The sequence below is a fragment of the Streptomyces sp. NPDC054932 genome (assembly GCF_053610205.1).
The window spans coordinates 1-42,523 of the sequence record NZ_JBSGXU010000056.1 but is presented as its reverse complement, the minus strand read 5'-3'; the positions used below and the strand labels follow the sequence as shown (position 1 = coordinate 42,523).

Here is a 42,523-nt window from a genome sequence, read left to right as displayed (position 1 = left end):
CCCCGGCCGTTTGGGCCGGCGCCCTCCCTCTTCGCTGTGCGGTGCCGGGGCGACCGGCCCTAGGAGAGCTGCTGCTTGACGACGGCGGCGACACGCCCGCCCTCGGCCAGCCCGGCGACCTTCGGGTTCACGATCTTCATGACGGCGCCCATGGCCCGCGGCCCCTCGGCACCCGCGGCCTTGGCCTCCTCGACCGCCTGCGCCACGATCGCGACGAGCTCGTCGTCGCTGAGCTGCTTGGGCAGGTAGGTGTCGAGGAACTCGCCCTCCGCGGTCTCCCGGGCAGCCTGCTCGGGACGGCCGCCCTGGGCGAAGGCCTCGGCCGCCTCGCGGCGCTTCTTCGCCTCCTTGGCGATCACCTTGAGGACTTCCTCGTCGGAGAGCACACGGGCCTCCTTGCCCGCGACCTCCTCCTTGGTGATGGCGGAAAGGGTCAGGCGCAGCGTGGACGAGTGCAGCTCGTCACGCGCCCTGATGGCGGTCGTGAGGTCTTCCTGGAGCTTGGCCTTGAGCGTGGTCATGGATGTGAGTCTGCCAGGTGCGGGGGCAGTGGCGCTCACTGGTTTTCCGGGTCTGCGACGATGGGTCCATGCGTGCGCGTTACGGAGTACCCCTGAAGGCGGCTGCCGGAATCGCTGCGGTGGGGGCCGCAGGTGTGGCCTATGCCGCCGGTTTCGAGGCGCGGTCCTTCCGCCTGCGCCGGGTCACGGTGCCTGTCCTTCCCCAGGGGATGCGCCCGCTGCGCGTGCTCCAGGTGTCCGACATCCACATGGTCGGCGGGCAGCGCAAGAAACGCGCCTGGCTGCAGTCCCTGGCCGGCCTGCGCCCCGACTTCGTCGTGAACACCGGCGACAACCTCTCGGACACCGAGGGCATCCCCGAGCTGCTCGACGCCCTGGGCCCCTTGATGTCCTTCCCGGGCGTGTACGTCTTCGGGTCGAACGACTACTACGGGCCGCGGCTGCGCAACCCCGGGCGCTACCTCATCGAGAAGACCCAGGGCCGGCACGGGCTGAACGGCAACAAGCCGGTCGTCGGCGCCGTCCACAACCCGTGGGAGGAGATGCGGGACGCCTTCGACGCGGCCGGCTGGCTGAACCTCACCAACACCCGGGCGCGGCTGAAGCTGGACGGCCTGGAACTGGCCTTCACCGGGCTCGACGACCCGCACATCAAGCGGGACCGCTACGCGGAGGTCGCCGGCGGCCCGGAGCCGGACGCGGACTTCTCGATGGCCGTGGTGCACGCCCCGTACCTGCGCGTGCTGGAGTCCTTCACCGCCGACCGGTACCCGCTGATCCTCGCCGGCCACACCCACGGCGGGCAGCTGTGCATCCCCTTCTACGGGGCGCTCGTCACCAACTGCGACCTGGACACGAAGCGGGTGAAGGGACTCTCCGCGCACGAGGCGGAGGGCAATCGCGCCTTCCTGCACGTCTCGGCCGGCTGCGGAACCAACCGGTTCACCCCGGTCCGCTTCGCCTGCCCGCCCGAGGCGACGCTCCTGACGCTGACCCCGAAGGGGTAATACGCTGCCGGGATGACCGGGATGACCGCACCGTCGCGCCTCGTCCCGGTGGTGTTCCGGGCCCTGATCTGTGCTGCGGCCCTGGTGGGCTGGTCATCGAGTGCGCGTACGGGAGCGTGCCCGTCGTCCTGAGCTACTTCACGATCTGGACGAACATCCTGGTCGCGGTCGTCCTCGGGCTGTCCGCGGCGCGCGCCCAGCAGCGCCGGCCCGACATCGCTCCCCTCTGGCGGGGCGGGGTGCTGCTCTTCATCCTGATCACCGGGCTCGTCTTCCACCTGGTCCTCGCCAACCCGTCGAGCCCCTTCAACGTGGTCGAGGACCTCGACAGACTGACCGGCGCCAGGGCCGTGGCCAACCAGCTCCTGCACACCGTCACCCCGGCCGGCGCCCTCCTGGACTTCCTCCTCCTCACGGCCCCGCGCACCCTGCGCCCGCGCCACGCCGCCCAGTGGCTCGCGTACCCGCTGGCGTACGTGACCTTCGCGCTGGTACGCGGCGCCCTGCTCGCCCCGGGCACCGCGCGCCGGTACCCGTACCCCTTCATCGACGTGGCCCAGTACGGCTACGCCCGCGTGGCCCTGAACGCGGTGGTCCTGGGCATCGTCTTCTACGCCCTGGGCCTGGCCCTGGTCGCGGCGGACCGTTTCCGCCCGGCGTCCGCGCCGGCCCCCGCGACCGCTGCGTGAAAACCGGATTTCGTCTCCGGCGAGAGGTCCGCTAAAGTAATCGATGTCGCCAGGGCAGCAAGCGCTGCAGGGCGGCGATCGGGGTGTAGCGCAGCTTGGCAGCGCGCTTCGTTCGGGACGAAGAGGTCGTGGGTTCAAATCCCGCCACCCCGACTTCGTAAGACCAGGTCAGGGGCCTGATCCGCATCGCGGATCAGGCCCCTGTTTGGCGTTTACCCCTGTCCTGGGAGCCATCTGGGAGCCGACTTCGGAATCCGGCTCCCCGGGGAGCCGGTCAGGCAGCGGCGGCGCCGGGGTCCGGGGCAGTCGTGCGCGTGCTCCGGTCGTCGAGGACGATCAAGGCTGAGCCGTTCTCCTTCTCGGCCTGATCTGTCACACGGTCCACAGCGAGCGCCGTCCTGCGGTAGACCGCCGCGGCCAGCGCCCACGTGGCCAGGTCATGCTCCTCACCGGGCGCCCCGCCTGCCTCGTGTCCCCGGGTCACCTTCCACATCGTGGTGAGCACGGCGAGCAGGGACCTTCCCGACAGGGCTATCTCAACACGGCCGCCATCCGCGTCCTCGATCCGCTCGGGGAGCCGGAAGTGGGTGTGCCCGCTGGTGTGCTCTGCGATGAAGTCCCACGTCTCCCGGTGACAGATCAGCGTCGCGGAGGCGATCGCAGCAGCCGACAGAAGGCACTGCAGGTGGGCGCGCTGGTCCTCCTGGTCGGCCTGAGCGGGCTCCTGGACCGGCTCCGCGACAGGGGTCAGGTGCGGCACGGTTTCCGGCCTTCCTGCCGTGTTCCCATGACCGTGGGCATTGCGGACTTCTTCCAGCACGCGGGGTTCCTTCCCATCGGATCGTTCGGTCAGCTCGGCCGGCTCTCCGAGTACCTCGGGCTCGGCTAGGTCCGGCCCAGCGGGCGGCTGCACATCGGACTCGGTGGTGGCCGGGGCGCCGACAACCAAGGGGCTCGCCACCTCGGGCGACACCAGCGGTACCGCCTGGATGCTCTCTTCCAGCCGTCGGCTCAGGGCCTCCAGACCGCTCCGCGCCTCCGCCAGGTCGGTGAGCATCCGTTCCTGCCGCCGCCGGAGCTCACGGTTCTCCTCACGCAGGCCCATCGTGCCTTGCGCCACTGCTTCGAGGACCTTCTGGCGCGTCTGGTCCACCGTCACGTAGAGCGCACTCAGACCCGTAGCAGGGTCCTCGAGTGTGCGTCGTATGACGTCGAGTTGACTGAGTGCCTTATCCGTCTCGGCCCTCCGCCGCATGCAACCCCCTCTTCACTGTCGGTGATGACTCGCTCATCTCTCCCCGACGCAGTGTCAGCTAATGCGATCATTTCCAGCCGAATCATGATTCCGCTTGTGCGGGGCTGCCGCGGCCGGTACCACCGAGACCATGCACCGTTGGTCGCCCCTCAACGATCGCCAGCTCGCCCTCCTGACCCGGATCAGTGAAGGAGTCGAACCCGTCACGTCGGACACGCCCGAACTCGCCCTCACCGCCCGAGCGCTGAAGGAGCGGGGGCACATCGCCATGCCCAAGGAGGACGGGAGGTGGCGGGCGGAGATCACCGAGGTCGGGCGCTTCTACCTCCAGCACGGCCATCACCCCGACAGGCCCGATCCGGCACCACGGAAGACCCGCCCGGTGACGACGCCCGGGCCCAAAAAGGCGGAGTCTGACCGCGTCGAGGAGAAGGCCGCTGCCGAGCAGAAGCCCCCGGTACAGCGCGTCGCCAGAGCACCACGCCTCTCTCCGGCCGATATCGGACGGGCACTGATCACCGAGGTGCAGCAGGCCGGCCGCTTCCTGCGAGTCCCCAACCCGGACGAGGCCGCGCGGGCCCGCTACCGGAGGGCATTCGACGCGGCTCGCCAGTGTGCGCCGGCCGGGTACCACCTGAAGTACAGCGGGCGGACCAAGGGAGACTTCTTCCTGGGGCTGCTCCGGGTGACCGGCGAGGACGACACGGAGTGGAACCGGATCCGGCTGGCACGCAGCCGTGTGATCACCGACGTGGACGACGTCCTCGCTGCCGTGACCGCGGACCACAGCGCCTTCGAGATCTCCGAGGGAGTCCTTCCCCGCGCGCTGTCCCTGCTCCGCCTCATCGCCGAGCAGGCCCTCCCCCTGCACGGGGAGATCGCGGTGTCCAAGAAGCGCAGGCAGCCGAAGCCTCTGCTCACGATCCATGGCCGTACGTACGAGATCACCTTCAAGGAACGGCAGAAGCAGGTCCGGTACGTGCCCAAGACGGCGGGCCGCCGCACATACGACTGGCAACGGGTCGTCCCGGCGCAGCGGTTCGAGCCGTCCGGGGAACTGGAGATGGTCCTCGCCCAGCAACAGGGCTATCAGTACGGCTGGAAGAAGGAGTGGGCCGACACCGAGAAGAAGCCGCTTGAGGACCAGATCGGTTCGGTCCTCCGGGCGCTGCGAACCCGGGCCGATGAGCAGGAACGGGTCCGGCTGGAGCGGGAGGCCGAACAGCGGCGGCTCCAGGACGAGCGGGAACGGCAGCAGGCCGAGAACCGCCGACTGGAAGCCGAGAGGCAAGAGCGCGCCCAACGGGAGTGGGAGGCCGCGGTCGGCGTGGCTTCGATCAAGGCGGTGGACGCCGCTCGGGCCGAGCACTTCGGCACCGCGCTGGAACAGTGGCGAGCCGCAGGAGAGATCCGGACCTTCTGCAACGCGCTGGACGAGACCGCCGCCCAGACGGAGGACCCCATCGAGGCCGAGCGGCTCCGGGAGTGGTCGGCGTGGGGCAGGGCGGAGGCCGCCCGCCTGGACCCGACCTTGAACGGAAAGGGGCTCGGTGCCCGGGACTTCCACGCCGAGCCCACCGGGGACGAGCTGCGGCCGTTCCTCGACGGCTGGCATCCGCACCGCCCGGAGAAGGTGAAGCCACCGGTGGAGCCCGCACCGCCCAAGCCGGAGCCCGAGCGGTGGCGTGACGGCTTCAACGACGTACGTCAGGACCAAGGCTGGAGATATGGACCCCAAGGCCGCGCTCAATGGTGGAGGCGATGACGCCATGCCCACGGTCTCGGAGCGCCTTCACGGCCTGCTCGACCAGTTCGCCAAGGCGCAGCACCTCGGCGCGTAGGGCGACGAGCTCGTCGTAGCGCTCGGCCTTCTCCTCCCCGCACCACTCCCGGACCGTGCGCAGGGCGGCCGCCTCCGCGTCCAGCTTGCGGTCGTCCCGGCGGTGGTACGACTGCCAGGAGGGCCGAGCGCGCTCATCGTCCACAGCCTGTTGCCGCCGGTCCACCTCCGGCAGGACCTCCTCAGTCAAGCGCTGCGCCACCTGCCGCGCGATCCGCTCGGCGACCGGCCAGCCGACCAGGCAAAGGCCGTTGCGGTCCTCGTGGACCATGGCGTCGCCGCGAAGCTCGGCGGGGTCCATGGCGATCAGCGGCGCTGTCTCGTCGAGGTGGCCGAGCTCCAGCACACCCGCGTCTGCCACCGCCTTGCGCAGCCGTAGCCGCCCCTTGGGGCGGACGAAGCCCAGGATCATCCGCGCCGCCTCGAACTCGGCACTCCCCCGCACCTCCCTCGACGCCTCGGCCAGGGCGAGCTCCGCCGTGTCATCCGCACGGAAGGCGTCGACGTCAGCCCAGAGCGTGACCAGACAGCCGGCGCTGACCCACTCCTGCAGTCCGGCCTCATCACCGTCCAGGAACCGCACGTGGATTCCTGACCTGCCGGAGGCGCCCACTCGAACGATCTCCACCTGGCGCAGGGCGCCGCCCAGTTCCTTCGGCTTGGCCCGATAGGCCCAGCACTCCCCGATCTTCATGCCTCCATTGAGCCAGGTCGACGGCGCCGCCGGATGCCCATCAACAAGATCTCGACGGCGAGCCGACTTCGGAGTCGGCCCCGCCCCGTCCGTGATCTACCGGAAGCAACTGCCCCGGGGCACGGCCCGCACGTAGGCTCGGGGCAGTCGGCGCGGGAGCGCCTGGCTGACGGACTGGGGCAGGGGGACAGCGTGGATCATCTCTTCACCGTCGAAGGGGCCTCGGCCGCGCCCGTCGCGCCGACCGCGCTCGCAGCGGAGGGGCTCCTCGAACGACAGCACCTCCAGGAGTGGGTGATCGCGCACCCTCAGGTCCTCGGAGAGTCGGTACTCGTCATCACCGCCGAGTTCGACCGGTGGGCCGACACGGACGGGGTGCCGGCGCGGGACCGACTGGACGTCCTGGGCCTGGATGCCACCGGGCGCCTCGTGGTGGTCGAGCTGAAGCGGGGAACGGCCGACCGAGACGTACACCTCCAAGCGATCACCTACGCCGCCCTGGTGTCCCGCTTCGACCTCGACACCCTGGCCCAGGCGCACCGCGACTTCTTGAAGGGCAGGGGCCAGAGCCTCGAACTCGACGAGTGCCGGCAGCGCCTCCTGGACCACGTGGACGGGGACTGGAGTCCAGAGCTGCTCCAGCGCCCCCGCCAAGTGATCATTGCGGCTGGCTTCCCCAAGCAGGTCACCCACACCGTCGTGTGGCTGTCGGAGATGAACCTCGACATCGACCTCATCGAGGTCGGCCTCTGGAAGGTCCAGGGGCAGCTCGTCGCCGGATTCACCAAGGTCTACCCCACCCCGGAGGTCGAGGAGTTCACCCTCGCTCCGGCCCGGATCGAGGCCAAGGCCGCAGCCCAGAAACTGGAGGAACGCTCACGCGCCCGCAACGCCGTGCACGTTCTAGTCGACGCCGGGCTGTTGCCCGATGGGGCTCGGCTGCAGCTGGTACCGAGGCACGGCGTGCCGGAATCCATCCGCGAGGACATCCGGGCCTGGGTCGACGAGAACGGCAGGCGCGCGAGCGTCACATGGAGCAACAACACCGCCGAGCCGCTGACCTGGGAAGCCGACGGCAAGTCGTACACGCCGACCGGGCTGGCCAACCACATCTTCATCAGCGTGACCGGCCGCAAGGCCGACGGGATACAGGGCACGACCTGGTGGGACGTCGATACCGACCGTGTCCCGGACACCGTCGACCCCGGTGAGTGGGCAGCACTTGCGGGCACCAGTCTCGCGGCCCTGGCCAAGCAGCTCAGCGGTACCCGCAAGGACTGGTCGGGTCTGCACACCCTTCTGGGAGCCATCCCTTCCGGTCAGTGGACGACCTACGGGGATGTGGCGACCGTGATCGGCAGCCACGCCGTCCCAGTCGGAACCCACCTGGCGACCTGCGGACAGTGCCCCAACGCTTGGCGAGTGCTCACCGCCGCTGGGCGTGTAAGCACCGGCTTCCAGTGGCCCGACACGAAACGTGCAGACACTCCCGCAGACGTCCTGGGTACCGAGGGCGTCCGCTTCGAGGCGGGCGCCGCCGCTCAGGAAGCCCGCCTGCCGGTGGACGAACTCCGGCGTCTCCTGGTCACCTGACGTCCGGCCGGACGCGTACCGGCAGACCCGCGTTCGAGCACGGCATTCGCCCAGCGGCTATCGCGCAGCAGATCGAGCTCGCAAAAGTGTGTCGAGCGCACGCACCGGGGACCTCGGGGCCATCGACAGGCGGGCGTCGAGGGCTGCCTCCCATTGCTGGGTGAGGCCGGCCATGAGGCGTTGGCGCATGCCCGGGGTGACGTGGGCGTAGCGCGCGGAGACTGATCCGTCGATGTGCCCCATCCGCTCGTCCATGAGGACCTTCTCCGTGCCGAGGTCCTCCATGTGCGTGCGGTGGGAATGGCGCAGGCCGTGCGGGGTGAGGCCCCTGGCGATGGCCGTCCAGCAGGCGTCGGCGCGACCCTGGGCGTTGCGACCCCGGACCGGTATGCCCGGGAACGGGTCGCCGAGGAGCGGAACGGGACGGGGCTCCTGCGGCGCCTTCTTCGGGTACCAGCCCGTCGTCGCCGGGTGGAAGAGCCAGGTGGCGAAGCCGTTGCGGCGCCAGTGGGCGGCGTGTTCCGAGGGTGCACCGCCTCGTACGAAGCCCAGCTCGGTAATGGCGAGTTCGACGCGGGTACGGGTGACCTCGCGCACGCGGTCGGGGTGGTTCAGGACGTTGGACACCGTTCCCGTGGAGACGCCGGCGCGGCGGGCTACGTCGACCAGCTTCGCACCTTGGTGGCCTCCGGTGCGGGCGGTGCCCTGGCCTTGGAAGACGTACGTCCTGCCATGGCACGGGCACGGCTTGGGCTTGGTACGGGCGACGTGGTCGGCCACGAGGGCCGAGAGCCAGTCGGGGGCGTCGATGGTGCGGTAGCTGTCGTCCTTAGGCGGGCAGCGGACCATCACACCCGAGTCGAGCTCGTACAGCTGCCACTCGACACGTACCGAGCCCCGGCGGGCGAACTCGGTCTCCAGACCGACGATTTCACCCCAGCGCATGCCGGTGTACGCCTTGAGGAGCACCGCGACGAACTCGTCGTCCCGCCCGGCAAGGAGGGCGGCCCGCTCGGCGATCAGGAGGACGCCGAGCGCGTCGGTGACCACCTTCTCGGGGCCGCGATCGGCGGAACGGCCGGCGCGTTTGCCCCGTCCTCGGCGCTTCGCGGCGGGGTTCGCCTCGATGAGCCCCTCGTCGACGGCATCGGCAAGGATGAGGTGGAGGGTCGCGCGCCAGGTCTTGACACTGGAGGCCGCGTAGGAGGCACGTTCCTGCTTCTCCCAAAGCGCGACGTCGGTGCGGAGGATGCCGGCGAGAGCCTTGTCCTCGAACACGGGGAGCAGGTGCTCCTCGATGTGGCGGCGGTAGTTCTGCATGGTGGACGCTGCTAGGTCCTGGGCCGCGTACCAGCGGCTTGCGTACTCGGCGAAGGTCTCCTTCCCTAGCGACGGATCGCGTACGTCTCCCCGGCGGAACCCGATTTCCGCTTCGTCCGCTGCCCGCTTGGCCTCGCGCTTGGTGGCGAACTTGATCGTCGCGCCGGTGTCGTCGACGACGGTGTTGTGCTTGCCCGGCTCGGTCTTGTACCGACCGCGCCAGTAGTTTCCGCGCTTCTCCGCGAAACCCAACTCTTCCCTCCCCCTTCGGATCCCTCTACTACGCGGTGGTGTCGAACTCGTCCTGCCGGGTCCTGCGCGGCGGGCGGGCGCGGAGGCGGGCCGCCGTCGGGACCGGCCTGGTACGTGGGGCGGCTGGGGCGGCGGCTGATCCGATGGGTTCTGGGCGCTGGGCCGGCCGTACTTCGTGCAGACGGACGATCTCGGCGAGGTGCTCGGCGGTGAAGCGATACGAGCGGCCGACTCGCGAGCAGGGGATGAGCGTCCGACTGGCCCGGTCCTTGACCCACCAGACGGAGCAGCCAAGAGCTGCGGCGATCTCCTCGGGGCGGTACAGGCGGGGCAGGTCAGGACTGATTTTCGCGGGGTGTTTGGGCATGCGTCTGTTGTAACTCCGATTCCCCGGTTTGGGTGACCGGGGATCGTGGGGTATAAAGCCCCGCCGCTTCATTTCGCGCAGGACTTAATGAGGTCCATGACTTTGCGGAGGAGGTCGGCGACCGACAGCGTCCAGGTGATTCGGACATCCGGCGCCATGCGCCCAGACGGACCACATGTACAGGCCGCACGGTGTCTGACGTGGGAGCGGGCGGCAACATAGACGGCACTAGCGGCAGCGGTCAAGGATTTCGCGGTGCGATCTTTCCCGCTCCGTATTCGGCGCCGGCTTTTTGGTCAACCGGGGATCCAGCCCTACCGTTATGGCATTCCCCCTGCGCCATTTCGACTGGTGCTGCTTCGTAACCGGAATCGCTGGACTTGTCCGAAGTGGGTGTGGCTATGTTGTCCACGCGCCCGGTTCGGGAATTGATTCGACCTCCGGTGCAATGCGCTGCGGACCATCCGAGCCCCCACCGAACTGCCGCTCCCCGCTGGACGATCGAGAGGAACATCTGTGCCCCACCGCACGGCCCAAGTGGCCGTCCGCGCCCCCCTGCCGGTCCCCAGGACCTCGTTCGCCTACTGCGCGAAGGCGGGGCGATAGGCATGGCGCGCATCCGCACCATCAAGCCGGAGGCGTTCATCTCCGAGTCGCTCGCCAAGGTCAGCATCGCCGCCGAGCGGACCTTCTTCGGCCTGCTCACCCAAGCCGACGACCACGGGCGGTTCCGCGACCAGGCCGCCGTCATCGCCGGAGCCCTGTGGTCGCTGCGCCCGGAGCACGGCGCTCTGGAGGTCGAGGACGACCTCAACCAGCTCGACACTGCCGAGCTCATCTGCCGGTATGAGGGCGACGACGGCAAGCGGTACCTGCACATCGTCACCTTCTCCATGCACCAGAAGGTCAACCGGCCGAGCGGTAGCCGCCATCCGGCCTGCCCCCGCCACGAAGGCGGTCGAGTCCCTGCGAATTCACTGCCGACGCACGGAGGTCTCCGTGAGGGCACCATGCAGGTTCACGCACCCCTCGCCGAGCCCTCCCCCGAACGGAACGAACCCTCACCCATCCACATATCCGCAGGTCAGAGCGGATTCAGTGATCCCTCCGGGAGCGCGCAGGGAGGTGTCCGGGAGCCCGCGGTGAGCCCTCACGGTCCGGATCTAGGACCTAGGAACGTGGATCTAGGATCAACTCCGTTGGGGGGCGCGAGCGCCCCAGCACACGACACCGTCTCCCCCTCCCAACTCGTCGCCGAGTACGCCTCCGCGTGCCCCAACCGACCGCCCGCCGCCGTACTGGGCCAGCTCGGCAAGACCGTCGACAAGCTGCTCTCCGAGGGCATCGACCCGGCCCACATCCGCACCGGGCTGGCGCGACTTCGGGAGAGGGCCCTGCACCCCAGCGTGCTGCCCAGCCTGGTCAACGAGGCCATGAACCCGCCGCAGACGGCCGCCGCGCTCCGGGGCGGCCACCGGCCCTACGCCAACCCCGCAAACCCCGAAGCCGCCTACGGAGGTGCCCTGTGACCACAGCGACCCGTGAACCGCAGCGCGCCGGGCTCCTGGCTGCCCGCCTGAACGCGATCCTCGCCGCCAAGGGCATCGACCCCGACGCGGCCCCCGCCCAGCCCGTAGCGGAACCGGTGACCGCCCTGGAGCTGGCCGACCGGCGAATCCCGCCCCGCTACCGGGAGGCCACCGCCACGGACCCCGGCGTACGCGCATGGGCCGAGCAAGTCACCGGCATGGGCCGGGTGGGCCCCGGCGGCACGCGGGGCATCTCCTACGGGCCCTCACTGCTGATCGCCGGCCCCACCGGCAGCGGCAAGACCCACCAGGCGTACGGAGCAGTCCGCTCCCTTCTCATGGCGGGCGTCCGGCTCAGCTGGCAGGCGGTCACCTCCGCAGACCTGCACGCCCAGTTCCGCCCGCGCCCCAACCACGACCCCGAGCGGGAGATCCAGGAACTCGGCAGATGCCCGCTGCTGATCCTCGACGACCTCGGCGCGGCCAAGCAGTCCGAGTGGACCGAGGAGCTGACGTACCGGCTGATCAACCGCCGCTACACCGAGATGCTCCCGACGCTGATCACCACCAACCTCCCCATCGCCGAGCTACGCGGAGCCGTCGGGGACCGCGTCGCATCCCGGCTGGCGGAGATGACCACCCGCGTCATCCTCACCGGCCCGGACCGCCGCCGCACTCAGCCGTCGGACTCCTGACCGCCACGGTCCCCTACGCATCGGGGACCGAGCCACCAAGCCGGACCACTCGGGGGGCCGTCCCCAAAACCACACCCGGTCCCCGGTCCCCGCTGAGAGGGGACCGTCCCCAAGACACACCCCTCGGTCCCGTACGGAACGGGACCGTCCCCGAACACACAGCCGATCGGGGACCGTCGCGGATCGCCGCTTGCAAACGGGGACCGTCCCCGCAACCAGCACCTGCCCCGGAGAACGGCGCGGGGACCGATCTCCGCATCGAGACGGTCCCGAATTCTTTCCGCAGGTCAAACGGCTGATAAGCAGACTCGGTCCCGGTGACCGCCCGGCATCACCGCGTTGGGGACCGTCGGGACGTCCCGCCATCTGGGGACCGTCCCCAGATCCCATTGGGGACCGTCAGGTCATCGGATCTCGGGACCGAAGGGGACCGGTCCCCTCACCAGTGACCACGGGGACCGTCCCATTCGGTCCCCACGCTTCCCCCGCCGCGCCCCGCACGCCGCTCGCCCGAGTCCCCAACGCGCCGATCCCCGCCGCCCCCTGTTCCGGACGGTCCCCGATTCGCCTTGCTGCAGTGATCCCCAATTCCCCGACCCTCGCCCCAAACGCCTTCGGGGGACCACGCCCGCCACCACGCGATCCGGGGACCGGACAGCCTCCCGCATCCCGTCCCGGCACATGCCTGCTCGGAACCGCGAGGCGATCGCCCTCTCACCTCACCCTGCAGGAGAACCACCCGTGACACCCGCCTCGCAGCACGTCGGCGACACACCCTCGCCGTCATCAAAGTCGTCTACGCTGACCGACCGTTGGCGGCGCGCGTTCGGCAGGACGGCTCCTGGCGGAGCCAGTAGTACCCCGAGTCCGACTCAAGGTCGGCCTTCGGGGATCTCCGCCCCGGGGGTGGCGGAGACGGCCCCGCGCCAGGGGGCGCCGGACCAGGAGGTCGGGTCCGAAGGCGGCCCCGACCAGGAGACGCTCCACGCCGTCCAGCGCGAGATCCTCCACGCCGTACGCAGCGCCGAGCCTGCCGCCGGCGAGCCGACGGTGAAGAGCGTCCAGCCCACGATCCGCCGCTTCACCGGCAACAAGCGCTCCGACCGCGTCGGCCCCCTGCGCTTCACCGACGACGAACATCCTCGCCTCCAAGAGGCCGCAGCCGAGCACGGCTACAAGGGTGTATCCGGCTTCGCCGCCGACATCGTCCTCGCCTTCATCTACGGGCGGTTCACCGCCAACCTCCCGCTATCCGAGGACCGGCGCCGTAAGCACGTGTTTCGCGCCCAGGTCCTGCGCCAGTGCAACCGCATCGGCGTCAACATCAACCAGATCGCCCGCGCCCTGAACACTGACCTCACCCCGCCCGACATACGCCAGCGCCTCGACGAGCTCCACGACCTGCTCGTCCTGATCGCCGAAGCCCTGCGAGAGCCCGCCGACCCGAGGGAGGTCTGACCCTCGTGATCGCCGCCATCAAGCCCTCCGGCGCCAACACCCGTGGCCTGCTCGCCTACCTCTACGGCCCCGGCCGCCACGACGAGCACACCGACCCGCACATCGTGGCCGGCTTCGCCATGCTCGCCATGCCCGACCCCGGCCGCGACGAGAACGCCACCCTCACCCAGCTCGCCCGCTACCTCGACGAGCCCGTGCGCCTGCGCAACAGCGAGTTCGGCAAGAAGATCACCGACCACGTCTGGCACTGCCCCGTCCGCGCAGCCCCCAAGGACCGCCACCTCTCCGACGCTGAGTGGGGCGAGATCGCCCAGCGCATCGTCGCCGCGGCCGGCATCGCGCCCGAGGGCGATGACCTGTCCTGCCGCTGGATCGCAGTACGCCACGCCGACGACCACATCCACATCCTCGCCACCACCGTCCGCGAGGACGGCCGCCGCCCCAAGCTCCACGACAGCGGTATCCGCGTCGGCGACGCGTGCCGGCAGATCGAGAAGGATTACGGCCTGCGCCGCCTGAAGAAGGGCGACCGGACCGGCACCCGCGCCCCCACCCAGGCCGAGATGCACAAGGCCGAACGCCTCGGCTGGGAGCAGACCAGCCGTGAATGGCTCCAGGGCCGCATCCGCGCTGCCATCCCCCACGCCCGCACAGCCGAGGAACTCCTCGCCTACCTCGAAGCCGACGGCATCGCGGTCAAGCCCCGGCGCGGCCCTTCCGGAGACCTCCTCGGCTACGCTGTAGGCCGCCCCGGCGACCTCAACAAGGACGGCGAACAGATCTTCCACCCCGGTGGGAAGATCGCCCCGGACCTCACCCTCCCCAAGCTCCAGGCCCGCCTCGAAGCCGGCCAGCCCGAGGAACACCCCACCGCCCGCCGCAACCGCCCCGCCACCCCGTGGCACCACGCCACGGAAGCCCTCGACAGCTTCCGCACCGACCTCGCCGACGACACCCATGCCCAGGCGCACATCACCGCCCTCGGCGAACTCCTCGAAGCCACCGCCCAGAAAGCCCCCACCCACCTCCGCGCCGAACTCCACGCCGCATCCAAGGCGTTCGCACGCGCCCAGCGCTCCCAGATCCGGGCGGAAGACCGTGCCGCCCGCGCCATCCGCAACGCGGCCCGCGACATCGTCCACACCGCCACAGGCCCCGACGGCAGCGCCCTCGCAGCCCTCATCGCAGCCCTCCTGTGGGCTGGGATCGTGGCCGGCCGCTGGCACGAGGCCAAGGGCCACGCCCACCAGGCCGACGCCGCCCGGCAAGCCCTCCACCACCTGCAGGCAGCCGCCGAGCAAGCGCTCACACCCACGGTCGTCGTACTCGAACAGCGTCAGCCGAGGGAGGAAGCCCGCCGCGCCCTTGCCCACGACGTACGCGCCGCCGTCCCCGACCAGGCCGATCGCATCCTTGCCGACCCTAGCTGGCCCGCCCTCGCCGCCCTCCTGGCCGACGCCGAAGCCGGTGGCCACCAACCCCACCAGCTCCTGAAGGAGGCCGCAGCCCAGCGCGAACTCGGCACAGCCCGTCAACCGGCCCGCGTCCTGATCACCCGCCTCCAGCACACCGGCCGCAACCCCAGCCCAAACCCCCGCGCCGAAGCCGCCCGCCGACGCACAACGGCATCGTGGACCGGCCAGCCTGGACACGGCACGCAGCCGCCCACCGCCCCCGCAGCCCCGCCGAACCGCCCACGACGCTGACCTCCAAGGCGCCGCACTTGGCGCCCCGCGCTCCGCCAGACGGGCCGTCCCTACAGGGCAGCTCGACCGGCCAACGTGTGCACCGTTACCCGGGCGATAGCAGCGACGGCGCGCCCATGCGAAACCGCTCCTGCTCGCACGACGGGGTCGGCATATATAGCTGACGAACCCCGGTCAGCCAAACCGGGGATTCTCCAGATCATTGAAATACCCGGGCTCCTCGCCCAACCCCACCAAGCCGCACGGTGCTGTCGGCATACCCACACCAGAAGGAGCACCACCCTGAACGTCCACCCCATCACTGCCATGTTCCCGCCGCTCACCAACGAGGAACTCCACGAGCTCACCGAGTCCATCAAGACCCACGGCCTACGTCACCCGATCGTCTTCGGCCCCGACGGGGTCCTGCTCGACGGTCGCAACCGACTGGCCGTCTGCAAGGCCCTCGGAATCGAGCCCCGCTTCACCACCTACGAAGGCGCTGATCCCGACGGATACGCCCTGGCCATCAACCTCCGCCAGCGCAACCTGACCACGGGGCAGGCGGCGGTGATCGCAACCAAGGCCCAAGCCAGCACCGAAACGAATGAGCACCTCGCCCCAGAGGCCGCGATGCAATCCCTCAGCGAGAAGACCGGTATCTCCACTGGCCGACTGGAGCTGGCCGACTTCGTCATGCGCCACGAGCCTAACCTCGTAGACCCGGTGATCACGCGTGCCGTCAGCCTGGACGAGGCCCACGAGATCGCACTCGCCAACAAGGTTCGTGCACAAGCCAGCCAGCAGCACTTGGCCCGACTGCGCGTTGAGGCCCCTGACCTCGCCGACCGGGTCATCACGGGCGAACTCACCGCGATTCAGGCCTGGAACAAGCACAGGGAATGCATCAAGGAAGACGTACGGCAGCGGAGGGTTGCAACCTATCTCCTGTGCGATGTCGTGACGGCTCTCGCACAGACACGGGGCAGCAGGACCTTTGCCAAGTACGACCCCCAGTACCAGGCACCGGGCCGCTCCGTCACCCGCGAGACCATCGCCAACGCGATGACCGCCCTGACCGAAATGGACGCCATATGGCGGGAGCGCAACCTCCCGTAAGCCGGCGCAAACGCCGACCAGCTGCTCCTGCCGCCAGAGCGGCGGCGGGAGCAGCGGCATATACGGCCCCGGTCAGGGGGTGAGGCGGTTCGGTCCACGGAAGAGGAAGGTCGCTTCGCGGATAGAGTCCAGGCCCATCATGACCATGAGGATCCGGCCGAGGCCGGCGCCGAGGCCGCCGTGGGGCGGGCAGCCGAAGCGGAAGATGTTCAGGTAGTCCTGCATCGGCTCGGTGCTCATGCCTTTCTCCTCCGCCTGCTTGAGCAGGACGTCGGAGCGGTGCTCGCGCTGGGCCCCGGTGGTGACCTCCAGGCCCTTCCAGAGCAGGTCGAAGCTGAGCGTCAGGTCTGGCTGTCCCTCTGGGCGCATGTGGTAGAAGGGCCGGATGCTTGCCGGGTAGTGCGTGATGAACACGAACTCGTGCCCGGTCTGCTCTTTCATGTGTGCGGCAATCCGGCGCTCACCGTCCGGGTCCAGGTCCTCCTTCACCCCCTCCGGGTCCCACCCGCCGGCCCGCAGAACCTCCTGCGTCTCGGCCATCGTGATCCGCGGGAACGGCGTCTCCGGCACGATGACCTCGACCCCGAACACCTCTCGGATCCGCGCACCGTGGACCTCGGCCACCTTGGCGATGGCATGGGCGAGCATCCGCTCCTCGAAGCCCATCACGTCCTCGACGCTGTCGATCCACGACAGCTCCACGTCCACACCGGTGAACTCGGTCGCGTGCCGGGAGGTGAATGACGGCTCGGCCCGGAAAACCGGACCGATCTCGAAAACCCGGTCGATGCCGGCCGCCACCGCCATCTGCTTGTAGAACTGCGGCGACTGCGCCAGGTACGCCGACCGGTCGAAATACCCGAGCTTGAATACCTCCGCCCCGGACTCCGAGGCGGTACCCATCAGCTTCGGGGTGTGCATCTCCGTGCAGCCGTTCTGCATGGCGTACTCGCGCAGCCCCTGCTCCAAGGTCGTCTGCGCGGCGAACACCATCTGCGCGGCCTCCCGCTTGCGGACGTCAAGGAAGCGCCAGTCGAGCCGATGCTCCGGCCCGGTCTGCTCGTCGATCGGCAGCGGCGTCTCTGCCACGTTCAGCACCTCGACCGCCTCGGGGACGATTTCCAGGGCGCCGAGCTTGACCTGCGCCGCGTCCACGACGCGTCCGGTGATCCGTACGGCGGACTCCGGGGTGAGGGACTCGAGCACAGCCTCCAGCGGGCCGCCGTCGCGCCTGTGGGTCACCTGGACCATGCCGGAGTGGTCGCGCAGGATCACGAACTGCATCTTGCGCTGCAGCCGGAGTGCGTTCACCCAGCCGGAGACAGAGACGGTCTGGTCGATGTGGCCGCGTAGGTCAGAAGTCAGTACGCGGCTCGTGGTGTGGATCATCGCAGCCCTCCAGGGGCGTCGTCATGATCCCTTGGGAGTGCGGGCGAGAAGGGAACTCGCGGTACCACCGCACTTTCGCCGCCGCCTGTAAGCAGCAGCCTCATTCCGCCCTGTGACGGGGGCGAGCCGGCGGGGCATTGGGCCAAGGGCCGTTCCTCCCCGCGCTCAGGAGGGTCTTCGCCTCGGGCGCGAGTCCGCCTTCCCAGCTACTGGCGGCTCTCTCTGCTCGCGTGATCCTCGGCTACTCGTCTCCGTCTACGCGTTGGCCACGAGGATAGGAAGCGGGCACGGCACCTGCAACGCAATAGGTGTGTAACCCGACCTCGTCGGGCCTCCTGAGGCGGAAGCCCAACGAGGCGTTCACCAGCCCGCTACTTGATCGCGACTACGTACACGCTCGCCCACTGCCTCTTCGGGTTCGCCAGGTCCGGGTCGAAGTCCCAGGGCTCGACGGTGGCGAAGCCAGCCTCGGTGAACAGCTGGCTGAGCTTCTCGAAGTCGTACGCCCAGTAGTGCGGGTTGTACGTGGGGTCGTCGTCCTGGTCGCGGAAGACGTAGTTGATCAGGTCAAGGTAGGTGTTGATGTCCTTGCGGCAGTCTCGCTTGCCGTACCACCGGGAGATCATTTCCTCGGCCTGCTCGGGGCCGGCCGGGTACTGGCCGAGTACGAAGGCCGCGTCCGGCACCCCGGTGATGAGACGGCCGCCGGAGGCGAGGACGCGGTGGGCTTCTCGGGCGTACTGCTTGGCGGAGACCGGGTAGTCGATGTGCTCCAGGAAGTGCTCGGAGAACAGCACGTCCACGGAGTCGTCCTGCAGCGGGATCCCCTCACGGACATCCCACAGCAAGTCGGCGGGCGGCACGGCGTCGATGTTGCAGAAGCCGTCGAGGCGGTGGGCTCCGCCGCCGACCTGGACTTTATTCGGTGCGGCGTCGACCAGGCCGCTGGGGAACGCCTTCTGGCTGGCGCGGTGGTAGCGGCTGAGCTCGATCTCTTTGGCCGCAGCGCGGAGGGTGCGCGCGAGGCCGTGGGTGGTGGCAGGGTCGGCGAGGAGAGTCGTGATCTGCTCGCCGAGGAGATCGACGGTGCAGCCGTCCGTGCGGTGGGCATTCATCAGCTATGCGTCCTCTCGCTTCAGGCCGTGGCAGGGGTGGGTGAGGTCCACTGGTTGTTGCGCATGAGCGTGTACTTGATGTCGACCAGGCGCGGGGCGATGGTCAGGTCGAGTTCTTCGGCGGGATGGAGCCGGCCGCGGTCGTCCTGCTCGGCCCGCCAGACCCGGTAGTCGAGATCGGGGTACGCAGGGTTGATGCCGATCTCGCCCTTGGGGATCGTGCCGTTGAAGGGCGCGATGATGTCCATGTGGTTCCAGTAGTTCCACGCCTGGAGCGCCTTGTGCTGGTCGAAGTAGAAGTAGAAGTCCGGGTACCGCCCGAAGGTCCGCAGTTCGCGGTGGATCAGGTGTCCGAGGAGCGGGCCGAGCTGGGTGGAGAGGCTGTCGAACTCCCAGCGGGTGTGGTGCCAGGCTTCCGGGACCTGGCCGGGCGTGAACAGCCGGGCCGCGACGAGGTGGCTGATCCGCTCGGTGAGGTAGGCACCGGCGTGAGCGGCGTCGAGGCTGGGGTCGATCCGAGCAAGGAGCGAGCCCAGCTCGTCCGGTGAGGGCCGAAACTTCGCGAGATCGAACTTGCCCGCCATGTGCGGGAAGGACGCGAACAACATGTCCTTGTAAAGCCAGTTGTTGAATTCGCCGAGCTCGGCCCTCTCCTGCGTCTGCTGCGTGGTGGAGTGCAGCATCAGGTACTCCGCCAGGGCCTCGAAGTACACGTACCCGAGGATCGGCAGCCGAGGGATCGTCTCGTCGAGGAGTCGCAGGAACGTGCTGGGCTGGACTGCGGCGCCCTGGTAGGCGACGGCAGCCGCCAGGGCGAGGAAGGCCGTGGAGTTTTTGATCCTGCTGACGATGGTCTCGCGCAGCTGGTGTCGCTCGGTCTTGGAGAGCAGGTACTCCAGGCGGCTGTAGATCTGCAGGTGGATCGAGCCGAGGCGGAGGTAGTCCACGCCGGCCAGCCCGCGGTACGCCTGGGGCGGCAGGTTGATCTCGAAGATCAGAGGCGTCGGCACACGCTTCGGTGTGCCGGCCTGCGCCACGAAGGCCGGGGCCTCCTTGGTCAGCACGTACTCGGCGAGGTTGTGCATGCGGTATCCGCGCTCCGTCGGGGTGAGGGGCGCGCAGTACACGCTGCCGACCAGGCAGCCCCCGGAGGGATAGAGCGAGCCGTGCTCGCTGATCTGCTCCAGAGCGTGTGTGACGTGCAACAGGTGCAGCTTGCCGTCCCCGCCCAAGGCACGAAAGAGGGCGTTGTCCCGCAGCAGCCAGCCGTTCGGGGTCTCCGCCACGAGCCTGTTCTCCCAGGCCGCAGCCTGCTCCGCGAGCGGATCCTGGCCGTCCACAGGGCTGGGGATTAGCGTCGTATCGAAGAAGGCGTGGGCATCGGCCCACTGCTCGTAGGCGTCCAGGAAGTCCATCAGCGGGTCAGCTCCAGCTGCGCAAGTCCTACGAGGACCGCCTCCGTGCTGCTCGCTCCGGCCAGCCATGCGGTCTCGGACCGGACAACCAGCTCGAAGGCAGTCGTGCGTAAACCGTTGAAGGCGTCGGAGCGTACCTGGGCGGGGTCAGGCCACCAGCTGAGCTTCGGCAGCCGGTAGCGGTCCAGGGCGTCCGCGGCCTTGAGGAGGTCGCAGATGACCTCAGCTCGGGTGTGATCGGCTTGATCGTCCTCGGTGAAGGCGTCGTACGGCACGTCGTGGAGCCGCACCGCGGTGGCGGCGGTGGCGATCCGGCTGGGCGTCGCCATGACCCCGAAGTGGGGCCAGACGGTGTCGGCGTTGTCCGTGAGCCAGATGGCAGCACGCGCCCCATGGCCCCGGTCGTCCTTGTCGTGGAGGCGACGGCAGTCGTGGACGGCGGCGGCCAGGACCAGCGTGGCGGTGTCGTCCTCGCTGAGCCCGGCCGACTCCGCGAGCAGCGCGGCCAGCGCGGCGGTGCGCATCGCGTGCCGGATCCCGTGGAGGGAGTCCAGGCACTTCGCCTCGGCCAGCCACCCGGCAGGGATGGCCGAGCGGGAAAGGAGCGACTGTGAGGTCTTCCGCAGCCGGGGAGGCGGGCCGTCCGAGAAGACCGGCCGGTTCGCGGTGATCCAGCGAACGGTGGCGGGATCGGTGTACTGGTGGTGCGGTAGCTGCTTACGGGCAGCCAGCTCGACCAGACTGTCGGCCGGCGAGGTCGTGCTCATCGGGCCCACCCCCTCGGTGGTCTGCGACAGCGGATGCCTAGCTGACGGACGCGGTCTGGGCCGCCTGCTCCTTGCGAGCCTGCTCGGCGGCCTCGAAGGCGGCCGTGAACTCGGCGAGCTCCTCCTCGGTCATGAGGTGCACGCCCAGCTCATCGGCCACGGCGCCGATGCGGGCGACAGCCTCGTCCCGCGCGGTGGTGCTCGCCTCGTCGTCGAGCAGCACCTCAAACTCGGCGTGGTGCCCCCAGGCATCGCTCCACTTCACGGCGATCTCGACACCGCGGAAGCGGAAGTTGTGGCGCTGATTGAACGCCTGGTGCATGGCGTCCTCGAAGCCGAGGGCATTGAAAATCCGCACAGCGGCCGGAACGTCCTCGCGGCCGATGGCGAACTCGGTCTCCGGGAAGGCAGCGCCCTGGCCGATCTTGCCGGCCTTGAGCGTGATCTTCGCGGAGCTGGCCGCGATGTTGTCCGTGACCTTGAGCAGCTGGTCGGGCAGCACGTAGAAGAAGATGTTCTTGTCGTCGCAGCCGAGGTCCTCGGCCTCCTGCGTCAGACGCGCGAGGAGCTGCTCGTACGCGTCCTTGTCGAAGCGGGCGCGCATCTCGATCTCGATGGCCACAGTGGCTCCCTTACGGAATCGGGCATGGGTGATCCGCCCGAGCCAGGCAAAGCGGGGCTGGCTCAGTTCAGTGCGGTGTGTGATTGATCAAGCGTCCGGGCGGTGCGGTACGCGGGTGCGTGCCGCACCGCCACAGGGCAGGAGCGTCAGGCGAGCTCGCCGAAGCGGTCACGCACGACGCCCTCGTGCAGGTAGTTCGGGAGCGGCACGCCGCCGACGGACACGCGCTTGGTGGCGACCTGTTCCTCGGTCTCGTCCGGGAAGCCCTCCAGCAGCTGGAGGCACTGCGCCACCCACTCGCGGGACTTCTCCCAGTCGCCGGTGTCACGGCTGCGGACGGCGAGCGCGAAGGCGGTCTCCGTCGCGGCCCATCGGTCGGTGGCCAGCTCCTGCTGGAAGATGCTCTCCAGCTCGGCCACAGAGGCGACGCGGGTCGGGTTGGTCATGACGTCTTCTCTCCTACGTTGGTGCCTGGTGGTGTTCAACGCGTCGACGGCCGATCGGTGACATCGGTCGGGCTCAGTAGGTGAAGATCTCCGCGAGGGTGCGGTAGTCGTGAAGCTCGTCCTTGTCGAACCACAGCTCCAGCTCCTGGTCGGCCTCGGCCTTGTTGCCGGAGGCGTGGACCAGGTTCGCGACGGCCTTGCCAGAGGCCGCGCTGGCGCCCCGGCTGTAGTGCGAGAAGTCGCCGCGGACAGTGCCGGCGGGGGCCTCGTTCGGGTAGGTGCTCCCGACGATCTTGCGTACGGTGGCGACGGCATCGAAGCCCTCTAGCACGAGCGCGATCACCGGGCCCTGCTGCATGAACGTGGAGGTCAGGTTATAGACCTCGGCACCGAGCCGCTCCTCCAGGTCGAAGTAGTGGCGCCGGGTGAACTCGGCGTCCATCTGCTTCATCTTGATGCCGACGATCTTCAGCGCCGCATCCTCGAATCGAGCGATGATCTTCCCCGCGAATCCGCGGACCATCGCGTCGGGCTTGAGGAGGACGAGAGTGCGCTCCACGGTGTTTTCCTGATCCTGGGCCATCGGTTCCCTTTCAGCTTTCAGGCAAGCCATATGACGGGCGCTCAGCGCCTCGCCCGCTTGAGGTTACCTGCGGCGGAACACCCTTCTGTGCCTGTCAGTTGAGGCCCGGAGAGGGATATCGGCCAAGTGGCCGAGACCTTCTCTCGACGAGTACCCAGTGCAGCTGTTCCAGGCGGAAAACACATTTCCTGCACGCGTGGATCTCGGCCTCAACACCGCTCACGGCGATGGAGCCGATGACGGTCACCTCTACATGGAGCCGTTCGCAGCGGAAACAACTCCCGGTGGTCCACTCGAACCGCTGCCACAGCTGCTGAGGCTTCACGTGGCCGGATGGTCGCGGGCCGGCCGGAGGCCGTCGATCGGGGCCATCCACTCCTTTCCGCCGCCCTCCGGCCGCAGCCAGGCGCTGGCGGGCGGCCTCTCGGAGTAGTAGGGCCACGGCTGCACCTCGCCCCGGCGGCCGGTGCCCGTGTCGATCACCAGCGCATGGACCGTGAGCCACTCCGGCAGCGAGCTCCAGCCGGCGGCGGCCTCGACGGTCACGTGGCGTCGCGATACGGCCGGGACCACCCCTTCGGGGCCTTGCGATGCGGGCTTCATGGCTTTGCCATCTCCGATCTCTCTGCCTGAAGAAGACGGGTGGGACGGACCAGTGTCACTAGCAAAAGCCAGTTGATGCAGGATGAGTTGCTCGCATCGCCCAGCGGCGTTCTCGGTCTGTTGCGACAGTAGCCAGGGCGCCCCACGACACCCCGGAAAAACCTTCCGGGGTCCACTTCGGCCACGAGGTGATGATCAGGACATGCGAGGTATGACAGAGAACCTGACCATCGGCGAGCGCGTCGCCTGGTATCGGCGCCGTCGCGGCCTCTCCCAAGAGGTACTGGCCGGCCTTGTCGGCCGTACCACGGACTGGCTGAGCAAAGCGGAGAACAATCGGATCGAGCTCGATCGCCTCTCGGTGATCACATCACTCGCCGACGCCCTCGATGTCTCCCTTGGAGACCTCCTCGCCGAGCCCGCTCTCATGGAATGGTCGCCCGACAGCGGCCATCGCACCGTTGCCGCGTTGCGCGAAGCGCTCATGGACTACAAGCAGCTCACACCCCTGCTGGGGTCTGCACCCGATGACGAGCCACCTGCCCTGCAGGACCTTCGTGCCAACGTGGGCGAGGTGCTCGACGCCTACCAGGCGTCCCGCTACGGCTTCGCTACTCGACGTCTCCCCCTCGTCCTGGCCGACGCCCTCGCCGCATCCCGCGCTTACTCGGGGGATCAGGGGGAGGAGGCTCACGCGCTACTCGCCCTGGCCTACCACGGCGCAGCCATGGTGCTGGGCAAGGTCGGAGAGTCCGAGCTGGCGTGGATCGCGGCTGACCGCGGTCTGGCAGCCGCGCAGCACAGCGGCCGAAGCGAGGTCACAGGTTCACTCTTCCGCGCGGTCACACACTGCCTACTGGCCACCGGACGCTTCACGGCAGCGATCCAGCTGGTGAACGACGCGGCTGCCGTCATGCAACCGGAGCTGGGCAACGCGAGCGACGAGTACCTCTCCGTATACGGCACGCTGTTCCTCACCGGGGCGATGGCCGCAGCCCGGGCAGAGGATCGGGCAACTACGCAGATCTTCCTCCGAGAGGCGGACGAGACCGCGCAGCGCCTCAGCGCCGATGCCAACCACCTGTGGACAGCCTTCGGACCGACCAATGTGGCCATCCACTGTGTAGCCGCAGCCGGCGAACTGGGCGACATTCAGGTCGCCGCGGACCTCGGTCCGCGAATCGACACCAGCGGTATGCCAGTGGAACGGCGTGCGCGGCACAGCCTCGAAGTCGCCAGGGCGCTGAGTGCCTGGAACCGGACTGACGAAGCCTTGGCCGTCCTGCTGGAAGCCGAACAGGTCGCCCCCGAGCAGGTCCGCCACCACTACATGAGCCGAGAACTGGTCATCGGCTGGATACGCGGTACCAGAGGCCAGCCGTCCCATCCCCTGGCCGACCTGGCCCGCAGGCTCCGCATCGTGGCGGGCGGCTAGAGTCCAATCCGTGAGCGAGAACGAGCACGAAGCGAAGATGGCCCACCCCCGCATGGCGGCCGGCGCTCTCTTCTTCGACGAAGCTGATCGAGTCCTCCTCGTCGAGCCGTCGTACAAGGACTACCGGGACATCCCTGGCGGATACGTCGAGCAGGGCGAGTCGCCCCGACAAGCCTGTGTGCGCGAGGTCCATGAGGAACTGGGCATCAAGCCCCACATCGGCCGCTTGCTCGTTGTCGACTGGGCGCCGAACCCAGGAGAGGGCGACAAGGTCCTCTACCTCTTCGACGGCGGCCGCCTGGACGCAGACCACCGCCAACAGATCGCACTGCAAGCGGACGAGCTCCGCAGCTACGACTTCCACGGCGCCGAACAGGTGCCAGACCTCACCATCCCCCGCCTCGCGCGCCGAATCGCCGCAGGCATCCAGGCCCGAACGGACGGCCTGACTGCCTACCTGGAACACGGGCAGTCGCCGGAAACAGGGACCTGACTACACCTGTGCTGCCATCCGGGACCGAAAGGAGGGGTCTTGGCAACACCTCGCCTCCAAGATCCGCGCCTCCCTGACATACTGCCGACCCTTGCTGCCCGATGCCGGCTACGCGGTGAGGCTGCACGACACCATGCTTCGAAGCCGTCTGGGTCGCCGCCGCGGCCCTGGCATCCCACCAGGAGGGGACCGTCGCACATGGGCAGGACTGAGTACTACAACGACCCCGCGGCACCGAAGGCGAACACCCTTATTCCTGCCAGCAACCTGCTCGTCGTCGAGGACACCGGCGCCATCCTTCTCCAGCGCCGCCGTGACACCGGCCAGTGGGCGCTACCCGGAGGTGCCCAGGACATCGGCGAGACGGCTGCACAGTGCGCCGTACGCGAATGCCTCGAAGAGACCGGCATCGTCGCCGAGATCACCGGCTTCCTCGGGGTCTACACCAACCCCCGCCACATCGTGGCCTACACCGACGGCGAGATCCGGCAGCAGTACGAGAACACCTACATCGGCCGCCCCGTAGGTGGCGAGCCAACGGTCAACGACGAGGCTGACGGCGTCCGCTTCATCCAGCCCGCCGAGCTCGACCAGTACGACATCCACCCCAGCATGCGCCAGCAGATCGGCGACTACCTCGCCGGCGCATTCCCCCACCTCGGCTGAGCCAGCAGTTCATACTCGCCCGAGCAAGAGATGATCTCCAGCCGCCACGGGAGTGTCGTGAACCTGCTGCCGACCACTACGAGCACAGACATCCAGGAGTCGCAGCCGATGGTGGCCGTGCTCCCCATCGGCTCCTTCGAACAGCACGGCCGCTATCTCCCACTGATCACCGACACAGCAATCGCATGCATCATCGGCCAGGAGATCGCCGACGCCTACCCCGTGCACTTGCTCCCGCCGATCACGGTGTCGTGCAGCCACGAGCACGCCGCGTTCCCCGGCACCGTCAGCATCAGCGCGAAGACCCTCTGCGCATTGATCGACGACATCCGGGCGTCCCTCGCCCGCTCCGGCATCACCAAGCTCGTGATCATCAACGGCCACGGCGGCAACTACGTCCTGTCCAACATCGTCCAGGAGGCGAACGTCGACGGCCCCGCCGTCTCCCTTTTCCCACTCGGGGCCGACTGGGACCGGGCCCGCGACCACGCTGGACTTGTCTCCGATCGACACGCAGACATGCACGCCGGCGAGATCGAGACATCCGTCCTGCTCCACTCCGCCCCGGAGCTTGTGCGGGACGGCTTCGCCTCCGCAGACCACGATGGCGGCTCCCGTCCTTTCCTCCTGGTCCAGGGCATGAGCGCGTACACGGAGTCCGGGGTGATCGGTTACCCCTCATCTGCCTCGGCAGAGAAGGGCAAGGCCGTCCTCGACAGTCTGACAAGCGGCTTCGTGGCGCATCTCAGCATCCTCGGCGGGGGCCGCTGAAGTGACACATCGAATCTGTGGCTCCTCGGAGACCTGTGCCGGGGAGTGGGTCAGTCCGTCGCCCGCCCGTTCACCATGAGGTCGGCGGCCGAGCGGCACGGCCGCCCCATCTGGGCACATCGCTGTTCGAAATTTGGAGGCAGCCAGCCTCGGCCAAGCAGCCGGGGATGGGCGGGGAACGCGGTGAGTGCGGCTAGCGCGAAGATGAGCGAAGCCCACGGTGTGTGCACGCGGATGGTCATGTGCCGGCCCTGGGTGTTGGTGAAGCTCATCTGGAAGACATCAGGAGCGGCAAGATCGATCGCGCTCAAGGCCTTCCACTCGATGTCGAGCCCGCTCGTCGGGTGCGCTAAGTGCAGACGCTGCAGCGTGATGGTGACTTCACCGGCTCCGTCCTGCACCCAGCGCGGCTGGGCGTCGCGGGCTGCTTGGTTGCGGCGGGCGGAGTTCCCGAGTGCCGATCCCACCATGCTGCCGATCACCCAGGCCGGGCTGCCGAACGCGGTGACGCTGTTGTGGGTGTAACGACCGTTGCCGAGTGCCCGCCACGTCAGGCGCTGCCCCGGTCCGACGGCCAGGGCGCGCTCGCCAGTCCCTAGCCTCGCCGTCGTGGCCACCAAGGGGCGCCGGGCAAGCCGTCCCTCGACAAGGTCGGCGAGGATGTCGCATGAGTGCCAGAGGTACTCGTCCAGTGGGGACCACAACGGTTGAGGCACGAAGGGTTTGGCCACTGTCACTCCGACCTTCTTCTCAGAGGCTACGGATCTACATCGAGTGATCAAGCCTACGCGGAGCGTCCATTCGCGATGTGAGTTGCCGCACGAAACTCCGTGGCCTCGCCCGAAGGAACAGGCCTGGAAATGACGGACGTTCGGGTCCAGGCAACCCCGATGGCCGTCGGTGCGGGACTCTACCCAAGACGCATGCCGACTTGTCGCACCACTGACACGATGGCTTCGTGACGAGCAACAACCTTGGGGAGTGGAGCCCCGCTTCAGCCAGCGAGATGGCGGAAGTCTTCAAGCAGGCCAACTTCCCGTGGTGGATCGCCGGCGGTCGCGCGATCGAACTCTTCGTCGGGCACGAGCTGCGGACGCATGGAGACCTCGACGTTCTCGTGCTGCGGCGCGATCAGACACGAGCCCAGGAGTGCCTGCCAGGCTGGGATCTCCACGTCGCAGACCCACCAGGCACCGGCAAGCTCCGCGCATGGGGCTTCGGCGAGATGCTCGAAGAGCCCCTTCATGACATCTGGTGTCGCCGAACACCAGACTCGCCCTGGTCGGTGCAGCTCATGCTCGACGATGCAGTCGGCGACGAATGGGTATCGAGACGCGACCCCCGCGTGCGGATGCCCATCACCCGTCTCAGTCGCGTCGCCGCGGATGGCACCCCCTACCTCACCCCCGAGATGCAGCTCTTCTACAAGGCGAAGAACAACCAGAGAGAAAGACGAGATGGACTTCGACGCGGTCCTCCCGTCGCTGGACCAGGACCAGAGGGCTTGGCTGCTGGACGCCCTCAAGGTGACCGCACCAGAGCATCCCTGGCGACAGAGACTGCAATAGGCCATCTCCATCGCTTCTCCGCCAGCTTCTCCAACTGCCGGCTCGTTCAAGCCCGCCTGCCAAGCAGGAGTAGCAGACTGATCGGATCCCGCTCACCGTCGTGCACATTGCCATGAGAGGTGTTACTTGAACTCCCCACGCGGCAAGGCACACGTCAGGACAGACAAGAAGACCCAGCGAGCCGAGACAGCGCTCACTGGCGTTCTCGCCACAGCACCGGCCGATCAGCGCTGGCTCTCGGACGGCCGTGACACGCGGACCGTGCTCACCGGTATGGTCCGCGAGTGGCAGGAGATCTTCGGCGGCCGTTTCGAGAGCAGAACCACCGGCAACCGATGGGCTCATCTGTCCGACGACGCGTTGGTGATCGGAGGCTTTCGCCCGATGGGTCTGAGTACGGACCTCTGCGCAATCAGCGACCACGCTACGGCGCGCACGTTCGCTTCCGGCTACCGAGAGGCGATCTTCGGCAACGCGCCCCCCGTGGAATATTGGAGCACCGTCACCATCCTGGAAGACGCCATACCCGTGATGCTCGCAGTCCTGGACCGTGAGCTGACTGGTGCTGTCGGATGCCTCGACTGGTATCTGCAGACTCCATGCTTGTCCAGGCTGTGCCGACACCACCCTGACGGAGCCGGCGCACCGTTCTGCGGCTCGGCAGCCTGTGCAACCGCGTCACCGAGTTCGCCTTGTGACTGCGTCTGCGGGGGCGTGAACCATGGGATGGGCGAGGACGCCCTCCGGGCCATGCGGCCCGAAGCACCCGACTGGTCCTCAGCACCAGCTCCGGTATGGAGGCCGGGCTCCGGCAGCGTGGAAGTCGACCGTGAACACCGTCGGGTCGTCGGGCGCAATCCCTTCAGTAGACACGGCGCACGCGTACGGCCTCCGTCCTCAGCATGGACGGCCACGACAGTAGAGAACTCCTGACGCATGTGAAGCGGCCCGCTCGGCGACGGGACTGTGCCCGTTGCCGGATGCCTGCTTCCACTGGGGTCGCTGCTCGGCGGCGCAAGCCTCCCTATTGGCTGCGGTGTCAGCAGCCACGCCCTGGCCATCGGGGCTTACGCCTACCAGCCAAGGGTGCCGTTCCAGCCATAGTCGATCGACGAAGGGCTGGGCTGAAGATCGTCTGTTTACGATGATCGTTCCGCCTGCAGCCATGCGGGCCAGGGCTTTCTTCAACGCGACGAGGGGTCTCAGTGCGTCCGAGGTTGCGCATGTTCTCACTGGTGTCGCTCACCGTCCTGGCGGTGGCAGGATGCTCGGACGCCGGACAGCCGGCCGACCCAGGCAAGCTCACGCCTGCGGCTCCGATCGCAACCGACGCTGTGAACGAGAGTTCGATCTGCAAGATCGTCCTCACCGACGCCCAGCAGAAAGAGATCAGCGTCCGCGAGGCCACGCCTATGTCTGGCAAGGGCGAGATCTCCTGCTACTTCTCCATGACGCCGACCACCACGAATGCCGCCGGATATGTCGTCTCCTTGTTCAAGAGCGAGGAAGCCCTGCTTCAGACTGCCGACGGCACGAAGCCCAGCCCTACGAAGGCCGTTCCAGTGGAGATCAAGGGCCGCCTGGCAGCGCAGCAGATCATGTACGGCGACGACTGGCGGGCCTCACTCTCAGTGGACATCGGTTCCGGCCAGTTCCTCTTCGTGGAGAGGTACTCCCCGGGGCACGTGGTGTCCGAGAAGGACATGAAGGCTCAGGCCGCCACGGTTGCCGAGCAGGTCCTTGGAAACCTTCAGCAGTCGGGCAAGCGGGGCATCTAAAGGGGGCCGAACCGTCGCGGACGAGCCGACAAGCGGGCACCGACGAGGCACGTGGGCCACCCCGACGGAATGCCGTTCGGAGTACGTGCGTGATGTCTTCAGCTGCCAGTAGGGTTCTGAAGGACTTCTAGTGAAACGTTCTCGGTACGCGACTTCGCGTGCCTCTGGCAGTGAGGGAAACGAAGCGCAGTGGCCACGACCACGACGGTGCACGACGTCATCAGGGCGATCCGCAATGGCTCCGCCGGGAATCGCGACCGCGGTACGCGCTTCGAGGAGCTCATGCTCCAGTACCTCAGCACGGACCCTCAGTGGACCGAGCAGTTCAGCCGTGTGTGGATGTGGGCCGACTGGCCGGGGGCCGAGAACGACAAGCGGGACACCGGCATCGACCTGGTGGCCCAGGACCGCGAGACTGGTGGCTTCTGTGCCATCCAGTGCAAGTTCTACGAGCCACAGCACACCATCCAGAAGGACGACATCGACTCGTTCTTCACCGCCTCGGGCAAGGGCGGGTACACCCGCCGCATGATCATCTCGACGACGGAGAAGTGGGGAGTACACGCCGAGGCGGCCCTGAATGACCAGCAGATTCCGGTCACGCGTCTCGGCCTGTCTGACATCGCGAACAGCCCCGTCGAGTGGCACATGCCGAAGGCCGGCGCCCCGCTTGAGATGAAGCTGCAGGCCAAGAAGGAGCCGCGCAGGCACCAGCGCGAGGCCATTGACAACGTCTTCGCGGGGTTCGCCGACCACAACCGCGGCAAGCTGATCATGGCCTGCGGTACGGGCAAGACGTTCACTGGCCTGAAGATCGTGGAGCGGCTCCAGCAGGAGCGCGCCGCGGCCGGTGAGGGCGAGCACACGACCGTCCTCTTCCTCGTCCCCTCCATCGCGCTGCTCTCGCAGACGCTCCGCGAGTGGTCGTTCGAGGCTGAGGTCCCACTGCGCGGCTTCGCAGTCTGCTCGGACACGAAGGTCGGCAAGCAGCCCCAGGGCGACGACAAGGACATGTCCACCCACGATCTGGCTCTGCCCGCCACCACGGACCCCAATCGCCTGATCCAGCAGATGGCCAGTGTCGAGGCGGTACCGGGGCTGACCGTGGTGTTTTCCACGTACCAGTCCATCGCCACGATCTCCGAGGCTCAGAAGAAGGGCCTGGCCCGCTTCGACCTCATCCTGTGCGACGAGGCACACCGCACCACCGGTGTCACCCTCGCCGGCCACGATGAGTCCGCGTTCGTCCGCGTTCACGACGATGAGTACCTCGGCGCGGACCGCCGCCTCTACATGACGGCCACCCCTCGTATCTACAACGAGGACACCAAGACAGATGCGAAGAATGCCGATGCAGCTCTGGCGTCGATGGACAGGGAAGACCAGTTCGGCCCGGAGTTCCACCGCCTGGGCTTCGGCCAGGCCGTAGAGCAGGGCCTACTTACCGACTACAAGGTCCTCATCCTCACCATCGACGAAGGCGTAGTCGCCAAGACCCTCCAGGAGGGTTTCGCCGGCGGTGCGTCCGAGCTGAACATCGACGATGCTGCAAAAATCATCGGCTGCTGGAACGCGATGGCCAAGCGCACCGGCACCTTCGCCGACGGATCCGGCTTCGCCGAGGACGAGGCGCCCATGAAGCGGGCCGTCGCCTTCGCCCGTTCCATCGCCGACTCCAAGGAAATCGCAGCCCGCTTCAACGAGGTCGTCGACGCCTACGACGACGCCGATGACGACGTCCTGCACTGCGAAGTTGACCATGTCGATGGCACCTTCAACACCCTGAAGCGCAACGTCCTGCTCGACTGGCTCAAGCAAGACCCCGGTCCGGCCAACGCCCGCATCCTGTCAAATGCCCGTTGCCTGTCCGAGGGGGTCGATGTCCCCAGCCTGGACGCCGTCCTCTTCCTCCACCCCCGCAACAGCGTCGTCGACGTCGTCCAGTCCGTCGGCCGCGTGATGCGCCTGGCCCCGGGCAAGAACTACGGCTACATAATCCTGCCCGTCGCAGTGCCGGCTGGGACGCCGCCCGAGAAGGCGCTCGCCGACAACCAGCGCTTCAAGACCGTGTGGCAAGTCCTCCAGGCCCTGCGCGCCCACGACGATCGCTTCAACGCAACCGTCAACCAGATCGAGCTGAACAAGAACAGGCCTGACAACAAGATCGGCATCGGCAGCATCGGGCCTAACGACGAGACGATCGGCGACAAGGACGGCTCGAGCACCGCTGACACCGGCCAGGATGCCAAGGACAAGGAAGCCCAGAGCGCCCAGGGCATCCAGGATGCCCTGTTCTCCGTCACCGACTGGCGGGACGCCATCTACGCCCGCATCGTTGACAAGGTAGGCGAGCGCCACTACTGGGAGGACTGGGCCAAGGACATCGCGGGCATCGCCCGCCGACATGTCACCCGCATCGAAGCCGCGCTCGCAATCCCCGAGAAGAAAGCGGCCTTCGACGAGTTCGTGGGCGAGCTGAGGGCCAACATAAATCCTGGTGTCTCCGAGACCGACGCCATCGACATGCTCGCCCAGCACATCGTCACCAAGCCGGTCTTCGACGCCCTTTTCAAGGACTACGGGTTCGCCGAGCACAACCCGGTCTCGAAAGCCATGCAGCGGATGCTCGACATCCTCGACGACCAGGGCCTGGACTCCGAAGCCAAGACCCTTGCGGGCTTCTACGAGTCGGTGAAGGTCCGCGCCGAAGGTATCGACAACCATGAGGGCCGCCAGCGCGTCATCGTCGAGCTGTACGACAAGTTCTTCAAGACTGCACTGCCGAAGACCGCCGACGCCCTCGGCATCGTCTACACGCCGATCGAGGTCGTCGACTTCATCATCCGCGCTACTGAGCAGGCCCTGAACAAGCATCTCGGCCGCTCCCTCTCGGATGAGGGCGTTCAGATCATCGACCCGTTCGTCGGCACCGGCACGTTCCCGGTACGCCTCCTCCAATCAGGTCTCATCAAGCCGGGCGATTTGCTGCGCAAGTACACGAGTGAGCTCCACGCGAACGAGATCGTGCTCCTCGCGTACTACATCGCAGCGGTCAACATCGAAGCCGCCTTCCACGACCTCGCCGGTGGTGAATACCAACCCTTCGAGGGAATCGTCCTTACGGACACCTTCCAGCTCGCCGAGGGCACGGCGAAGCTCGACGGGATGGACGTATTGGAAGGAAACAGCGAGCGGGCGAAGAAGCAGCAAAAGCAGGGCATCACCGTAGTAGTAGGAAATCCACCATACTCGGTCGGCCAGGACAGCGCCAACGACGCCAATCAAAATCTCAAATACGAGGCACTCGATAAGCGGATCGGCGAAACATATGCGGTGCGGTCCACTGCCACCCTCAAGACGTCACTCTATGATTCCTACATTCGCGCAATTCGATGGGCTTCGGACCGAATCGAGAATGAAGGAGTCGTCGCATTCGTTTCTAACGGCGGATACATTGACGGCAACACAGCCGATGGACTGCGAAAATCCCTGACGGACGAGTTCGATGCGATCTACTGCTACAACCTTCGCGGCAACCAGCGCACACACGACTGGAAGCGAGAAGGAGGCAAGATCTTCGGCTCTGGGAGTCAGAATACCGTCGCGATTCTGATCCTCATCAAGGGTGGCAGGGACGCCAATGACGCATGCGCCCTGCACTATTGCAGCGTCGATGACTACCTTAGCCGCGAGGACAAGCTGCGCATCGTAGCTGGGCAAGACCTCGACACAGTCCATTGGCAGACGATCACCCCAAACACAGACGGGGACTGGGTCAACCAGAGGGACGAGCGCTTCGCCGAGTTCCAGCCGATCGCCAAGAAGGATAAGTCGGAGAAATCCGATCCACTCTTTGAGCTACACTCCAGTGGCCTCAAGACGGGCCGCGACGCTTGGGCATACAACTTCTCCGAGCTGCAGCTCAAGCAAAACATGACGTCAACGATCGAATTCTACAATTCTCAGGTCAAGGGCTTCGCCGAGCATTCCAAGACCCAAAAAGTTACAGCGCCGAAGCCGTCGGACGTTGACAATTTCATTGATCTCGACCCAACGAGGATTAGCTGGGATCGAGCAGACAAGGGTCGTATCGCCAAGGGTGAGAAGTACCGCTTCTTGGACGATCGCATCTTCGTCTCCATGTACCGCCCTTTCACTCGACAGTTCGCCTATTTCGACCGGAAGCTGAACAACACGGTTTATCAGCTTCCACGGATCTTCCCCACGCCGCAGCACGAGAATCTCGGCTTCTACATCACCGGAACAGGGTCTGACGAGCCTTTCTCCGTTCTACTGACGGACGTTATCCCCGATCTTCACGCGGTTGGCACAAAGAGCGTCGGCCCGCACTTCGCTCGCTACACGTATCGTGAGGCCGGCAGCGATGATGACCTGTTCGCCACAATCAGCGAGGGCGAGCAGTACGAGCGCGTCGACAACGTCACTGACGCTGCGCTCCGCGCCTACAGGAAGACGTACGCCGACGACACGATCACCAAGGACGACGTCTTCTTCTACATCTACGGCCTACTCCACTCCCCCGCCTACCGTGCCAGCTTTGCCGCCGACCTGAAGAAATCCCTCCCGCGTATCCCCAGGGTGCGCGACTTCCGGGGATTCGCCGAAGCAGGTCGCAACCTCGCCGATCTGCACCTCGACTACGAGCAGGCTGATCCCTACCGCGGCATCGTCGAGACGATCACTGGCGACGTATCCAACTCGGCACCGGACGACCTGTATCGGGTTGCCAAGATGAAGATCCCGAAGGTGAAGGGGCAGCAGGATCGCTCGACGATCATCTACAACGGCCGCATCACCCTCACCAACATCCCCGAGGACGCGTACCGATACCAGCTAGGTGCCCGGTCCGCGATCGAATGGATCATTGACCGCTATCAGTTCACGGTTGATACCAAGGGCAAGAGCGGCCTCACCAACGACCCGAACGATTGGTCCGACGACCCTCGCTACATCATTGATCTCCTCAAGCGGATCGTGACGGTCAGCGTGGAGACGATGAAGATCGTGGATGCCCTGCCAGCCCTGGACATCTTGGAGTAGGAGCCCCGGCCGGCCCCCTCCGGGGGCCGGGTCCTGGCTGTGGCTGCGTTCGCCTCACTCCGGCGCCGTCCAAACGAAGGGCAACCAGAGAACTCCACCACAGGTCAGGGCGAGTATGGCCACGACCGGACGGCCGTACGAACACTTGGGGAAGACGTTCGGGGCAATCCCTCGCCGACGCAGCCTAGCGGGAGGGCCAGAACTTGGGTGGTGCCGCCGCCGGGTCTGTCGTCTGCAGGCGATTCTGCCGACTCGGGTCAATGGACCGCAAAGCGATAAGCCGCTGGCCGTCAGCCTCCGCCAGCTCCGCGATGGCGTGGGGCAGGGCCGCGCAGACGGTGGCTATTGCGGTGCCAAGGCCCACGAGGCCACCGTGCTTGTTGTTCTGCCGGTACTCGATTCGGTGCAGGCCCGACTCGGCGATCGCCGCAACCTCCAGCGGCCGGCTGAGCTGCTTGGCGTCGTTGGTGATGATCACCTCGAAGCCTTCGACTTTGGCCCTGGCGTACAGCTCGATGTCCTTCGTGCCAGCCCAGCCCTGGAGCTCGTGGACGTGAACCACCTCATGCGCCTTCAACAAGATGCGCACGATCTCGGCCATGGGCCGTGGCACGTTCTCATCGAGCAGCAGCCTCAAGCGACGACCTGCCGGGGTTCGCTGTCGCCGTAGCTGTCAACGTAGTCCGTGAAGTCGGCGGCGTCACGGGCTGCCTCAGCGCTCACGCCAGGGTAGAAGTCGCCAATCTGCTCCGGCGGGATGCCGTCTCGGACGAGGGCAGCAACCTCCGAGGCCGGGATCCGGGTTCCCTGGATCACAGGTTCACCTCCGCGCACGGAGGAGTCGACCGCCACGTGCTCTCGAGGTGCCAACAGGTCGGGGATGTGTCGCCCATCGCGATAGAAGGGCGCAAGCACGTCGACAAGCTCGTGGATCACCATGTTGCCGCCCCTGTTCAGGTCGACAGCGTTTTCCGCGTCCGCCAGGTAGACCGCGCCCCGGTCGGCGACGAGGACGTACGAGGAGAGGTGCTCTCGCTCCCCCAGGTCTTCCCTCAGAGTGTTCAGCGCCTTGCGGATCCTCTGCAGCGAGGTCTCCTGCCTCAGCCGAACGCACGCGCGGAGGGCTACGACATCCCGAAACGAGTACAAGATCGGGCGGGAGTCAGAGAGCTCAGGAACCAGCAGGGCACCGCTGCTTCCGGAGGCATGCCGCCAATGGGAAAGCTGGCGCATGGTGGCACCCGAGAGAGCAGCAGCCAGCTTGGGCTCGTACGACACGCGCGCCCACCTCCTCTCCCAATAGTCGGGCTTCGCCGACCGTACTTCATTGTCCCGGAGCCCGTACGCAATGGAAGGCGAAGACGCCTTTCGAGGCAGCTCGGGACTGAGCCAGCACGACACTGCCGATGATGTTGAAATCCGACAGCTGCCGAGCACTCCTCCCGGCCCCTCGCTGGGAGCCGACTGGGAGCCGATCCGCTCCCCGGTACCTGTCGGGACTCGCTCACGCCAGCCGAGGACGAAGCCCTGACCAGGGGAAACGCCATCTGCGCAGGTGGGGATCTTGGGTGGACCTCGTTCGGGACGAAGAGGTCGTGGGTTCAAATCCCGCCACCCCGACAAAGTAAGACCAGGTGAGAGCCGGTGCAGAGCAATCTGCACCGGCTCTTCCTGCGTCTGGGTGACTAACTGAGTGACTACGCCTTCGGCGCGGCCCTGAAGATCTCGTCCATAGCCGTCGCCCCGGTCTGGATCATGGGCCTCATCTGCTTCCGGCAGACCGCCTCGGTGACGGTGATCGCCTGCCGGAAGGCGCGCCGGACGTTGGTGGAGTCCAGCTCGGTCCCCGTTGCGGAGGCCCCAGCCATGGCAGGGGCCGGGCACTCGCACGCGCCGCCGGCCTTCATATGCGGCCCCGCACGCCGAGCGGGTGCAGGCGCGGCAGTTCCCGAAGGGAAGCTTGCCCGCCCGCAGCGGCATCGCGGGCAGGCCCGGTTCGGCGAGTTGAAGCGCGGTGCGCAGGTGGCGCGGTGCGCCGCCGTTCTGTCGGGTGAACGTGTCCAGCAAGCGAGGTCGGTGCTCTCGCGCGATGTCGGTGGAGTGGATTCGGCCATGCCAGAGACATGTGGGGCCGTCTGTTTGCGTGGTGGGGGAAATGCGGTGCCGGGATGCGGGCGGGGCTGCTTATGGTCGTGACCATGACGACAACGTTTGAGCTTGTGCCCGGGATGATCACGACGCGTGATGAGGTCGTGGCTGCCTTCGGCGGTGGGAAGTACCAGGGCATCGAGCCGGCCAACGAGGCGAAGAAGGTGTTCGTCTACTCCGACCCTTCCGCGGGCGAGGAGTACGGCTACACCTTCGATGGCCGCGCCGAGGATGACGAGTACGGTCCGCTGTACCTGTACACCGGCTATGGCGCGAACGGTGACCAGGAGATGAAGAGCCGCAACAAGTCCCTGCGGTACCACGTCGAAGATGGCCGTGAACTGCACCTGTTCGTCGCGCACGGCAAGGTGCCGGGTGGTAGCGGCGCCATGCGCCAGCGGTACATCGGGCAGATGACCGTGGACCCGATCAACCCCGTCGAGATTCGCCGCGGACCGGGCCAGGACCACAACATGCGCAATGCTCTGGTGTTCCGGCTTCGGCCGGTTCCGGGGTCGTCGCCGGCATGGAAGGAAGAGGACTGGCTCAAGCCGGCGGCTGGCAACGACGTGGAGGATGTGGACACTGTCCCGGTGATTCCCGCGCAGACCAGCGTGAAGGACAAGAAGTCCGAGCAGCACACCACCTCGGAGACGATCGCTGACGTTCCCGGGGGCCCGCGTACGGTTCTGCGTCGTGAGGGCCTCCTGATGGAGGCGTTCAAGAAGGACCTTGAGGCTGCTGGCCACGTGCACAAGTCGTTCCAGATCACCATCGCCGGTGAGGTGGGCGCCCTCACCCCTGACCTGTACGACATCACCGATCACGTGCTGTACGAGGCCAAGGGACTGACCACGCGCACCAACATCCGCATGGCGATCGGTCAGCTTGCCGACTACCGCAGGCACCTCCCCAACCCCGAGGGCCTGCGGGCGGCTGTGCTGCTGCCCAGTGAACCGAGCAAGGACGTGAAGGATCTGCTGGCATCGCAGAACGTGTACCTCGTCTACCAGGTCGAGGACGGTTTCGCCGGCTTCCCCTTGGCCCACTGAGAGGCGACGCCTCACCTGGCGGACGGTGGCGGACGCCGCCGTCAGTAGGGGCGGGGCGACATGATGTGCGGCTCGATGGCGGGGGCCTCGAAGATGCAGCGGGGCACGCCCGGGCCGGGTGTCGCGCGGACGGATACCCGTGTCGGAGGATCCGTCGGCAGCTCGACGTGCACGGTCACGGGGTGGTCGTCGTGCGTGGTGGCATGTCCGGTCTCCTTGCCGTCGACCAGTACCTCCACGACGGCGGTGTGCCCGGTCTGGACCGTGGCGCTGACCGAGTGTCCGTCGTGGTCGATGTGGAAGTGATGGCGCCGACCCATGAGATCGCCTCCCGGCAGTACCCCCTCACGACAAGGGTAGCGACGGGAGCGCGGGACGGCCCTGCGGCTGCGGCCGGGCCGGACCCCAGTGGCGAAAACGCCTCCGCCGGGCCCGCACCCCGCTCCTATGATGCGAGCCGGACACCCGTTCACCCATGAGGAGGAACCGTGGCAGAGGCCGCCGAGGACCAGCAGCCGGGCGAGCAGCCGGTCGCCGAGCGGAAGAACGCCGTGTCCCGGCGCGTCTCCGAAGAGCTCGCGCAGAACATGGCGTCCGGCTGGGCCGACACCGAGGCGCACGATCTGCGGCCTATACCCCAGGCCGACCGCACCGCCGCCCGCCGTGCCACCCTCTCGGCGCGCTTCCCCGGAGAGCGCCTCGTCATCCCGGCCGGCCGCCTGAAGACCCGCTCGAACGACACCGAGTACCCCTTCCGGGCCGCGACCGAGTACGCGTACCTCACCGGCGACCTCAAGGAGGACGGGGTCCTCGTCCTGGAGCCGACGGACGGCGGCCACGAAGCCGCCCTGTACCGGCTGCCCCGCTCCGACAAGGAGAACGGCGAGTTCTGGCTCGACGGCCAGGGCGAACTGTGGGCCGGCCGCCGCCGCAGCCTCACCGAGGCCGAGGCCCTGTACGGCATCCCCTGCCGCGACGTGCGCACCGCGGCCGACGTGCTGCGCGGGGCGGGCGGCCCGGTACGTGTGGTGCGCGGGCACGACGCGGGCATCGAGGCGGCGCTGACCGACGGGGTCACCGCCGAGACCGATGAGGAGCTGCGGGTCTTCCTGTCCGAACTGCGTCTGATCAAGGACGGCTTCGAGGTCGGTGAGCTGCAGAAGGCCGTCGACTCCACCGTCCGCGGCTTCGAGGACGTCGTGAAGGTCCTGGACAAGGCCGAGGCCACCTCCGAGCGCTACATCGAGGGCACCTTCTTCCTGCGCGCCCGCGTCGAGGGCAACGACGTCGGCTACGGCTCCATCTGCGCCGCCGGCCCCCACGCCACCACCATCCACTGGATCCGCAACGACGGCCCGGTCCGCTCCGGCGACCTGCTGCTGCTCGACGCCGGCGTGGAGACCCACACCCTCTACACCGCGGACGTCACCCGCACCCTGCCGATCAGCGGCACCTTCTCGCAGGTGCAGCGCAAGATCTACGACGCCGTGTACGAGGCCCAGTCGGCCGGCATCGAGGCCGTCGTACCGGGGGCGAAGTACCAGGACATCCACCGTGCCGCGCAGCGGGTGCTGGCCGGGAAGCTGGTGCAGTGGGGGTTGCTGGAGGGGCCGGTCGAACGGGTTCTGGAGCTCGGCCTGCAGCGCCGCTGGACCCTGCACGGCACCGGCCACATGCTCGGCATGGACGTCCACGACTGCGCCGCCGCCCGCCGCGAGGCGTACGCCGGGGGGACGCTGCAGCCGGGCATGTGCCTGACCGTCGAGCCCGGTCTCTACTTCCAGACCGACGACCTCACCGTGCCCGAGGAGTACCGCGGCATCGGCGTCCGCATCGAGGACGACATCCTCGTCACCGAGGACGGCAACCGGAACCTGTCCGCCGCCCTGCCGCGCACGTCCGGGGACGTCGAGGCGTGGATGGCCCGGCTGAAGGGCTGACCCTCCGCAGGGCTGCGCGGTGCCCTCAGAGCACCTCGGGGTCGGAGAGTTCCGCGAGTGCGGTCCGGACCAGGGCGAGGAAGGCCCCGGAGGGGGCCTCCACCGCACGCTCCTCGGCCAGGCCGTCGAGGTGCTCCAGGAGCGCCCCGAGGGTGTCGAAGGGGCCGACCGGGCGCAGCAGCCACAGGCGGCCCCGCGGGCGGGGCGGGAGGCCGAGCCCCACGAGGGCCTCGTCGGCCTCCCGGTCGAGGTCCCGCAGGTCGGGCTCGGGCAGCGGGGCGCACTCCACGCCGGTGATGTGGCCGTGGCCGTCGAGGGAGGTGTCCACCGCCCAGTGCGTGGAGCGGTCGGGGATCCAGGTGCGGTCCGCGGGGGGCCAGACGTATGGGAGGAACACCCAGCGCAGGTCCTCGGGCGCCGGCTCCCAGCCGAGCACCTCCAGCTCCCGCATCTCGGGCAGCCGGTCCGGCTCCAGTTCGCTGCGGCCGGTGCGGCGCAGTGCGAGCAGGTGCGGTGTTCCGTCCTCGTCCCACGACATGCGGGCACGCTATCCGACGCGGTGACCGATATGCGTGACCCGCTGCGGCGCGAAACCCCGCACCCGTGGGCCGCCGCCCCTACATCCGCTCCAGGGGGTTGGCCGCGATTCGCACGGCCGCGCCCCCGGCCACGTACGCGGCCGCCGCGCAGTCGGGCTTGCGGGCGGCCTGGTCCTCGACCAGCGCGAGGAAGGCGTCGCCGAAGCCGCCCCGCGGGTGGGCGGCGAGCAGGTCGGCGGTGAAGGCGGGATCGAACTCGGCGACGCGCAGGCCCGAGACGTCCGCGCTCGTGCCGACCTGCAGGAGGTGGCTCTCCACGTCCTGGGCCGCGGACACGTCGTCCCGCATGTGCAGGACGATCACCTCCTCGGCGCGCGCCCGGCGGGCAGCCGGCCAGCCCAGGCCCGCCGTCAGGACGCGCGCGACGTGGCCGCCCGCCTCCTCGAAGGGAAGGGTGTGGCTGTCGAAGGGCGCGGTCAGACCCAGATCGTGCAACAGGGAACTGACGTAGAGGAGTTCCGCGTCGTGCGCCAGCCCGTGCTGCTCCGCGTACCGGGCGCCGAAGGCGTAGGAGCGGACCGAGTGGTTCAGGAGGGTGGCGTCCGCGTACTCCGAGGCGATCTCGAGCGCGGCACGGGCCGATGGTGTGTCAGGAGTCCACGTCATGGCGCGTCAGCGTAGGCGGCGGCCGAAGTCGACCTCGGACGGGGGCTCGCCCGGCCAGTTCAGCCGGGTCGGCGCGGGCGGGGTCTCGGCGAGGACGGTCCCGCGCGAGACGACGTACCGCGGGCGGACCTGGCGGCGGATCGCCTCCTCGGGCGTCGGGGCCGGGAGCAGCACGAAGGAGGCGGGGGCGCCCTCGGTGATGCCGTACTCCGTCTCCCCGAGGCCGAGGACCCGCGCCGCACGATCCGTCACCATCGAGAAGGCCTGCGGGATCTCGTCGCCGCCGGTGAGCTGGGCGGCGTACAGCCCGACGAGGGCGGTCTGCAGCGGGTTGGCGGTGCCCAGCGCGTTCCAGGGGTCCATCACGTCGTCGTGGCCGAAGGCGACGTTGACCCCGGCGGCCAGCATCTCCTTGACCTGGGTGAGGCCGCGCCGCTTGGGATAGGCGTCGAAGCGGCCCTGGAGGCCCAGGTTGGCGAAGGGGTTGGAGACCAGGTTGATGCCGGAGCGGGCGAGCAGGCGCTGGAGTTTGAAGCTGTAGGCGCCGTTGTAGGAGCCCATGGCCGTCGTGTGCGAGGCCGTGGCGCGCTCCCGCAGCCCCGTGCGCAGGGCCAGGGTGGCCAGCACCTCGACGAATCGCGACTGCTCGTCGTCGATCTCGTCGCAGTGCGCGTCCACCCGCAGGCCGTGCTCCTCGGCCAGCGCGAAGGCCGTCTGAAGCGAGGCCACGCCGTCCTCGCGGGTGTCCTCGAAGTGCGGGATCGCGCCGACGACGTCCGCCCCGCGGGCGACGGCCTCGCGCAGCAGCGCCCCGCCACCCGGGAAGGAGACGATGCCCTCCTGCGGAAAGGCCACGATCTGCAGGGTCATGAACTCCCGCACCCGGTCGCGCACCTCCAGCAGTGCGTCGAGCGCGGTGAGGTCCGGGTCGGTGATGTCGCAGTGGGTCCGCACGTGCAGCACCCCGTGGGCGGCCTGCCAGCGCAGCACCTCGGTGGCGCGCGCGATGACGTCCTCGCGGGTCAGGGTCCGCTTGCGCTCGCTCCAGCAGGCGATGCCCTCCCAGAGCGTGCCGGAGGCGTTGGGGCGCGGCTCGCCCGCGGTCAGCGCCGTGTCCAGGTGGATGTGCGGCTCGACGAAGGGTGCGGTGAGCAGTCCCCCGTGGGCCTCGATGAGGACGCCGGTGACCGGTGGTTCCTTCTGATCGTCGTACGGGATCACGCGCGCGATGCGGCCGTCCTCCGCGACTTCGACGTCGGACAGGCCGTGGTCGGGCAGGCCGGCCCCGGACGGACCGTGGGTGTGCAGCAGCCGGGCGCCCCGGACGATCATCCGCATGGCGCCAGCCTAGTAGTGCTTTGTTATCTGGTCTTGTCACGTCGGGTGTGCGGTAGTTCGCTGGCTGTATGAGGGCTGGGGAACTTGCGGCGGTCAGGGCTCGG

General features: G+C 67.9%; 39 protein-coding genes and 1 tRNA gene. 19 read left to right on the top strand and 21 right to left on the bottom strand.

Going from position 1 to position 42,523, the window contains the following annotated elements:
• Nucleotides 1-59: 59 nt before the first annotated feature.
• Nucleotides 60-521, bottom strand: a complete 462-nt coding sequence (locus ACWGE1_RS17675) for a GatB/YqeY domain-containing protein (protein WP_202200473.1) — start codon at nucleotides 519-521, stop codon at nucleotides 60-62.
• A gap of 68 nt (nucleotides 522-589) precedes the next feature.
• Between ACWGE1_RS17675 and ACWGE1_RS17670 the strand changes: the two genes are divergently transcribed.
• From ACWGE1_RS17670 to ACWGE1_RS17660, 3 genes are all read left to right on the top strand, one after another.
• Entirely contained in the window at nucleotides 590-1,528 is a 939-nt protein-coding gene (locus ACWGE1_RS17670) for a metallophosphoesterase (protein ID WP_453421402.1), read from the top strand.
• A 116-nt stretch (nucleotides 1,529-1,644) separates the two neighbouring features.
• Nucleotides 1,645-2,217 carry a Pr6Pr family membrane protein gene (locus ACWGE1_RS17665; protein ID WP_453421401.1) on the top strand — a complete coding sequence of 191 codons (573 nt, stop codon included), beginning with the start codon at nucleotides 1,645-1,647 and terminating at the stop codon, nucleotides 2,215-2,217.
• Between the two features lie 79 nt (nucleotides 2,218-2,296).
• Nucleotides 2,297-2,370 (top strand) — tRNA-Pro (locus tag ACWGE1_RS17660).
• 121 nt (nucleotides 2,371-2,491) lie between these two features.
• Here ACWGE1_RS17660 and ACWGE1_RS17655 read toward each other — a convergent pair.
• The gene (locus tag ACWGE1_RS17655; protein ID WP_453421400.1) at nucleotides 2,492-3,376 is read right to left on the bottom strand and encodes a hypothetical protein; all 885 of its coding nucleotides are present in this window, start codon (nucleotides 3,374-3,376) and stop codon (nucleotides 2,492-2,494) included.
• A 226-nt stretch (nucleotides 3,377-3,602) separates the two neighbouring features.
• Here ACWGE1_RS17655 and ACWGE1_RS17650 point away from each other — a divergent pair, with 226 nt between their 5' ends.
• Nucleotides 3,603-5,237: a PE-PGRS family protein gene (locus ACWGE1_RS17650; protein WP_453421399.1), complete on the top strand. Its 1,635-nt coding sequence runs from the start codon at nucleotides 3,603-3,605 to the stop codon at nucleotides 5,235-5,237.
• Here ACWGE1_RS17650 and ACWGE1_RS17645 read toward each other — a convergent pair.
• Nucleotides 5,167-6,006, bottom strand: a complete 840-nt coding sequence (locus ACWGE1_RS17645) for a PE-PGRS family protein (RefSeq protein ID WP_453421398.1) — start codon at nucleotides 6,004-6,006, stop codon at nucleotides 5,167-5,169. The genes ACWGE1_RS17650 and ACWGE1_RS17645 overlap by 71 nt on opposite strands.
• 192 nt (nucleotides 6,007-6,198) lie before the next feature.
• Here ACWGE1_RS17645 and ACWGE1_RS17640 point away from each other — a divergent pair, with 192 nt between their 5' ends.
• Entirely contained in the window at nucleotides 6,199-7,599 is a 1,401-nt protein-coding gene (locus tag ACWGE1_RS17640) for a DNA-binding protein (RefSeq protein ID WP_453421397.1), read from the top strand.
• A gap of 57 nt (nucleotides 7,600-7,656) precedes the next feature.
• Here the strand turns inward: ACWGE1_RS17640 and ACWGE1_RS17635 are convergent, their stop codons facing one another.
• On the bottom strand, nucleotides 7,657-9,171 hold the full coding sequence (locus ACWGE1_RS17635; protein ID WP_453421396.1) for a LacI family DNA-binding transcriptional regulator: 1,515 nt from the start codon (nucleotides 9,169-9,171) through the stop codon (nucleotides 7,657-7,659).
• 28 nt (nucleotides 9,172-9,199) lie between these two features.
• Complete coding sequence (locus ACWGE1_RS17630; protein WP_453421395.1) at nucleotides 9,200-9,538, bottom strand: DNA-binding protein; 339 nt, start codon at nucleotides 9,536-9,538, stop codon at nucleotides 9,200-9,202.
• Between the two features lie 608 nt (nucleotides 9,539-10,146).
• Here ACWGE1_RS17630 and ACWGE1_RS17625 point away from each other — a divergent pair.
• The 5 genes from ACWGE1_RS17625 (at nucleotide 10,147) to ACWGE1_RS17605 (ending at nucleotide 16,024) form a co-directional block, all read left to right on the top strand.
• The gene (locus tag ACWGE1_RS17625; protein WP_453421394.1) at nucleotides 10,147-11,067 is read left to right on the top strand and encodes a hypothetical protein; all 921 of its coding nucleotides are present in this window, start codon (nucleotides 10,147-10,149) and stop codon (nucleotides 11,065-11,067) included.
• Nucleotides 11,064-11,762, top strand: coding sequence for an ATP-binding protein (locus tag ACWGE1_RS17620; RefSeq protein WP_453421393.1), 699 nt, complete (start codon nucleotides 11,064-11,066; stop codon nucleotides 11,760-11,762). The genes ACWGE1_RS17625 and ACWGE1_RS17620 overlap by 4 nt, the downstream gene beginning before the upstream one ends.
• A gap of 906 nt (nucleotides 11,763-12,668) precedes the next feature.
• Complete coding sequence (locus tag ACWGE1_RS17615) at nucleotides 12,669-13,220, top strand: MobC family plasmid mobilization relaxosome protein (protein WP_453421392.1); 552 nt, start codon at nucleotides 12,669-12,671, stop codon at nucleotides 13,218-13,220.
• 5 nt (nucleotides 13,221-13,225) lie between these two features.
• Nucleotides 13,226-14,926 (top strand): relaxase/mobilization nuclease domain-containing protein, encoded by a 1,701-nt coding sequence (locus ACWGE1_RS17610; RefSeq protein WP_453421391.1) that lies wholly within the window; start codon nucleotides 13,226-13,228, stop codon nucleotides 14,924-14,926.
• A gap of 306 nt (nucleotides 14,927-15,232) precedes the next feature.
• The gene (locus tag ACWGE1_RS17605) at nucleotides 15,233-16,024 is read left to right on the top strand and encodes a plasmid replication/partition related protein (protein WP_453421390.1); all 792 of its coding nucleotides are present in this window, start codon (nucleotides 15,233-15,235) and stop codon (nucleotides 16,022-16,024) included.
• A 72-nt stretch (nucleotides 16,025-16,096) separates the two neighbouring features.
• Here the strand turns inward: ACWGE1_RS17605 and aspS are convergent, their stop codons facing one another.
• The 8 genes from aspS to ACWGE1_RS17565 form a co-directional block, all read right to left on the bottom strand.
• The gene (gene aspS / locus ACWGE1_RS17600; protein ID WP_453421389.1) at nucleotides 16,097-17,413 is read right to left on the bottom strand and encodes an aspartate--tRNA(Asn) ligase; all 1,317 of its coding nucleotides are present in this window, start codon (nucleotides 17,411-17,413) and stop codon (nucleotides 16,097-16,099) included.
• 371 nt (nucleotides 17,414-17,784) lie between these two features.
• Nucleotides 17,785-18,528, bottom strand: a complete 744-nt coding sequence (locus ACWGE1_RS17595; RefSeq protein WP_453421388.1) for a class I SAM-dependent methyltransferase — start codon at nucleotides 18,526-18,528, stop codon at nucleotides 17,785-17,787.
• A 20-nt stretch (nucleotides 18,529-18,548) separates the two neighbouring features.
• On the bottom strand, nucleotides 18,549-19,943 hold the full coding sequence (locus tag ACWGE1_RS17590) for a hypothetical protein (RefSeq protein ID WP_453421387.1): 1,395 nt from the start codon (nucleotides 19,941-19,943) through the stop codon (nucleotides 18,549-18,551).
• Entirely contained in the window at nucleotides 19,943-20,710 is a 768-nt protein-coding gene (locus ACWGE1_RS17585) for a hypothetical protein (protein WP_453421386.1), read from the bottom strand. The genes ACWGE1_RS17590 and ACWGE1_RS17585 overlap by 1 nt, the downstream gene beginning before the upstream one ends.
• Nucleotides 20,711-20,747: 37 nt before the next feature.
• Nucleotides 20,748-21,332, bottom strand: coding sequence for a CYTH domain-containing protein (locus tag ACWGE1_RS17580; RefSeq protein ID WP_406075191.1), 585 nt, complete (start codon nucleotides 21,330-21,332; stop codon nucleotides 20,748-20,750).
• A gap of 146 nt (nucleotides 21,333-21,478) precedes the next feature.
• Nucleotides 21,479-21,778: a hypothetical protein gene (locus ACWGE1_RS17575; RefSeq protein WP_405710768.1), complete on the bottom strand. Its 300-nt coding sequence runs from the start codon at nucleotides 21,776-21,778 to the stop codon at nucleotides 21,479-21,481.
• Nucleotides 21,779-21,851: 73 nt separating this feature from the next.
• Entirely contained in the window at nucleotides 21,852-22,361 is a 510-nt protein-coding gene (locus ACWGE1_RS17570) for a nucleoside-diphosphate kinase (protein ID WP_453421385.1), read from the bottom strand.
• Between the two features lie 321 nt (nucleotides 22,362-22,682).
• Nucleotides 22,683-22,964, bottom strand: coding sequence for a hypothetical protein (locus ACWGE1_RS17565; RefSeq protein ID WP_453421384.1), 282 nt, complete (start codon nucleotides 22,962-22,964; stop codon nucleotides 22,683-22,685).
• Nucleotides 22,965-23,175: 211 nt separating this feature from the next.
• Here ACWGE1_RS17565 and ACWGE1_RS17560 point away from each other — a divergent pair, with 211 nt between their 5' ends.
• The 4 genes from ACWGE1_RS17560 (at nucleotide 23,176) to ACWGE1_RS17545 (ending at nucleotide 26,329) form a co-directional block, all read left to right on the top strand.
• Nucleotides 23,176-24,399, top strand: a complete 1,224-nt coding sequence (locus tag ACWGE1_RS17560; protein ID WP_453421383.1) for a helix-turn-helix domain-containing protein — start codon at nucleotides 23,176-23,178, stop codon at nucleotides 24,397-24,399.
• 10 nt (nucleotides 24,400-24,409) lie between these two features.
• The gene (locus tag ACWGE1_RS17555; RefSeq protein ID WP_453421382.1) at nucleotides 24,410-24,892 is read left to right on the top strand and encodes an NUDIX domain-containing protein; all 483 of its coding nucleotides are present in this window, start codon (nucleotides 24,410-24,412) and stop codon (nucleotides 24,890-24,892) included.
• A gap of 198 nt (nucleotides 24,893-25,090) precedes the next feature.
• Complete coding sequence (locus tag ACWGE1_RS17550) at nucleotides 25,091-25,558, top strand: NUDIX hydrolase (protein ID WP_453421381.1); 468 nt, start codon at nucleotides 25,091-25,093, stop codon at nucleotides 25,556-25,558.
• 57 nt (nucleotides 25,559-25,615) lie between these two features.
• Entirely contained in the window at nucleotides 25,616-26,329 is a 714-nt protein-coding gene (locus tag ACWGE1_RS17545; RefSeq protein ID WP_453421380.1) for a creatininase family protein, read from the top strand.
• 50 nt (nucleotides 26,330-26,379) lie between these two features.
• On the opposite strand, the gene ACWGE1_RS17540 is transcribed toward ACWGE1_RS17545, so the two are convergent.
• Nucleotides 26,380-27,066 (bottom strand): hypothetical protein, encoded by a 687-nt coding sequence (locus tag ACWGE1_RS17540; protein WP_453421379.1) that lies wholly within the window; start codon nucleotides 27,064-27,066, stop codon nucleotides 26,380-26,382.
• A gap of 269 nt (nucleotides 27,067-27,335) precedes the next feature.
• On the opposite strand from ACWGE1_RS17540, the gene ACWGE1_RS17535 reads away from it, so the two are divergent.
• The 3 genes from ACWGE1_RS17535 to ACWGE1_RS17525 all read left to right on the top strand — a co-directional run bounded on the left by ACWGE1_RS17535 (nucleotide 27,336) and on the right by ACWGE1_RS17525 (nucleotide 34,736).
• Nucleotides 27,336-28,013, top strand: a complete 678-nt coding sequence (locus tag ACWGE1_RS17535) for a nucleotidyltransferase domain-containing protein (protein WP_453421403.1) — start codon at nucleotides 27,336-27,338, stop codon at nucleotides 28,011-28,013.
• Between the two features lie 1,107 nt (nucleotides 28,014-29,120).
• On the top strand, nucleotides 29,121-29,675 hold the full coding sequence (locus ACWGE1_RS17530; protein ID WP_453421378.1) for a hypothetical protein: 555 nt from the start codon (nucleotides 29,121-29,123) through the stop codon (nucleotides 29,673-29,675).
• 189 nt (nucleotides 29,676-29,864) lie between these two features.
• The gene (locus ACWGE1_RS17525) at nucleotides 29,865-34,736 is read left to right on the top strand and encodes a DEAD/DEAH box helicase (protein ID WP_453421377.1); all 4,872 of its coding nucleotides are present in this window, start codon (nucleotides 29,865-29,867) and stop codon (nucleotides 34,734-34,736) included.
• Nucleotides 34,737-34,920: 184 nt separating this feature from the next.
• Here ACWGE1_RS17525 and ACWGE1_RS17520 read toward each other — a convergent pair whose 3' ends face one another.
• From ACWGE1_RS17520 to ACWGE1_RS17510, 3 genes are all read right to left on the bottom strand, one after another.
• Nucleotides 34,921-35,373: a DUF5615 family PIN-like protein gene (locus tag ACWGE1_RS17520; RefSeq protein ID WP_453421376.1), complete on the bottom strand. Its 453-nt coding sequence runs from the start codon at nucleotides 35,371-35,373 to the stop codon at nucleotides 34,921-34,923.
• The gene (locus ACWGE1_RS17515; RefSeq protein ID WP_453421375.1) at nucleotides 35,370-36,014 is read right to left on the bottom strand and encodes a DUF433 domain-containing protein; all 645 of its coding nucleotides are present in this window, start codon (nucleotides 36,012-36,014) and stop codon (nucleotides 35,370-35,372) included. The genes ACWGE1_RS17520 and ACWGE1_RS17515 overlap by 4 nt, the downstream gene beginning before the upstream one ends.
• A gap of 419 nt (nucleotides 36,015-36,433) precedes the next feature.
• Complete coding sequence (locus tag ACWGE1_RS17510) at nucleotides 36,434-36,604, bottom strand: hypothetical protein (RefSeq protein ID WP_453421374.1); 171 nt, start codon at nucleotides 36,602-36,604, stop codon at nucleotides 36,434-36,436.
• Nucleotides 36,605-36,934: 330 nt separating this feature from the next.
• Here ACWGE1_RS17510 and ACWGE1_RS17505 point away from each other — a divergent pair, with 330 nt between their 5' ends.
• Nucleotides 36,935-37,936, top strand: a complete 1,002-nt coding sequence (locus ACWGE1_RS17505) for a hypothetical protein (protein ID WP_453421373.1) — start codon at nucleotides 36,935-36,937, stop codon at nucleotides 37,934-37,936.
• Nucleotides 37,937-37,977: 41 nt separating this feature from the next.
• Here ACWGE1_RS17505 and ACWGE1_RS17500 read toward each other — a convergent pair whose 3' ends face one another.
• Nucleotides 37,978-38,256, bottom strand: coding sequence for a hypothetical protein (locus ACWGE1_RS17500; protein WP_453421372.1), 279 nt, complete (start codon nucleotides 38,254-38,256; stop codon nucleotides 37,978-37,980).
• A 168-nt stretch (nucleotides 38,257-38,424) separates the two neighbouring features.
• Between ACWGE1_RS17500 and ACWGE1_RS17495 the strand changes: the two genes are divergently transcribed.
• Nucleotides 38,425-39,876: an aminopeptidase P family protein gene (locus tag ACWGE1_RS17495; RefSeq protein ID WP_453421371.1), complete on the top strand. Its 1,452-nt coding sequence runs from the start codon at nucleotides 38,425-38,427 to the stop codon at nucleotides 39,874-39,876.
• A 25-nt stretch (nucleotides 39,877-39,901) separates the two neighbouring features.
• On the opposite strand, the gene ACWGE1_RS17490 is transcribed toward ACWGE1_RS17495, so the two are convergent.
• The 3 genes from ACWGE1_RS17490 to codA all read right to left on the bottom strand — a co-directional run bounded on the left by ACWGE1_RS17490 (nucleotide 39,902) and on the right by codA (nucleotide 42,419).
• Nucleotides 39,902-40,414 (bottom strand): DUF5956 family protein, encoded by a 513-nt coding sequence (locus tag ACWGE1_RS17490; protein WP_453421370.1) that lies wholly within the window; start codon nucleotides 40,412-40,414, stop codon nucleotides 39,902-39,904.
• Between the two features lie 79 nt (nucleotides 40,415-40,493).
• Nucleotides 40,494-41,081 (bottom strand): HD domain-containing protein, encoded by a 588-nt coding sequence (locus ACWGE1_RS17485; protein ID WP_453421369.1) that lies wholly within the window; start codon nucleotides 41,079-41,081, stop codon nucleotides 40,494-40,496.
• 6 nt (nucleotides 41,082-41,087) lie between these two features.
• The gene (gene codA / locus ACWGE1_RS17480) at nucleotides 41,088-42,419 is read right to left on the bottom strand and encodes a cytosine deaminase (RefSeq protein ID WP_453421368.1); all 1,332 of its coding nucleotides are present in this window, start codon (nucleotides 42,417-42,419) and stop codon (nucleotides 41,088-41,090) included.
• Nucleotides 42,420-42,523 lie beyond the last annotated feature (104 nt).

What these genes read in the sequence shown, in the direction of transcription:
- ACWGE1_RS17630 (WP_453421395.1), bottom strand. Translation starts at nt 9,538, where the DNA reads ATGCCCAAACACCCCGCGAAAATCAGTCCTGACCTGCCCCGCCTGTAC.
- ACWGE1_RS17570 (WP_453421385.1), bottom strand. Translation starts at nt 22,361, where the DNA reads ATGGCCCAGGATCAGGAAAACACCGTGGAGCGCACTCTCGTCCTCCTC.
- ACWGE1_RS17510 (WP_453421374.1), bottom strand. Translation starts at nt 36,604, where the DNA reads ATGGCTGGGGCCTCCGCAACGGGGACCGAGCTGGACTCCACCAACGTC.
- ACWGE1_RS17530 (WP_453421378.1), top strand. Translation starts at nt 29,121, where the DNA reads ATGTTCTCACTGGTGTCGCTCACCGTCCTGGCGGTGGCAGGATGCTCG.
- ACWGE1_RS17565 (WP_453421384.1), bottom strand. Translation starts at nt 22,964, where the DNA reads ATGAAGCCCGCATCGCAAGGCCCCGAAGGGGTGGTCCCGGCCGTATCG.
- ACWGE1_RS17550 (WP_453421381.1), top strand. Translation starts at nt 25,091, where the DNA reads ATGGGCAGGACTGAGTACTACAACGACCCCGCGGCACCGAAGGCGAAC.
- codA (WP_453421368.1), bottom strand. Translation starts at nt 42,419, where the DNA reads ATGCGGATGATCGTCCGGGGCGCCCGGCTGCTGCACACCCACGGTCCG.
- ACWGE1_RS17645 (WP_453421398.1), bottom strand. Translation starts at nt 6,006, where the DNA reads ATGAAGATCGGGGAGTGCTGGGCCTATCGGGCCAAGCCGAAGGAACTG.
- ACWGE1_RS17585 (WP_453421386.1), bottom strand. Translation starts at nt 20,710, where the DNA reads ATGAGCACGACCTCGCCGGCCGACAGTCTGGTCGAGCTGGCTGCCCGT.
- ACWGE1_RS17505 (WP_453421373.1), top strand. Translation starts at nt 36,935, where the DNA reads ATGACGACAACGTTTGAGCTTGTGCCCGGGATGATCACGACGCGTGAT.
- ACWGE1_RS17595 (WP_453421388.1), bottom strand. Translation starts at nt 18,528, where the DNA reads ATGAATGCCCACCGCACGGACGGCTGCACCGTCGATCTCCTCGGCGAG.
- aspS (WP_453421389.1), bottom strand. Translation starts at nt 17,413, where the DNA reads ATGATCCACACCACGAGCCGCGTACTGACTTCTGACCTACGCGGCCAC.
- ACWGE1_RS17650 (WP_453421399.1), top strand. Translation starts at nt 3,603, where the DNA reads ATGCACCGTTGGTCGCCCCTCAACGATCGCCAGCTCGCCCTCCTGACC.
- ACWGE1_RS17535 (WP_453421403.1), top strand. Translation starts at nt 27,336, where the DNA reads ATGGCGGAAGTCTTCAAGCAGGCCAACTTCCCGTGGTGGATCGCCGGC.
- ACWGE1_RS17575 (WP_405710768.1), bottom strand. Translation starts at nt 21,778, where the DNA reads ATGACCAACCCGACCCGCGTCGCCTCTGTGGCCGAGCTGGAGAGCATC.
- ACWGE1_RS17625 (WP_453421394.1), top strand. Translation starts at nt 10,147, where the DNA reads ATGGCGCGCATCCGCACCATCAAGCCGGAGGCGTTCATCTCCGAGTCG.
- ACWGE1_RS17675 (WP_202200473.1), bottom strand. Translation starts at nt 521, where the DNA reads ATGACCACGCTCAAGGCCAAGCTCCAGGAAGACCTCACGACCGCCATC.
- ACWGE1_RS17490 (WP_453421370.1), bottom strand. Translation starts at nt 40,414, where the DNA reads ATGTCGTGGGACGAGGACGGAACACCGCACCTGCTCGCACTGCGCCGC.
- ACWGE1_RS17590 (WP_453421387.1), bottom strand. Translation starts at nt 19,943, where the DNA reads ATGGACTTCCTGGACGCCTACGAGCAGTGGGCCGATGCCCACGCCTTC.
- ACWGE1_RS17605 (WP_453421390.1), top strand. Translation starts at nt 15,233, where the DNA reads ATGTTCCCGCCGCTCACCAACGAGGAACTCCACGAGCTCACCGAGTCC.
- ACWGE1_RS17560 (WP_453421383.1), top strand. Translation starts at nt 23,176, where the DNA reads ATGACAGAGAACCTGACCATCGGCGAGCGCGTCGCCTGGTATCGGCGC.
- ACWGE1_RS17500 (WP_453421372.1), bottom strand. Translation starts at nt 38,256, where the DNA reads ATGGGTCGGCGCCATCACTTCCACATCGACCACGACGGACACTCGGTC.
- ACWGE1_RS17670 (WP_453421402.1), top strand. Translation starts at nt 590, where the DNA reads ATGCGTGCGCGTTACGGAGTACCCCTGAAGGCGGCTGCCGGAATCGCT.
- ACWGE1_RS17485 (WP_453421369.1), bottom strand. Translation starts at nt 41,081, where the DNA reads ATGACGTGGACTCCTGACACACCATCGGCCCGTGCCGCGCTCGAGATC.